The organism is Blautia sp. HCP3S3_H10_2 (genome assembly GCF_052122375.1).
Classification (GTDB): Bacteria; Bacillota; Clostridia; order Lachnospirales; family Lachnospiraceae; genus Blautia_A.
In genome coordinates, this window is record NZ_JBQKCL010000001.1 from 173,015 (window position 1) to 230,685 (window position 57,671).

At 42.6% G+C, this 57,671-nt stretch carries 49 protein-coding genes, 1 tRNA gene, 3 pseudogenes and 1 riboswitch (2 of these 54 running past the window's edge); of the genes and pseudogenes, 40 read left to right on the top strand and 13 right to left on the bottom strand.

What is annotated here, in order from left to right:
* The 7 genes from ACTQWB_RS00810 to ACTQWB_RS00840 form a co-directional block, all read left to right on the top strand.
* On the top strand, positions 1 to 981 hold the 3' portion of the coding sequence (locus ACTQWB_RS00810) for an undecaprenyl-phosphate glucose phosphotransferase (RefSeq protein WP_441499905.1). The gene continues 423 nt to the left of window position 1, outside the view; only the last 981 of its 1,404 coding nucleotides appear in the window; its start codon lies off the left edge, out of view; its stop codon occupies positions 979 to 981.
* A 14-nt stretch (positions 982 to 995) separates the two neighbouring features.
* Positions 996 to 2,408, top strand: coding sequence for an LCP family glycopolymer transferase (locus tag ACTQWB_RS00815; RefSeq protein ID WP_441499906.1), 1,413 nt, complete (start codon positions 996 to 998; stop codon positions 2,406 to 2,408).
* A 170-nt stretch (positions 2,409 to 2,578) separates the two neighbouring features.
* A complete protein-coding gene (locus ACTQWB_RS00820) occupies positions 2,579 to 3,496 on the top strand; it encodes a glycosyltransferase (RefSeq protein ID WP_441499907.1) in 918 nt (305 codons plus the stop codon).
* A 152-nt stretch (positions 3,497 to 3,648) separates the two neighbouring features.
* Positions 3,649 to 5,319, top strand: a complete 1,671-nt coding sequence (locus ACTQWB_RS00825) for a S1C family serine protease (protein ID WP_441499908.1) — start codon at positions 3,649 to 3,651, stop codon at positions 5,317 to 5,319.
* Positions 5,320 to 5,470: 151 nt separating this feature from the next.
* Positions 5,471 to 6,907 (top strand): ATP-dependent Clp protease ATP-binding subunit ClpX, encoded by a 1,437-nt coding sequence (gene clpX / locus ACTQWB_RS00830; protein ID WP_441499909.1) that lies wholly within the window; start codon positions 5,471 to 5,473, stop codon positions 6,905 to 6,907.
* A 48-nt stretch (positions 6,908 to 6,955) separates the two neighbouring features.
* A complete protein-coding gene (locus ACTQWB_RS00835) occupies positions 6,956 to 7,546 on the top strand; it encodes a DUF7575 domain-containing protein (protein ID WP_441499910.1) in 591 nt (196 codons plus the stop codon).
* A 115-nt stretch (positions 7,547 to 7,661) separates the two neighbouring features.
* Positions 7,662 to 8,117 carry a signal peptidase II gene (locus tag ACTQWB_RS00840; protein ID WP_441500101.1) on the top strand — a complete coding sequence of 152 codons (456 nt, stop codon included), beginning with the start codon at positions 7,662 to 7,664 and terminating at the stop codon, positions 8,115 to 8,117.
* Positions 8,118 to 8,250: 133 nt separating this feature from the next.
* On the opposite strand, the gene ACTQWB_RS00845 is transcribed toward ACTQWB_RS00840, so the two are convergent.
* On the bottom strand, positions 8,251 to 8,490 hold the full coding sequence (locus tag ACTQWB_RS00845) for a helix-turn-helix domain-containing protein (protein ID WP_441499911.1): 240 nt from the start codon (positions 8,488 to 8,490) through the stop codon (positions 8,251 to 8,253).
* Positions 8,491 to 8,701: 211 nt separating this feature from the next.
* Here ACTQWB_RS00845 and ACTQWB_RS00850 point away from each other — a divergent pair.
* From ACTQWB_RS00850 to glpK, 5 genes are all read left to right on the top strand, one after another.
* A tRNA-Leu gene (locus ACTQWB_RS00850) sits at positions 8,702 to 8,785 on the top strand.
* A 260-nt stretch (positions 8,786 to 9,045) separates the two neighbouring features.
* Positions 9,046 to 10,122, top strand: coding sequence for a carbamoyl phosphate synthase small subunit (locus ACTQWB_RS00855; RefSeq protein WP_441499912.1), 1,077 nt, complete (start codon positions 9,046 to 9,048; stop codon positions 10,120 to 10,122).
* Positions 10,122 to 13,337, top strand: coding sequence for a carbamoyl-phosphate synthase large subunit (gene carB / locus ACTQWB_RS00860; protein ID WP_441499913.1), 3,216 nt, complete (start codon positions 10,122 to 10,124; stop codon positions 13,335 to 13,337). The genes ACTQWB_RS00855 and carB overlap by 1 nt, the downstream gene beginning before the upstream one ends.
* A 296-nt stretch (positions 13,338 to 13,633) precedes the next feature.
* Positions 13,634 to 14,536: an undecaprenyl-diphosphate phosphatase gene (locus tag ACTQWB_RS00865; RefSeq protein ID WP_441499914.1), complete on the top strand. Its 903-nt coding sequence runs from the start codon at positions 13,634 to 13,636 to the stop codon at positions 14,534 to 14,536.
* Between the two features lie 432 nt (positions 14,537 to 14,968).
* A complete protein-coding gene (glpK, locus tag ACTQWB_RS00870; protein ID WP_441499915.1) occupies positions 14,969 to 16,468 on the top strand; it encodes a glycerol kinase GlpK in 1,500 nt (499 codons plus the stop codon).
* Positions 16,469 to 16,529: 61 nt separating this feature from the next.
* Here the strand turns inward: glpK and ACTQWB_RS00875 are convergent, their stop codons facing one another.
* The 4 genes from ACTQWB_RS00875 to ACTQWB_RS00890 all read right to left on the bottom strand — a co-directional run bounded on the left by ACTQWB_RS00875 (position 16,530) and on the right by ACTQWB_RS00890 (position 21,330).
* Positions 16,530 to 17,645, bottom strand: coding sequence for an aldo/keto reductase (locus ACTQWB_RS00875; RefSeq protein WP_441499916.1), 1,116 nt, complete (start codon positions 17,643 to 17,645; stop codon positions 16,530 to 16,532).
* A 207-nt stretch (positions 17,646 to 17,852) separates the two neighbouring features.
* Positions 17,853 to 18,935 (bottom strand): PucR family transcriptional regulator, encoded by a 1,083-nt coding sequence (locus ACTQWB_RS00880; protein ID WP_441499917.1) that lies wholly within the window; start codon positions 18,933 to 18,935, stop codon positions 17,853 to 17,855.
* 247 nt (positions 18,936 to 19,182) lie between these two features.
* Positions 19,183 to 20,295: an ABC transporter ATP-binding protein gene (locus ACTQWB_RS00885; RefSeq protein WP_441499918.1), complete on the bottom strand. Its 1,113-nt coding sequence runs from the start codon at positions 20,293 to 20,295 to the stop codon at positions 19,183 to 19,185.
* A gap of 135 nt (positions 20,296 to 20,430) precedes the next feature.
* A complete protein-coding gene (locus ACTQWB_RS00890; protein WP_441499919.1) occupies positions 20,431 to 21,330 on the bottom strand; it encodes a damage-control phosphatase ARMT1 family protein in 900 nt (299 codons plus the stop codon).
* A 531-nt stretch (positions 21,331 to 21,861) separates the two neighbouring features.
* On the opposite strand from ACTQWB_RS00890, the gene ACTQWB_RS00895 reads away from it, so the two are divergent.
* The 6 genes from ACTQWB_RS00895 to ACTQWB_RS00920 all read left to right on the top strand — a co-directional run bounded on the left by ACTQWB_RS00895 (position 21,862) and on the right by ACTQWB_RS00920 (position 29,291).
* The gene (locus ACTQWB_RS00895; RefSeq protein WP_441499920.1) at positions 21,862 to 23,805 is read left to right on the top strand and encodes a glycoside hydrolase family 127 protein; all 1,944 of its coding nucleotides are present in this window, start codon (positions 21,862 to 21,864) and stop codon (positions 23,803 to 23,805) included.
* A gap of 68 nt (positions 23,806 to 23,873) precedes the next feature.
* Positions 23,874 to 25,229 (top strand): ABC transporter substrate-binding protein, encoded by a 1,356-nt coding sequence (locus ACTQWB_RS00900; protein ID WP_441499921.1) that lies wholly within the window; start codon positions 23,874 to 23,876, stop codon positions 25,227 to 25,229.
* 205 nt (positions 25,230 to 25,434) lie between these two features.
* Positions 25,435 to 26,352, top strand: coding sequence for a carbohydrate ABC transporter permease (locus tag ACTQWB_RS00905; RefSeq protein WP_441499922.1), 918 nt, complete (start codon positions 25,435 to 25,437; stop codon positions 26,350 to 26,352).
* A gap of 3 nt (positions 26,353 to 26,355) precedes the next feature.
* Positions 26,356 to 27,213 carry a carbohydrate ABC transporter permease gene (locus ACTQWB_RS00910; protein ID WP_441499923.1) on the top strand — a complete coding sequence of 286 codons (858 nt, stop codon included), beginning with the start codon at positions 26,356 to 26,358 and terminating at the stop codon, positions 27,211 to 27,213.
* 179 nt (positions 27,214 to 27,392) lie between these two features.
* Entirely contained in the window at positions 27,393 to 28,118 is a 726-nt protein-coding gene (locus ACTQWB_RS00915) for a DUF624 domain-containing protein (protein WP_441499924.1), read from the top strand.
* A gap of 132 nt (positions 28,119 to 28,250) precedes the next feature.
* The gene (locus ACTQWB_RS00920; protein WP_441499925.1) at positions 28,251 to 29,291 is read left to right on the top strand and encodes a LacI family DNA-binding transcriptional regulator; all 1,041 of its coding nucleotides are present in this window, start codon (positions 28,251 to 28,253) and stop codon (positions 29,289 to 29,291) included.
* 64 nt (positions 29,292 to 29,355) lie between these two features.
* On the opposite strand, the gene ACTQWB_RS00925 is transcribed toward ACTQWB_RS00920, so the two are convergent.
* The gene (locus ACTQWB_RS00925; RefSeq protein WP_441500102.1) at positions 29,356 to 30,315 is read right to left on the bottom strand and encodes an ABC transporter substrate-binding protein; all 960 of its coding nucleotides are present in this window, start codon (positions 30,313 to 30,315) and stop codon (positions 29,356 to 29,358) included.
* 239 nt (positions 30,316 to 30,554) lie between these two features.
* Here ACTQWB_RS00925 and ACTQWB_RS00930 point away from each other — a divergent pair, with 239 nt between their 5' ends.
* On the top strand, positions 30,555 to 31,610 hold the full coding sequence (locus ACTQWB_RS00930) for a helix-turn-helix domain-containing protein (RefSeq protein WP_441499926.1): 1,056 nt from the start codon (positions 30,555 to 30,557) through the stop codon (positions 31,608 to 31,610).
* Positions 31,611 to 31,779: 169 nt separating this feature from the next.
* Here ACTQWB_RS00930 and ACTQWB_RS00935 read toward each other — a convergent pair whose 3' ends face one another.
* On the bottom strand, positions 31,780 to 31,977 hold the full coding sequence (locus tag ACTQWB_RS00935) for a DUF6061 family protein (RefSeq protein WP_441499927.1): 198 nt from the start codon (positions 31,975 to 31,977) through the stop codon (positions 31,780 to 31,782).
* 306 nt (positions 31,978 to 32,283) lie between these two features.
* Here ACTQWB_RS00935 and ACTQWB_RS00940 point away from each other — a divergent pair, with 306 nt between their 5' ends.
* Entirely contained in the window at positions 32,284 to 32,712 is a 429-nt protein-coding gene (locus ACTQWB_RS00940) for a GNAT family N-acetyltransferase (RefSeq protein ID WP_441499928.1), read from the top strand.
* Between the two features lie 158 nt (positions 32,713 to 32,870).
* Here ACTQWB_RS00940 and ACTQWB_RS00945 read toward each other — a convergent pair whose 3' ends face one another.
* The gene (locus ACTQWB_RS00945; RefSeq protein ID WP_441499929.1) at positions 32,871 to 33,212 is read right to left on the bottom strand and encodes a winged helix-turn-helix transcriptional regulator; all 342 of its coding nucleotides are present in this window, start codon (positions 33,210 to 33,212) and stop codon (positions 32,871 to 32,873) included.
* Positions 33,213 to 33,342: 130 nt separating this feature from the next.
* On the opposite strand from ACTQWB_RS00945, the pseudogene ACTQWB_RS00950 reads away from it, so the two are divergent.
* The 7 genes and pseudogenes from ACTQWB_RS00950 to ACTQWB_RS00980 all read left to right on the top strand — a co-directional run bounded on the left by ACTQWB_RS00950 (position 33,343) and on the right by ACTQWB_RS00980 (position 36,883).
* Positions 33,343 to 33,957 (top strand): annotated as a pseudogene (locus ACTQWB_RS00950) (flavodoxin family protein).
* A 65-nt stretch (positions 33,958 to 34,022) separates the two neighbouring features.
* Positions 34,023 to 34,268: pseudogene (locus ACTQWB_RS00955) on the top strand (arsenic resistance protein); the annotation flags it as partial.
* Positions 34,261 to 34,689, top strand: coding sequence for an arsenate reductase/protein-tyrosine-phosphatase family protein (locus ACTQWB_RS00960; RefSeq protein WP_441499930.1), 429 nt, complete (start codon positions 34,261 to 34,263; stop codon positions 34,687 to 34,689). The pseudogene ACTQWB_RS00955 and the gene ACTQWB_RS00960, both read left to right, overlap by 8 nt.
* 87 nt (positions 34,690 to 34,776) lie before the next feature.
* Positions 34,777 to 35,070, top strand: coding sequence for a type II toxin-antitoxin system RelB/DinJ family antitoxin (locus ACTQWB_RS00965; RefSeq protein WP_441499931.1), 294 nt, complete (start codon positions 34,777 to 34,779; stop codon positions 35,068 to 35,070).
* Positions 35,060 to 35,374 (top strand): type II toxin-antitoxin system RelE/ParE family toxin, encoded by a 315-nt coding sequence (locus ACTQWB_RS00970; RefSeq protein ID WP_441499932.1) that lies wholly within the window; start codon positions 35,060 to 35,062, stop codon positions 35,372 to 35,374. The genes ACTQWB_RS00965 and ACTQWB_RS00970 overlap by 11 nt, the downstream gene beginning before the upstream one ends.
* Before the next feature lie 30 nt (positions 35,375 to 35,404).
* Positions 35,405 to 35,878, top strand: a complete 474-nt coding sequence (locus ACTQWB_RS00975) for a hypothetical protein (RefSeq protein WP_441499933.1) — start codon at positions 35,405 to 35,407, stop codon at positions 35,876 to 35,878.
* Positions 35,879 to 36,037: 159 nt separating this feature from the next.
* Positions 36,038 to 36,883: an acyl-CoA thioester hydrolase/BAAT C-terminal domain-containing protein gene (locus ACTQWB_RS00980; RefSeq protein WP_441499934.1), complete on the top strand. Its 846-nt coding sequence runs from the start codon at positions 36,038 to 36,040 to the stop codon at positions 36,881 to 36,883.
* Between the two features lie 272 nt (positions 36,884 to 37,155).
* Here ACTQWB_RS00980 and ACTQWB_RS00985 read toward each other — a convergent pair whose 3' ends face one another.
* Complete coding sequence (locus ACTQWB_RS00985; RefSeq protein WP_441499935.1) at positions 37,156 to 38,076, bottom strand: LysR family transcriptional regulator; 921 nt, start codon at positions 38,074 to 38,076, stop codon at positions 37,156 to 37,158.
* Between the two features lie 229 nt (positions 38,077 to 38,305).
* Between ACTQWB_RS00985 and ACTQWB_RS00990 the strand changes: the two genes are divergently transcribed.
* Genes ACTQWB_RS00990 through ACTQWB_RS01000 form a run of 3 tightly spaced genes read left to right on the top strand, consistent with a single transcriptional unit; the run spans position 38,306 to position 40,106 of the window.
* Entirely contained in the window at positions 38,306 to 38,890 is a 585-nt protein-coding gene (locus tag ACTQWB_RS00990; RefSeq protein WP_441499936.1) for a TetR/AcrR family transcriptional regulator, read from the top strand.
* Entirely contained in the window at positions 38,880 to 39,209 is a 330-nt protein-coding gene (locus ACTQWB_RS00995) for an MATE family efflux transporter (protein WP_441499937.1), read from the top strand. Before ACTQWB_RS00990 ends, ACTQWB_RS00995 begins: the two co-directional genes overlap by 11 nt.
* A gap of 12 nt (positions 39,210 to 39,221) precedes the next feature.
* On the top strand, positions 39,222 to 40,106 hold the full coding sequence (locus ACTQWB_RS01000; RefSeq protein ID WP_441499938.1) for an MATE family efflux transporter: 885 nt from the start codon (positions 39,222 to 39,224) through the stop codon (positions 40,104 to 40,106).
* Between the two features lie 237 nt (positions 40,107 to 40,343).
* On the opposite strand, the gene ACTQWB_RS01005 is transcribed toward ACTQWB_RS01000, so the two are convergent.
* Positions 40,344 to 41,237 (bottom strand): AraC family transcriptional regulator, encoded by an 894-nt coding sequence (locus tag ACTQWB_RS01005; RefSeq protein ID WP_441499939.1) that lies wholly within the window; start codon positions 41,235 to 41,237, stop codon positions 40,344 to 40,346.
* Positions 41,238 to 41,350: 113 nt separating this feature from the next.
* On the opposite strand from ACTQWB_RS01005, the gene ACTQWB_RS01010 reads away from it, so the two are divergent.
* From ACTQWB_RS01010 to ACTQWB_RS01020, 3 genes are read left to right on the top strand one after another with little or no spacing between them, the layout of a single operon-like run.
* Positions 41,351 to 42,694, top strand: coding sequence for an MATE family efflux transporter (locus tag ACTQWB_RS01010; RefSeq protein WP_441499940.1), 1,344 nt, complete (start codon positions 41,351 to 41,353; stop codon positions 42,692 to 42,694).
* A 3-nt stretch (positions 42,695 to 42,697) separates the two neighbouring features.
* Entirely contained in the window at positions 42,698 to 43,336 is a 639-nt protein-coding gene (locus tag ACTQWB_RS01015; RefSeq protein ID WP_441499941.1) for a sugar O-acetyltransferase, read from the top strand.
* A gap of 58 nt (positions 43,337 to 43,394) precedes the next feature.
* Positions 43,395 to 46,313 carry a glycoside hydrolase family 2 TIM barrel-domain containing protein gene (locus tag ACTQWB_RS01020; protein WP_441499942.1) on the top strand — a complete coding sequence of 973 codons (2,919 nt, stop codon included), beginning with the start codon at positions 43,395 to 43,397 and terminating at the stop codon, positions 46,311 to 46,313.
* A 133-nt stretch (positions 46,314 to 46,446) separates the two neighbouring features.
* On the opposite strand, the pseudogene ACTQWB_RS01025 reads toward ACTQWB_RS01020, so the two are convergent.
* Both ACTQWB_RS01025 and ACTQWB_RS01030 read right to left on the bottom strand, forming a co-directional pair.
* A pseudogene (locus ACTQWB_RS01025) lies at positions 46,447 to 46,947 on the bottom strand (GGDEF domain-containing protein).
* 51 nt (positions 46,948 to 46,998) lie between these two features.
* Positions 46,999 to 47,478: a substrate-binding periplasmic protein gene (locus tag ACTQWB_RS01030; RefSeq protein WP_441500103.1), complete on the bottom strand. Its 480-nt coding sequence runs from the start codon at positions 47,476 to 47,478 to the stop codon at positions 46,999 to 47,001.
* A 155-nt stretch (positions 47,479 to 47,633) separates the two neighbouring features.
* Between ACTQWB_RS01030 and ACTQWB_RS01035 the strand changes: the two genes are divergently transcribed.
* From ACTQWB_RS01035 to ACTQWB_RS01060, 6 genes are all read left to right on the top strand, one after another.
* Positions 47,634 to 48,524: a 4Fe-4S dicluster domain-containing protein gene (locus ACTQWB_RS01035; protein ID WP_441499943.1), complete on the top strand. Its 891-nt coding sequence runs from the start codon at positions 47,634 to 47,636 to the stop codon at positions 48,522 to 48,524.
* 22 nt (positions 48,525 to 48,546) lie between these two features.
* On the top strand, positions 48,547 to 49,905 hold the full coding sequence (locus ACTQWB_RS01040) for a M20 family metallopeptidase (RefSeq protein ID WP_441499944.1): 1,359 nt from the start codon (positions 48,547 to 48,549) through the stop codon (positions 49,903 to 49,905).
* A 126-nt stretch (positions 49,906 to 50,031) separates the two neighbouring features.
* A riboswitch (cyclic di-GMP riboswitch) is annotated at positions 50,032 to 50,107 on the top strand.
* Between the two features lie 196 nt (positions 50,108 to 50,303).
* Positions 50,304 to 50,729: a hypothetical protein gene (locus ACTQWB_RS01045; protein WP_441499945.1), complete on the top strand. Its 426-nt coding sequence runs from the start codon at positions 50,304 to 50,306 to the stop codon at positions 50,727 to 50,729.
* Positions 50,672 to 51,709 carry an ATP-binding protein gene (locus ACTQWB_RS01050; RefSeq protein ID WP_441499946.1) on the top strand — a complete coding sequence of 346 codons (1,038 nt, stop codon included), beginning with the start codon at positions 50,672 to 50,674 and terminating at the stop codon, positions 51,707 to 51,709. Before ACTQWB_RS01045 ends, ACTQWB_RS01050 begins: the two co-directional genes overlap by 58 nt.
* Positions 51,710 to 51,850: 141 nt before the next feature.
* Positions 51,851 to 54,907 (top strand): glycoside hydrolase family 3 C-terminal domain-containing protein, encoded by a 3,057-nt coding sequence (locus ACTQWB_RS01055; RefSeq protein ID WP_441499947.1) that lies wholly within the window; start codon positions 51,851 to 51,853, stop codon positions 54,905 to 54,907.
* On the top strand, positions 54,907 to 55,350 hold the full coding sequence (locus ACTQWB_RS01060; RefSeq protein ID WP_441499948.1) for a hypothetical protein: 444 nt from the start codon (positions 54,907 to 54,909) through the stop codon (positions 55,348 to 55,350). The genes ACTQWB_RS01055 and ACTQWB_RS01060 overlap by 1 nt, the downstream gene beginning before the upstream one ends.
* A gap of 139 nt (positions 55,351 to 55,489) precedes the next feature.
* Here ACTQWB_RS01060 and ACTQWB_RS01065 read toward each other — a convergent pair whose 3' ends face one another.
* Entirely contained in the window at positions 55,490 to 56,860 is a 1,371-nt protein-coding gene (locus ACTQWB_RS01065; RefSeq protein WP_441499949.1) for an MATE family efflux transporter, read from the bottom strand.
* A 359-nt stretch (positions 56,861 to 57,219) separates the two neighbouring features.
* Between ACTQWB_RS01065 and ACTQWB_RS01070 the strand changes: the two genes are divergently transcribed.
* A protein-coding gene (locus ACTQWB_RS01070; protein WP_441499950.1) for a DnaJ C-terminal domain-containing protein crosses the window boundary here: on the top strand, positions 57,220 to 57,671 show its start. It continues 754 nt past the right edge of the window; only the first 452 of its 1,206 coding nucleotides appear in the window; it begins with the start codon at positions 57,220 to 57,222; the stop codon falls past the right edge of the window.

Here is a 57,671-nt window from a genome sequence, read left to right on the forward strand (position 1 = left end):
AAGGGATTGAATCAGAAACAGGTAGTTCTGGTGGGATACAGCCGTGCGGCAGAAGAATACATCGACCGCATTCTGCAGAATCCCCAGTGGGGATATGTGGTGAGAGGAATTCTGGATGACAATGTTGCTTCTGGTACTATGTACAAAGGAATCAAAGTGATCGGAAGAATTGCCAATCTGAACGTAATCCTGCCTGAGAGCAGACTGGATGAGATTGCGATTACACTGGGCTTAAGTGAGTATTACCGACTGGAAGAGATCGTAGCACTTTGTGAGAAATCAGGAGTGCATACAAAGTTTATTCCAGATTATAATAAAATTATTCCGACGAAACCATATACAGAAGATATTCTGGGACTTCCGGTGATCAATATACGCTATGTCCCGTTAAGTAATACTTTTAATTTTATGGTAAAAAGAGTGATGGATATTTTGGGTTCTATCATCGGGATCATAGTGGCATCTCCGGTTATGCTGGTGATGTGTATCCTGATCAAGCTGACTTCCCCGGGGCCGCTGATCTATCGTCAGGAGCGTGTGGGACTGCATAACCAGACTTTCTGGATGTATAAGTTCCGTTCTATGGAGATCCAGCCGGAAGCAGAAGAGAAGAAAGCATGGACTGTGAAGAATGACCCCAGAGTTACCGGAATCGGGAAATTTATGCGGCGGACAAGTATTGATGAGCTTCCGCAGTTGTTTAACATCCTAAAGGGAGATATGAGCCTGGTAGGCCCAAGACCGGAGCGCCCGTTTTTTGTGGAAAAATTCCGCGAGGAGATTCCAAGATATATGGTAAAGCATCAGGTGCGTCCTGGTCTGACCGGATGGGCACAGGTAAACGGATACCGAGGTGATACCTCCATCCGTAAGAGAATCGAATATGATCTCTATTATATTGAAAACTGGAGTGTGGGACTGGATATAAAGATCATGTTTATGACAATCTTTAAAGGATTTGTAAACAAGAATGCGTATTGAGAAAGGAAAGAAAAATGGCAAGACCTGGTAGAAAAAAGAGGACTGCTTTGTTTATTCTGGAAATTATCTGTCTGCTGGTATTTATCGGCGGTCTGTATGTATATGGACAGATAGATTCCAGACTGAACAAGATTGAGACACCACAGTTGGATGAAAGTAAGATCGTTACAAATGTAACTGCTCCGCAGATGTCTGGATACACCACTTATGCACTGTTTGCGATAGACCAGCGTTCTAAGAATGCTGCGCTTGATGCCCAGAACAGTGATACCATTATTATTGCAAGTATTAATAATGATACCAAAGAAGTGAAGCTGGCTTCTATTTACAGAGATACTTTGCTTGATATTGGAAATGACACCTATACCAAAGCAAATGCAGCTTATGCTTATGGCGGCCCGGAGCAGGCAATTTCTATGCTGAATACGATGCTGGATCTGAATATTACAGATTATGTAACAGTTAACTTTAATGCGATGGTGTCAGCAGTGGATGCTCTTGGTGGACTTGACCTGCCTCTTTCTTATGCAGAAATGGTATTTATGAATGATTATTGTATAGAGACTTCAGAAGAAACCGGTAAGAGCTATACACCTGTAACACTTCCAGATCCGAAACCTGCAAATGAAGAAGAGACACTTGGAGAGTATCATCTGAACGGAGTACAGGTCGTATCCTACTGCCGTATCCGTTACACTGCAAGTATGGATATGGGACGTACAGAGCGTCAGCGCCGGGTTATCGGCCTGATGGTAGACAAGGCGAAATCAGCCGGGCTGACTACGATCTTTAATATTATGGACGAGGTATTCCCGATGATTTCCACATCTGTCAGCAAGACAGAGCTTCTCAACCTGATTCCGAATCTGATGGGGTATAATATCAGCGATACTACCGGTTTCCCATCCAAGTATAAATTTGCAGATGTTAAAAAAGCAAGTATGGTAGTTGCCGATACCCTTGAAGAGAATGTAAAAGAGCTTCACAAGTTCCTCTACGGCGCAGATGAGAATTACCAGCCGTCCCAGAACATTGTAGACGCAAATGCCAAGATCATTGAACTGGTAGGTGGTGCTGATACACTGGTAGATCAGGCTCCGCTGGCAAGTAATGAAGCTGGTTCCTCAGATGAGATCGTATGGCAGGGCGATGGAAGCGGAAATTACGATTATAATGACTATAGTGGAAGCAATTCTGGCAGTGATTATAGTGGCAATGATTACAGTGGTGGAAGTGACTACGACAGCGGAAATGATTATAATGGCGGAAACGATTATGACAGTGGTAATGACTACAACGATGGAAGCAATTCCGACAGTGGAAGCGATTATGATAGCGGTGCTGATTATGACAATGGCGGCTATGACGGAAGCGGGGATGATGGTTCATCAGATTCCGGTTTTGACGATGGAAGCGGATATGAATAAAATGGTAACTGTTCAGAACCGGGCGTTTTGAAGCTTGGTGATGAACGGTCGTATAAATGAAGGGGAACCATTCGAAAGGAAGCGGTTCCCCTTTTTAATCAATGATTGGCTGGAAAATGATTGGGTTTGAAATAGGAACCACACTTTGTAATAAGGGGCGATAGAATAGAATGGAAACTGTTGATATCATTATTCCCGCATATCATCCGGGAACAGAATTTGAAAAACTGCTGGAATCACTTTGCAGACAAAGCTATGAGGTGACAAAAATTCTTGTGATGAATACGGAAAAGAAATTCTGGAATCCAGAATGGGAGGCAAAATTTCCGAAAGTAGAGGTAACCCATCTTAGCAAAGCAGAATTTGACCACGGCGGTACAAGACGGGCTGGCGCAGAGCTGTCAGACGCCGATATTATGGTGTTTATGACACAGGATGCAGTTCCGGCAGACGAAAACCTGATCCGGAATCTGATCCGCCCATTACAGGAAGATCCCAAAGTGGGAGCTGCCTATGCCAGACAGCTGCCAAGAGAAGATTGTGCTTACCTGGAAAAGTACACCAGATCCTTTAATTATCCGGCACAGTCATCTGTAAAGTGGGAAAAAGATACAGGTGTATATGGAATCAAAACTTATTTCTGCTCGAATGTGTGCGCTGCATATAAAAAGAGCATTTATGAAGAAGTTGGTGGCTTTGTAAATAAGGCTATTTTTAACGAAGACATGATTTATGCGGGGACTATGGCAAAACAGGGATATGGAATCGCATATGCGGCAGATGCCTGTGTGATTCATTCCCACAATTATTCCTGCAGGCAGCAGTTTCACCGGAACTTTGACCTGGGAGTTTCCCAGGCAGACCATCCGGAAATTTTTCAGGGAATACCTTCAGAAGGGGAAGGACTGCGCCTTGTGAAGAAAAGCTTTGCCTATTTGTTAAAAACCGGGCATGTATGGCTGATCCCCAAACTGATCGGACAAAGCGGTTTTAAATATATAGGGTATTTTCTTGGAAAAAGATATCAGAAGCTTTCCAAAGGTATGATTCTATTTTGCACGATGAACCCGGAATACTGGAAAAAATAATCTTTTTTACGGCAGACAGGTTTCGAAATAAACGGTATCAGTGCGTCACCTTTTCTTAAAGAATCTATCACAATTTCAACACAATTGCTTGGTAAACTGATATCATACAAGAAAAGTAAATGAACAGTAAGGAAACAGAAGGGAGCCATAACATGAGTGATGAATGGAATTGGGGGCAGGATCCAAAGGAGACGGATGATGCAGCCCAGCAGTCAGCCCCCGAAGAGGATTTGAATGAGAATGTGACCTATCACTACAAATATACAAGCAGTAGGAATGGTGGGAATACCGGAAATCCAGATAATGGGAATTATTATGCTTCTGGCAGGAATTATCAGAATACATCGGGGAATACCACTGGAGATACAGCTGGAAGCAATATAGGAAATGAAGCTGGAGAACCATCTTCTGAACCTAAATATGCACATTACCAGGTGGATGAACAGGAGAAAAAACCAGAGGAAGAACCAAAACGCAGACATCACAGACACCAGACAGATGGGAAGCCAGAGTCAGGCTTTGGAAAAAAGGCAGGTAATACTATTACCCTGGCAGTACTTTTCGGACTGGTTGCAGGACTTGTATTCCAGGCCGTGAATGTAGTGTCAGATAAATATTTTAAGAAAGAGACGCCGGCTACAGTTGGGACTGCGGAGACGCTTACCTCTTCTGTTGCAGCTGGAGATACCGGGGAGAGCACTACAGATAGCAGTGCCAGTGACAGCACCAGTGCTGACGTAGTTGCGAATACGAAAGGGCCTGTAGCTGGTGTTGCCCAGGCGGCAATGCCCTCTGTTGTAGCGATTACTTCTGTAAGCATGCAGGAAATCCGCAGCTTTTTCGGATACGGAATGGAATATCCAAGCACAGGAAGTGGATCTGGCATCATTGTGGGTGAGAATGATGATGAGCTTTTGATCGCTACCAATAATCACGTAGTAGAAGGAGCCACTACTCTGAGCGTCTGCTTCATTGGAAGTGATGTAGTGAATGCGGAGCAGGAAACAGAAAATTATGTGAATGGAAATGGTGACCTGAACATTGACGGTGCCGTTTCTGCTAAGATAAAGGGAACAGATGAAGATACAGACCTTGCAGTGATCGCAGTTGAAAAGAGCGACATTCCACAGGAAACCATGGATCAGATCAAAATTGCCCAGCTTGGCAATTCTGATGATCTTGCAGTTGGGGAGCAGGTGGTTGCCATTGGAAATGCACTGGGCTATGGCCAGACCGTAACATCAGGATGGGTAAGTGCCCTTGAACGTACCGTCCAGTCTGATTCCAATACCTATGAAGACCTGATTCAGACAGATGCAGCGATTAACCCTGGAAACAGTGGCGGTGCACTTCTGAACATGCAGGGAGAACTGATCGGTATTAACTGTGCGAAAATTGCTTCAAGCAGTGTGGAAGGTACCGGATACGCGATTCCTATTTCCAAGGCACAGCCAATCCTGGAAGAGCTTATGAACCGGAAGACCAGGGATAAGGTTTCGGATGAATCACAGGTAGGATACCTGGGAATCAAATTTGCAGACCTTTCCAGAGAGGCCATTCAGATGTATAATATGCCGTCTGGTGCGTTTGTTATGTATGTGGCTCCAGGGGAAGCTGCTGATATAGCTGGAATCCGGAAAAGTGATATCATTACCAAGCTGGATGGGCAGAAGGTTTCCAGTAAGGCTGATATTAATGACAAGCTTCAGTATTATTCAGCAGGAGAAGAAATTGAGATTCAGGTTGCCCGTTTAAATGACGGAGAATATGAGGAAGAAACTGTAAATGTTACTTTAAGCGCAAGGCCAGATAGTAACCAGTGATAAAAGGGAGCGGATGCTCCCTTTTATGGTATTGGGAGGCTGATTCAGAACAATTACCTGTAATTTATAAAAAGTTAATTTCTAAATCAGCGAAAAGTATGTTACAATAAAAATGAATATTACTATTTTACGAGATTGGAAAGGAATAATTATGACAGATCATTTTAACGATGAAAAAGATGAGATCATCGATGGCGATATAACAGAGACACAGAACGAGGATCATGAGGATGACAGTGAATATGAGAAATTCTGTTTTCTGTGCCACCGTCCGGAGAGCCAGGCTGGTAAGATGATCGAGCTGCCTAATAATATACATATCTGTAACGACTGTATGCAGAAGAGCTTTGATACCATGACACATCAGATGAATAACGGCCTGAATTTGAATGATCTTCTGAATATGCCCAATGTAAGCATGATCAATCTGGGCAGTCTTCAGGATGCGATTCCCCGCCCGAAGAAGGTAAAGAAGAAAAAAGAAGATGCCAAGCCGGAAATCGACCTTAAGAAGATTCCGGCCCCCCATAAGATCAAGGCCAGCCTTGACGAATATGTAATAGGCCAGGAACGGGCAAAGAAGGTTATGTCTGTTGCTGTTTACAATCATTATAAACGTGTGGCGACAGACACTATGGATGAGATTGAGATCGAGAAGTCCAATATGCTGATGATCGGACCTACAGGATGTGGCAAGACGTATCTGGTTAAGACACTTGCCAGACTTCTGGATGTGCCGCTGGCGATTGCAGATGCCACATCCCTTACAGAGGCTGGTTATATCGGTGATGATATTGAGAGCGTTATCTCCAAGCTTCTTGCAGCTGCAGACAATGATGTGGAGAAGGCAGAGCATGGTATTGTCTTTATTGATGAGATAGACAAGCTGGCTAAGAAGAAAAATACCAATCAGCGTGATGTAAGCGGTGAAGCTGTGCAGCAGGGACTTCTGAAGCTTCTGGAGGGAAGCGAGGTTGAGGTGCCGGTGGGAGCGAACAGCAAGAATGCTATGGTTCCTATGGTTACTGTAAATACTAAGAATATTCTGTTTATCTGTGGTGGTGCTTTTCCGGATCTGGAAAACATTATCAAAGAAAGACTGAATAAGCAGGCTTCCATTGGCTTCTATGCAGATCTGAAGGATAAATATGACAATGATCCGCACATTCTGGAGAAGGTTACTGTAGATGATATTCGCGCATTTGGCATGATCCCGGAATTTATCGGACGTCTGCCAATCATATATACTCTGGATGGCCTGAATGAGGATATGCTGGTCCAGATCCTGAAAGAGCCTAAGAATGCCATTCTGAAGCAGTACCAGAAGTTACTTGCCCTGGATGAGGTGAAGCTGGATTATGAAGAGGATGCGCTTCATGCCATTGCAGCTAAAGCATTGGAAAAGCACACCGGAGCCAGAGGACTTCGTGCAATCCTGGAAGAGTATATGCTGGATATCATGTATGAGATTCCAAAGGATGACAGCATTGGCCAGGTGATCATCACCAGAGAATATATTGAAGGAACAGGTGGACCGAGAATCCTGCTCAGGGGCCAGGAGGTTCCGCTGATCGGAGCTGCGCAGTAATTAACTTTGAGGCTTTATAACTATTTTATAAGTAAAGGAGACGGTATTATGGCACGTGATTTTTTTGATGAGTTAAGTGACACGATTACAAGGACGACCAAGGATCTTGGCAAAAAAGCCGGCCAGCTGTACGAGACACAGAAAATCAAAAGTAAGATTTCCAGCGAGGAGCAGATGGTACGGAAACTGCAGGCAGACATTGGAAATGTGATCTTTGAGAAATACAAAGAAGGAGCTGAAGTGGAGGAAGGGCTTCTGGGGCTTTGTGAGGAAATTCAGCAGCATATGGATATTATTGCCGGATACCAGGACATGGCAGCGCGCTTAAAAGGACAGAAAATATGTCCTGCATGTGGCAAGTCTGTTGACCGGAGCGTGGCATTTTGTCCATTCTGTGGGGCTGTATGCCCGACTCCGGAGCCAGAGAAGGCAGAAGGTGACGTAGTTGAGGATGCCCCAGCAGAAGAGGAGAAGGCGGATGCTGAGACAGTACAGGAAACTGAGGCTGTAGAGGCAGAGGAAAACACAGCTGAAAGCGTGGAGGAAGCAGGAGACGTAAAAGAGACCGAACACCTAGAAGGCACTGAAAACGAAGAGACTGTTGAAACACCGGAAAAATCTGAAAACACAGCAGAATAAGGAATAATTTTGCAAAAATCATTCTGTGGCAGTAAACGATGATGTATGCTTATGCAGACATCTTTATAAATGAAAGGAGGCAGCAGTCATATTATCTCTGACAATTGCCAGCGGCATTTTCCTGCTGGATTATAAAATAAAAGAATATATTGACAGTACACGTCTGCAGGGAAGCAGAGAAGAAGTGCTTGGAGGAAAGCTGATCCTTCGTAACTGCCATAATAAGGATAGGATTCTGGGAAAGGTAAAAATCGGACGTCAGAACTGTCTGGAACTGGCAGCTGCCGGGCTTGGCTGTGTAGCTGGAGAATACTGGCATCAGCTGCTTCATGGAGGAAATAAGCTTAGTAAAGCTGGCCTTGCCATGATCCTGGGCGGTGGAATGTCTAATTATGTGGATCGCCGGAATAAAGGCTATGTCACAGATTATGTAAGCCTGAACGTCAAGAAGAAAGAAATCCGTAAGATCGCTTTCAACCTGTCAGATGCATGCATTGCAGCAGGTGCTGTTCTGTGGTCGGTTGGGAACCTGATGCCGGACCAGAAAAGAGAAAGCAAAAACAGAAAGTAAAAACAAAAAGACACCATACCAGCGTAAGGTGTCTTTTTGTTTTCTGAGCTGTGCTTCATGACAGCTGGAGGTAATAATGCTTTCAGATCATAATAATGCTTTCAGATCAGGCCAGCTGTTATGCCAGGCAATCTCAGTCCTTTGGGGAGAGCCGGGGAGCAGGATACGGGCGCTTCACGTCAGTACGCTCCAGCAGATAGTCTACGCTTACTTTATAGAAATCTGCAATCAGGCATAAGGAATCCAGAGGGATATTTCGTTCTCCGGTTTCATACCGCGAATAGGTACGCTGGCTTACATTGAGATAGTGAGCCAGATAGCCCTGCTTCAAATCATGGTCTTCCCGCAGCTCTCTGATTCTTTTGTACGTCATATTTCATTTCTCTGGTGTAAAAGTATGATATAAATAGTATCAAGGTTCATTATAAATTGCGGCTTTCTGCGAATTACCAAAAAGACCAAAATGGACTAAGAATAAATATTTAAAATTTTTCAAATTTTTTTGAAAATTAGTGTTGACATTTGGATGAATGTGTTGTATTATAATCAAGCAGTCGCGAGAGAGCGGCTGGAACATAAGAAATGCAGGAGTGGCGGAATTGGCAGACGCGCAGGCTTCAGGTGCCTGTGGTCGCAAGATCGTGTGGGTTCAAGTCCCATCTCCTGCATTATTTTTTTCCTTTGTTACGAATACAAGAGCTTGATTTTGTATGCTCTGATCCAGTAGCTTTTTTCTGCTGTGCAAATATTTTTTTGCCTGGCAGAATTTTTTTTTGCTCAGATTTTGTTGAAAAAAGAACTTTGCTGTGATACAATCTTGAAGATTTAGGATAAATTAAGGTGACTGTTTGGAACCAACCACCAAAATGCGACTGGCTCTGAACCGTTACAAATTAAGACAGAAAAAGACAACAGAAAGGGAGATTGTATGAAAGCATTTCTGATATTAGAAGATGGCCATGTATTTACAGGAACCAGCATTGGTGCTGCAAGGGAAGTCATCAGTGAGATCGTTTTTAATACTTCCATGACAGGTTATCTGGAAGTAATGACTGATCCGTCTTACGCAGGACAGGCAGTATGCATGACTTATCCATTAATAGGAAACTACGGAATCTGTTATGAAGACCAGGAATCCACAAGACCCTGGATCGACGCATTTATCGTACGTGAATTATCCCGCGTTCCAAGCAATTTCAGAAGCGTTGACACCATTCAGCATTTCTTGACCAAACATGATATTCCTGGAATCGCAGGAATTGATACACGTGCACTTACCAAGATCCTTCGTGAGAAGGGTACTATGAACGGTATGATCACGGTAGATGAAAATTATGATTTAGACACAATTCTCCCTAAGTTAAAAGCATATACAACTGGTAAAGTAGTAGAAAAAGTAACCTGCCGTGAGAAGGAGATTCTCCCAGGAGACGGTCCGAAGGTTGCACTTATGGATTTTGGTGCGAAGCGCAATATTGCCCGCTCCCTGAATAAACGTGGATGTCAGGTGACGATTTACCCGGCACTTACACCGGCAGAAGAGATCCTTGCAGACAATCCGGACGGAATCATGCTCAGCAACGGCCCTGGAGACCCGAAGGAATGTACTTCTATAATTAAAGAAGTAAAGAAGCTTTACGATTCAGATGTTCCGATCTTTGCAATCTGCCTTGGACATCAGCTGATGGCTCTTGCAACTGGCGGAGACACTTATAAGATGAAATATGGCCACCGTGGTGGAAACCATCCGGTAAAAGACCTTGCCACAGGCAGAGTTTACATCTCTTCCCAGAACCACGGCTATGTAGTAGATGCCAAGGATCTTGAGGAGAAAAACATTGCCCATCCGGCATTTGTAAATGTAAACGATGGTACAAACGAAGGAATGGCTTACGTTGGCAAGAATATTTTCACCGTACAGTTCCATCCGGAGGCATGCCCGGGACCACAGGATTCCGGTTACCTGTTTGACAGATTTATGGATATGATGGGAGGAAATAAATAATGCCAAGAAATAAAGACATTAAAAAAGTACTTGTTATTGGTTCTGGTCCGATCATCATCGGCCAGGCAGCCGAGTTCGATTACGCAGGAACACAGGCCTGCCGTTCCCTGAAGGAAGAAGGCATGGAGGTTGTTCTTCTGAACTCCAACCCGGCTACCATTATGACAGATAAAGACATTGCAGACCGTGTCTATATTGAGCCTCTTACTGTAGAAGTAGTAGAGCAGCTGATCCTGAAGGAGAAGCCAGACAGTGTTCTTCCTACCCTTGGTGGACAGGCTGGCCTGAACCTTGCCATGGAGCTGGATGAAAAAGGCTTCCTGAAAGAGCATAATGTAAGACTGATCGGTACCACAGCCCAGACAATCAAGAAAGCTGAGGACCGTCAGGAATTTAAAGATACCATGGAGAAAATCGGTGAGCCGGTTGCAGCTTCCAAGGTTGTTACCACAGTAGAAGATGGTCTTGCATTTACAAACACCATCGGTTATCCGGTTGTTCTTCGTCCTGCTTACACACTTGGTGGAAGCGGCGGCGGTATTGCTCACAATGAGTACGAGCTTCGTGAGATCCTGGAGAACGGTCTTCGTCTTTCCCGTGTAGGAGAGGTACTGGTAGAGCGTTGTATCGCAGGCTGGAAAGAAATCGAGTACGAGGTAATGCGTGACAGTGCAGGAAACTGCATTACTGTCTGCAACATGGAGAACATTGACCCGGTTGGTGTCCATACAGGAGACTCTATCGTAGTTGCTCCTTCCCAGACACTTGGGGACAAAGAATACCAGATGCTTCGTACATCAGCTCTTAATATTATCACAGAGCTTGGAATCACAGGTGGATGTAACGTTCAGTACGCTCTGAAGCCAGACAGCTTCGAGTACTGCGTAATCGAGGTTAACCCGCGTGTAAGCCGTTCCTCTGCACTTGCAAGTAAGGCTACCGGTTATCCGATCGCGAAGGTTGCAGCTAAGATCGCACTTGGCTATACCCTGGATGAGATTCCAAATGCCATTACCGGAAAAACATATGCAAGCTTCGAGCCAATGCTTGACTATTGTGTAGTTAAGATCCCGAGACTTCCATTTGATAAATTTATCACAGCTAAGAGAACCCTTACCACCCAGATGAAAGCTACCGGTGAGGTTATGAGTATCTGCCATAACTTCGAGGGCGCTCTTATGAAAGCTATCCGTTCCTTGGAGCAGCATGTAGACAGCCTTATGTCTTATGATTTTACCCAGCTTACAGATGAGGAGCTTCTCGCAGAGCTGGAGATTGTAGATGACCGCAGAATCTGGAAGATCGCAGAAGCAATCCGTCGTGGAATGCCGCAGTCCATGCTTCATGATATTACCCAGATCGATATCTGGTTCATTGATAAGATCGCAATCCTTGTAGGAATGGAAAATGCGCTGAAGAACAGAAAGCTTACCAAAGAGCTTCTTCTGGAAGCAAAACGCATGGAATTCCCGGACTACATCATTGCCCGTCTGACAGGTAAAACAGAAGAAGAGATCAAAGATCTCCGTGCAGAGTATGGCATCAAAGCTGCTTACAAGATGGTTGATACCTGTGCAGCTGAGTTTGCTGCTGCAACTCCATATTACTATTCTGTATATGGAGATGAAGGTACAGAGAATGAGGCTATTGCCACACCAGATAAGAAGAAAATCCTGGTACTTGGCTCCGGTCCGATCCGTATCGGACAGGGAATTGAATTTGACTTCTGTTCCGTACATTGTACCTGGGCTTTTGCAAAAGAAGGCTATGAGACGATTATTATCAACAACAATCCTGAGACAGTAAGTACTGACTTTGATATTGCGGATAAGCTGTATTTTGAGCCGCTTACACCGGAGGATGTTGAGAACATTGTAAATATTGAGAAACCGGACGGAGCTGTTGTACAGTTCGGTGGACAGACAGCCATCAAGCTTACAGAAGCACTTACCAAGATGGGTGTGAAGATCCTGGGAACATCTGCTGAGAATGTAGATGCTGCTGAGGATCGTGAGCTGTTTGATGAGATCCTTGAGAAATGCCAGATCCCGAGACCGAAGGGACACACTGTATTCACCGCAGAAGAGGCGAAAAAGGCAGCAAATGAGCTGGGTTATCCGGTTCTGGTTCGTCCTTCCTATGTACTTGGTGGTCAGGGCATGAGAATCGCTGTAAGCGATGAGGATGTAGAAGAGTATATTGGTGTGATCAACCAGATCGCACAGGAGCATCCGATCCTTGTTGATAAATACCTGATGGGAAAAGAAATCGAGGTTGACGCAGTGTGCGACGGCGAAGATATTCTGATCCCTGGTATCATGGAGCATATCGAGCGTGCCGGAATCCATTCTGGTGACAGTATTTCCGTATACCCTGCAAGAACCATCAGTGCGAAGGCAAAAGAGACCATTGCGGAATACACCAAGCGTCTTGCAAGAGCACTTCACGTAGTTGGTATGATCAACATCCAGTTCATCGTGCTGGGTGATGATGTATATGTAATTGAGGTGAACCCACGTTCCAGCCGTACCGTGCCTTACATCAGCAAGGTTACCGGTATTCCGATCGTACCGCTGGCAACTAAGGTAATCCTTGGATACAAGCTGAAAGATATGGGCTATGAGCCAGGTCTTCAGCCAGAGGCAAAACACATTGCCATCAAGATGCCGGTATTCTCTTTCGAGAAGATCCGCGGTGCTGATATCAGCCTTGGACCGGAGATGAAGTCTACTGGTGAGTGCCTTGGCATTGCAGAGACCTTCAATGAAGCTTTGTATAAAGCATTCCTTGGAGCTGGAATCCGTCTGCCGAAGTACAAGAACATGATCATGACAGTAAGACCTGAGGAGCAGGAGGATGCTGTTCCGATCGCTAAGAGATTCGAAGCACTTGGATACCGTATCTATGCTACAAGAGGAACTGCCAATACTCTGAAAGAGCATGGTGTTAAGGTAATCCGTACCAACAAGCTGGAGCAGCCGGCACCGAACCTTATGGACCTGATCCTTGGCCATAAGATCGATGTGGTTATCGACATCCCATCCCAGGGTGTTGAGCATCAGAAGGACGGATTTGTGATCAGACGTAATGCCATCGAGACTGGTGTAAATGTTCTTACCAGCCTTGATACTGCAGAAGCACTGGTAACCAGCCTTGAGAATACAGACGCTAATAAGCTGAGCCTGATTGATATTGCGACAATCGCCAGAAGATAAATAGTAAGTTGTTAAACAAAAGGTTACTGTTCACTCCGTTCACAGCAACACGCTTCGCGATGCACAGAAATCATGCTTTCGCATGATTTCGCGCCGCAAGTCTCGGGTTTTCTGTGACCTTTGGTCACAAAAAACACCTCGCGGAATGCGATCAGTGAACAGTAATAAACAAAAACTAAATTTTGCGAAAAAAGCAAAATACAAGTTTACGAAAGATATTTTGTGTAATATACTAAAGAGGACGGAGAAGTTCAAGTCTCCGTCCTCATTTTGTTAAAGTGAAGAAAGGGGTAGAAATGGATATTATCGAACTTTTAAAGGTAATTCTCCTTGGTATTGTTGAGGGAATTACAGAATGGCTCCCCATCAGCAGTACGGGACATATGATCCTGGTCGATGAGTTTATTCATCTGAATGTGTCACAGGATTTTATGGACGTATTTCTGGTTGTGATCCAGCTTGGAGCCATACTTGCAGTTGTTGTTTTGTACTGGAATAAGCTGTGGCCTTTTTACATAAAGAAGCTTCCGAAACGAACCCAGATGGCAATTGCGAAGAAACCGAAATGGGCACAGGTGATCTTGAATTTTGTGGAGCGCTATTGTGATAAGGATAAGTGGGTGCTGTGGTTCAAAATTGTGGTAGCATGTCTGCCCACCATTATTATTGCACTTCCATTTAATGATTTCATTGAAGCACATTTTAACAATTATGTAGTTGTTGCTATTGCGCTGATTGTCTACGGTGTTCTGTTTATTATTGTGGAAAACTATAACAAAGGCAGAGAGCCGCAGTGCACAAGTCTGGAAGATCTGTCCTTTAAGACAGCTTTCCTGATCGGCTGTTTCCAGGTACTCTCTGTCATTCCTGGAACATCCAGATCTGGTTCTACCATCATCGGAGGAATCCTGGTGGGCACTTCCCGTACAGTTGCGGCTGAATTCACCTTCTTCCTTGGCATTCCGGTTATGTTCGGAGCCAGCCTTCTGAAGATTCTGAAATTTGGCTTTGGTTTTACTGGTACAGAGGTACTGATCCTGGTAATCGGTATGGTGGTTGCATTTGTAGTTTCCATCCTTGCAATCAAGTTCCTGATGGGATATATCAAGAAGCATGATTTCAAGGCGTTTGGATGGTACCGAATCGTACTTGGTGCACTGGTACTGGTTTATTTTGTAGGTAAGACTTTACTGGCATAAAATTTTATAAGAGAAAATGGGGCGTCGACATTCGGAGAAAATTGGATGGAGGCGCTTTTTCTTGCATATAGAGAAAAAAAGGAAAATTGCTATTTAATGTGCTGGGCGTCGTTTCCCGGACGCAGTCTGGCAATGTATATTCACCGCCGTGCGGAGCAACGTTCCGGCAAGCTAATGACTAACTACGACTAAGACGCTCAGGAGAGCCTTCGCGCCAAGTCTCCGTAAGTCATGGATCTCGCCTCCACTAAAACCGCTCCTGAAATGCACGGCTACGTGAATATACATTGCCAAACCGCTGGTTATCGACAACTGGTTAGAACCGCATTTCCCCAGCACATTAAATAGCAATTAATTATGGTGTTTTCATGTCGTCATAAATGAGATATAATAGAGAAAATAATAAGGCGAAAACACAAAAAGAGGTGCACTATGGGAAAATATATAATGGCGCTGGATCAGGGGACGACCAGTTCAAGATGTATTTTATTTGACAAGAAAGGCAACATGTGCAGCGTTGCCCAGAAAGAATACAGACAGTATTATCCGAAACCAGGATGGGTGGAGCATGACCCGAAGGAAATCTGGTCTTCCCAGATTTCCGTGGCTACAGAGGCCATGAGTAAGATAGGAGTAGATGCTGAGGATATTCATGCAATTGGAATCACCAATCAGCGCGAGACTACAATCGTATGGGATAAGAAGACCGGAGAACCGGTTTATCCAGCCATTGTATGGCAATGTCGCAGAACAGCAGATATGATCGAGAAGATAGAAAAAGACGGGATGTCTGAACTGGTGCGAAAGAAAACCGGTCTGATTCCGGACGCCTATTTTTCCGGAACCAAGCTGAAATGGATTCTGGATCATGTGGAAGGTGCAAGGGATCGTGCTGAGAATGGAGAACTGCTTTTCGGAACAGTAGATACCTGGCTGATCTGGAAATTGACAAAAGGTCAGGTTCATGTGACAGATTATACAAATGCTTCCAGAACGATGCTTTTTGATATTCATGAGAAAAAATGGGATAAAGAGATTTTGGAATATCTGGATATTCCAGAGTGCATGCTGCCAGAGGTGAAGCCAAGCAGCTGCATTTACGGATATACCAACGAGAATCTGATCGGAGGCAGAATCCCTATCGCCGGGGCAGCAGGAGACCAGCAGGCGGCTCTTTTCGGACAGTGCTGCTTTGAGTCCGGGGATGTGAAAAATACATATGGTACAGGCTGTTTTATGCTCATGCATACAGGAGATACAGCAGTAGAATCAAAGAATGGACTTCTTACCACCATTGCTGTGAAAGCCGATGGAACGCCGGGATATGCCCTTGAGGGAAGTGTTTTCGTAGCAGGCGCAGCAATCCAGTGGCTGAGAGATGAGGTAGGGATTCTGGAGAGTTCTCCGGATTCTGAGAAATATTGTCTTTCTGTGCCGGATACGAATGGTGTTTATGTAGTACCTGCGTTTACAGGACTTGGTGCTCCATACTGGGACCAGTACGCAAGAGGTGCCATTCTGGGACTTACCAGAGGCGCAGGAAAAGCGCATCTGATTCGTGCTACTGTAGAATCCCTGGCTTATCAGGTACATGATGTCCTGGAAGCTATGGAGAAAGATTCGGGGCTGGATTTAAGTGCTCTGCGTGTGGACGGCGGTGCAAGTGCCAATAATTTCCTGATGCAGTTCCAGGCTGATCTTCTGGATACCCAGGTAGTGCGCCCAAGCTGCATTGAAACTACCGCACTTGGTGCTTCCTATCTGGCCGGACTTGCAACAGGGTTCTGGAAAGATGCCTCCGAAGTGAAGAGCAACTGGCAGATTGGCCAGCAGTTTGCTCCGCATATGACAGAAGAAGAGCGTCAGAAGAAGCTGAAAGGCTGGAAAAAGGCTGTGAAATGTACCTTTGAATGGGCGAAAGAGGAAATGTAATATAAAAAGGTGTGTGAAGAATGGAAACTCATTTTTCACACACCTTTTTCGTCTGGGATTATTATTTCTGCTCAGTCTCAAATTCCTTGGCTACATCTTCCAGCAGGTCTCTGATCGGCAGATGCTGCGGGCAGGCTTTTTCGCATTTACCACATTTGATACAATCGGAAGCTTTTCCATTATGTACAGTGTGGACGTTGCTGTAATAGTAGTTTGCATTCCAGTCATTGAAAACCTTCTTTGCGTTCATGCAGGCAAAAAGATCCGGAATGGAAATCTGCTTCGGGCATCCGGCTGTACAGTAACGGCAGGCTGTACATGGGATGGCATGTTTCTGATGGAAAATGTCTGCAACTTTGTGAACGGCTTCCATTTCTTTTTCTGTAAGAGGCTGGAAATCCTTCATAAAGCTGATATTATCCTCCATCTGCTCCATATTGCTCATACCGGAGAGAACCATGAGAACGCCATCAAATCCAGCTGCGAAGCGAAGGGCATAGCTTGCCGGGCTTCCACCGTGCAGGTCGTCAAGAACCTGTTTCGCATCCTCTGGAAGGTTTACCAGGTTGCCACCCTTTACAGGCTCCATGATCAGTACTGGCTTGTTGTGCTTGCGACAGACTTCGTAGCACTTGCGGCTCTGTACAGCCGGATTCTCATAGTCAAGATAGTTGAATTGAATCTGGACAACTTCAATCTGTGGGTATTCTGTGAGAATCTGGTCCAGAGCTTCTGCTTTGTCATGGAAGGAAATTCCGAAATGACGGATCTTGCCTTCTTCTTTCAGCTGGAGAGCTATCTCGTAAGCATGGCGTTGTTTGAAGTATTTGAAGATTTCCTCGTTCTGTGCATGCATAAGGTAGAAATCGAAATAGTCTACACCGCAGGCTTTCAGCTGACTTTCAAAAAACGGACGGATCTCTTCCTCAGATTTGAAATAGAAATTAGTAAGCTTGTTGGTAAGAATATATTCGTTGCGGTTGTGGCGGCTGGTCAGGCAGTCTCGAAGGGCAAGCTCGCTTTTCCCATCCAGGTATCCGTGAGCGGTATCAAAGTAGTTGAAGCCCTGCTCCAGGAAAGTATCTACCATTTTACACATCTGTTCCTTGTCTACTTCGCCATCCTTCATAGGAAGACGCATACAGCCAAAACCGAAGTTTTTTTTGATTTTATCCATGATGAAATACTCCTTTCTTGAAAGACAGGCCATAGAGCAAAGGGGATACGCAGAATCCTGAAATTGCTCTATGGCCAAATCTGTTTTCTTTATTATACATGTTAAAGTGTACTTTAAGTCAAGAAAAAATTGATTGTTGATTGATTGTTACTGTTTAGTGGTTGCATTCCACGAGGTGCTTTTTTGACGAAAGGTCACAGCAATATTTTACTCGGACTTTTTGTATTTGATGTAATTTACCACCATCATCGCCAGCTTGAAGGTGAGTGCGTCTTCAAAGGTCCGGATATCAAGCCCGAATTTTTTCTGTAATTTTTCAAAACGATATACCAGAGTATTTCTGTGTACATAAAGCTGTCTGGAAGTTTCGGAAAGGTTCAGGTTGTTTTCAAAGAAGGTACGGATGGTGGTGAGAGTTTCATCATCAATGGAATCCAGGGTTTCTTCTTTGAAAAATTCATCAATAAACATTTCACAGATATCCACAGGAAGCTGATAAATTAAACGCCCGATTCCCAGACGGTTGTATCCGAAAACGTTTTTACCAGTGTAAAAAATCTTACCGACTTCCAGAGCCGTGCGTGCTTCTCGATAGGCATCTGGAAGCTGCTTGAGATCATCGGCAATATTGCTGTAGGAAACCCAGGCAGAAGTCATGGCCTCGGTATTCAGCATATCCACAAGCATATGGGCAATGTCGTCCAGGTCAGAGTAATCTTCAGATGGCTGCAGCTCGCGGAGGACGATAATGCCGGAATCATCAATGGCAGTAATAAAGTCACGGGTTTTGGCCGAGAATATATTGCGAATGGTAGCAAGGGCATTTTCATCTTTGCTCTGCTTGGTTTCCACAAGGAAAACAGCCCGTCTGACAGTGGTGGCAATATGAAGCTTCTTGGCACGGTTAAAGGCATCTACTTCAGAGTAGGAGCCTAGGAGAAGATTCTGCATGAATACATTTTTATCACTTTTTTCAGTATAAGCAGTAAGAAGGCTTTCAATCTGGCACACAGCCAGTTCTCCGATGGTGGAAGCGGCTTCTGTATTTCCCCATACAATGAGGATATATTGGAGTTGATGACTTTCAGTAACTTTGTAAAGGCGGCAGTTCATATTGGAAATGCACAGGGCATCGTCCTCTTTAAATTCTTCCAGCTTTTCTTCGGAGGGGAGGGCTCTGTCGCAGGTGCTGATATAGATGGTGTTGTCTAAATTTACAAGGCAGAAGTCCAGATGACTGATGGATTGCCAGTCTTCCAGGCATTTCTGGAGAATTTGAAGTAATTTCATGTGAGGTCTCCTTTGGGTGAAAAATAATAAAGTTTGCGCTTGCAAGTGGTTCAAGTCGGGCTCATAGTACACCTGGTCACTAAATTCGCTCTGCGCCTGCCGGTTTGCGCTCATTAAGTGTCCAGGTGTGCATTCGCACTAAATTCGCCCGGCGCCTGCCGGCTTGTGCTCATTAAGTACTCATAGTATACCACAAAAAAGCCCCAGGGGAGAACCCCCTGAGGCTTAAATTCATGCTTCTTAAATATTAGTTGCAGATAACAAGCTCTGTCTCTTTATCAAAGAAGTGAGATTTCTCCATATCGAATGCGAATTTGATTGTATCGCCTGTCTTGGAGTTTGTACGAGGATCAACTCGTGCTGTAACCTGAGTTCCGTTTACATCGAAGTACAGGAATACTTCAGCACCAAGAAGCTCATATACTTTAACAGTAGATGTCATTGGAGCGCTTGGAGAAGCCTCGATGAACATCTGGGAATCATGGATATCCTCTGGACGGATACCAAGAACAACTGTCTTGCCAACATAGCCGCCGTCTTTAAGAGCTTTTGCTTTCGCTGCTGGAACAACAACCTCATACTCACCAATCTTAGCAACAAGGTCACTGCCTTTTTCTGCGATCTGTGCATCCAGGAAGTTCATCTGCGGGGATCCCATGAATCCTGCAACGAACAGGTTGCCTGGCTGCTCATAAAGGTGCTGTGGTGTATCAACCTGCTGAACAACACCATCTTTCATAACAACGATTCTGGTACCAAGGGTCATAGCCTCTGTCTGGTCATGTGTTACATAGATGATAGTTGCGCCCAGTCTCTGGTGAATCTTGGAAATCTCGATACGCATCTGTACACGAAGTTTAGCATCCAGGTTGGAAAGAGGCTCATCCATAAGGAATACCTTAGGATTACGAACGATAGCACGTCCCATAGCAACACGCTGTCTCTGTCCACCGGAAAGAGCCTTCGGTTTACGATCAAGAAGTTTCTCAAGGTCAAGGATTCTGGCAGCTTCTCTAACTGCTTTGTCAATCTGGTCCTTCGGAACTTTACGAAGTTTCAGACCAAATGCCATGTTATCATATACTGTCATATGAGGATACAGAGCGTAGTTCTGGAATACCATTGCGATATCACGGTCCTTCGGCTCTACATCGTTCATAACTTTGTCACCGATCTTTAATGTACCACCGCTGATCTCCTCAAGACCTGCGATCATACGAAGTGTAGTAGATTTTCCACATCCGGATGGTCCAACGAAGATGATGAACTCTTTGTCTTCGATTTCAAGGTTGAAATCTTTAACTGCCTGGAAACCATTCGGGTAGGTTTTGTTAATGTGCTGTAATGATAAGCTTGCCATGATTTTTCCTCCAAAATACTCAATTAATTAATATGTTCGAAATTCGTTCGATGCTTTTTTCATCTGTTGTTAGTATAGCGAAAATGGCTTTGGAGGGCTAGGGCAGAATCGTACAAACTTTTGGACGGTTTCTTGTCAATCTGACGAAAAAGCAGTTTCTCTTGGTGCTCTTCTTTCATTTATAAACATTCCCTGAAGCGGTTTTGCATGAAAAAGCTTCTGAAACCAGTCACATTTGCACAAAAACAGGTAGTAGATGTTCAGGCCGCAGCCGTGCATGGTTTCATAATTCCCCTGTCCTTTGGCTAAAATCACATCTGCGTTTTGTAAAAGCTCCTGTGTGTGGGTGCTGATTCCGTGAAACCAGGTTCCGCCCACATCGCTGCCGTTTCCAAGAACCGGGACGATATCTGTAAGCCCGCAAAATTCGGCGTCCTCCATGGTAGCGTCATTTCCAGCAGGGAGACCGCGTACCAGTGCTGTGACACGTATATTTGGAAACGTTTTTTTCAGAACATGGATGGCAATCTTATCCAGAACAATTTCGCCGCAATTGTCGGTAATATACACAACATTTGATGCCTCTTTCATATCCTGGCAAAAGTTCTTATATTCCTGTTCATCCAGTGTATCCTTGTTTTCGCTCTTTATAAGGAAAAGTGCAGTCTCCTTACTGACCTCGGGAAGTGCTGCAAAATCAATGTAATTGCCGGTACGGGCATAAATCAGTGCAGCTTTCAACGGATCTTCGGAATAGCGGATGGTAGAATGAAGGTCATCTTCCAGATCCAGCATAAGCTGGTCATATTCCTGGTTGATTTGGGCAAAATCTTCCATGGGAACGCCCCAGAAGGAGCAGTAGAATTTCTTCAGCTCTGTGGAAATGCTGGGAACACAGTCGCCCTCTCTGGGATTCTCAAAACGACGACGGATTTCTTCCATATATTGTTTCTTCCTGTCTTCATCGTCAAAGTGACGAATCTTTGCCTCCTGCTTGCGGAGCTGACAGGCCATACAGTTTGAATTTAATTTCATTAGTACCTCCTGAAATTACGTTGCTGGGCAGTTTATGCACAGTAATGAAAATACAACATTAAGTAAAGGGAAAAATACCTTTTGCCTCTTGCGTCTTAAAAAAATTATAATTAAACATATTATACCAGAAATTGTCTGACAAAACCAGAGGATAACAAAGAAAAATAGAAAATAAGAAAATTGGAGAAAACGTCTGCTGGGAAAATTTCACAAAGTGTTTATTGATACCAAATGGAATAGAAAAGCCAAGAATCCATATATAAGATCATGCTAATATGTGAAAAAACGTTTAATTTCACTGAAAATATAGTAATAATCCATAAAAAACAAGCATATTATCTATAATAATAGCTGAAAAAAATAATAGGTATTTACAAAATACATTTGGCGTGGTACTATCAGTTCAAAGATAAGTAAAACGATTAATAAGAAACGAGTAAAACAAAAGAAAAACATGGTATCAATCCTGTTTTTTATTTTTTACAAAGGAAATTAAACGATTAATCAAAATCGGCAAAGGCAGGTACAAATATGAAAAAACACTTGAAACAATTGGATCTGAAAAGAATCCGGATTACGGACAGCTTGTTTGGGGAATATGTGAACAAAGTAAGCGAAAAAATCATTCCCCATCAGTGGAAGATTCTCAATGATCAGTTGGAAGACTCAGAGCCTACCTATTGTATCCATAATTTCCGCATTGCAGCAGGAGAAGAAAAGGGAGAGAGAAAAGGAGTTGTTTTCCAGGACACAGATCTTTATAAATGGCTGGAATCGGTTGCTTACACCATAGCAGGCGGCCGTGGGAGTCATCTGGAAAAGCTTGCGGATGAGGTTATCGACCTGATCGGGAAAGCGCAGGAACCAGACGGATACCTGAACACTTATTTTTCCGTAAATGCACCTGCGAAGAAATGGACGAACCTGGTGGAAGGCCATGAATTGTACACAGCAGGACATATGATCGAAGCAGCAGTTGCTTATCATCAGGCAACAGGCAAAGAGAAATTCCTTGCTATTGCGAAGAAGAATGCAGATCTTATATGCCGGGTATTTGGTACAGGGGAAGGCCAGAAGCGGGGCTATCCGGGACACCAGGAAATCGAGCTTGCCCTGGTGAAGCTTTACCGGGAGACTGGTGAGAAGCTTTATCTTCAGCAGGCGAGGTATTTCATCCAGGAGCGGGGGAAAAATCCCAATTATCTGCAGGCGGAGATTGAGGGAAGAGGACATCCGGAATTTTTTCCGGAGTTCGAGAGATACGATCTGGAATATTCACAGGCTCATAAGCCTCCGGTAGAGCAGGATGAGGCGGTTGGACATGCAGTAAGGGAAATGTATATGTGTTCTGCAATGGCAGATCTGGCAGGGGAGGATGAGAATCCGGAACTTATGGAGGCCTGCACTAGAATCTGGAACAATATGACAGAACGACGGATGTACATTACAGGAGGAATCGGAAGCAGCGGTTTCCGTGAGCGCTTTACTACGGATTATGACCTTCCAAACAGTACCAATTATTCAGAAACCTGTGCCTCTATCGGAGTGATGATGTTCGGCCAGAGGATGGCTGCCATCACAGGAGATGCTTCTTATTATGATTATGTGGAGAAAGCACTGTACAATACCGTACTTGCAGGAATCAATATTGCAGGAGACCGGTATTTTTATGTAAATCCTCTTGAGGTGGTGCCGGAATTCTGCACAGAGCACACTTATATGGAGCATGTGAAACCGATAAGGCAAAAATGGTTTGGAGTTGCCTGTTGTCCTCCAAACGTGGGAAGGACACTTGCTTCCCTTGGACAGTACATATATGCGGCAGATGAAGAAGCTGTTTATATTAATCAGTTTATCTCCTCTACAGCAGATGCAGAAATCAGAGAAAGCAGGATGAAGATAAAAATGGATTCCACACTTTTGCAGGATGGAAAGGTTCTGATCGAGGTGCAGTCGTCAGGACCAGGAGACCTGAATATCCGCATTCCATGGTATAGTGAGAACTGTGAATGTGTACAGAATGGAATTTCCATAGAGATACATCCGGATAAAGGCTATCAGAGACTTAGCATTTCACCAGGGGATACTCATATCAGTCTGAATTTCCATGTGCATCCAAGATGGATGGGAGCAAACGACCAGGTAAGAGCTGATGCAGGAAAAGCAGCTTTGATGAAAGGACCTCTTGTATATTGTCTGGAGGAAAAAGAAAACGGCAGATTTCTTTCTGAGATTTTTATAGAAGAGAACACTTCTATAGAAGAAACAGACCCGGCAGAGGGACTGGTAGGAAATGTTCCTACACTTTCTTATAAAGGAATCCGGGTGAAGAATAAAGGTGCAGCAGAAGAAAAACAGCTATACGGAAGTGTGAAACTGGAAAAAGAAGAAGTTTCCCTGCAGGCGGTTCCCTATTGTATGTGGAATAACCGGGGACAGGGGGAAATGCTGGTATGGCACAAGTTAAGAGTTTGATGTGACAGTAAATGTTTACAGCGGCCAGGCAAAGCCGTTATAATAAGATTAAGAAAAGGAGAAGTAGTATGAAGAAAAAACAGTTATTGGGGATTTTACTTGCGGGAACAATGATGGTTGGAGCAGCAGTTCCGGTTTTTGCAGCAGATGGTGACAGAGTAAAGATCACATATGCACAGTGGGGAAATGAAACTGAGACAGCAGCTACACAGGCAGTTGCTGATAAGTTCAACAGCGAGCAGGACAAAATTGAAGTAGAAGTAGTTAAGATTGACCACGATACCTACGTTACCAAGCTGAATGCCATGGCTACAGCTGGCGAACTTCCGGATACCGGTATTATGAGTGAGGCCGGCGTGCTGAAATTCGCAGAGAACGGACTTCTTGCAGACATCAGCTCCATGTATGGAGACGGTGATGCGAAGCCGCTTGACTGTCTTACATTCCGCTATGACGGTACACCGGTTGCATATTCTGCAGCAAACGAAGTTCTGAACCTTTGGTACAACAACGATCTTCTGAAAGAGGTTTGTGAGAAGCAGGGAATCGATCCCGCAGAGGTGACTCCGCCGGCAGATGCTGAGAATGCATGGGATTGGGATACATTTGTCCAGACAGCACAGAAACTGACTCTGGATATCAATGGAAAGAATGCTTTGGATCCTGATTTTGATGCGGACAACGTAGATATTTACGGCTGTACCATTAACACATTGCCATGGCAGCTGGAAGTATGGGCAAAATCCAATGGCGGCGGATATTACAGTGAAGATGGCTCCGAGTGTACCATCGATTCTCCGGAGACGGTAGAAGCACTCCAGAAAATTGCAGATCTGTCAGATGTTTACCACTGTGCACCTCCTGTAACAAGTGCTGCAAATGCTCTTGAATCCTCCCTTGGAAGCAAGAAAGTAGTTATGGCAACAGATGGTGCATGGAATGTGGGCACCTTCCTTGGGCCAAGCGCTGATTTCGATTATGGTGTAGGTGTTCTGCCTTATATGAAAGAAAAGGTTACCATCTGTACTGGCGGACCAAACGTTGTATTCTCCACAACAGAGCATCCGGAAGAAGCTATGGAATGGCTGAAATGGTACTATCAGGAAGAGAATTCCTGGTCACTGATCGAGGCTGGAACATGGATGCCGATCCTGGATTCCTGGTACACCGATCCGGAGAAAACAGACAAATGGATCAGCAATCCGAATTATCCGGATAAAGATATGTACAAGAGTGCAGTAGTGGATTATGCTATGAACAACGCCCAGTCTACCTCCTGGTATTATGTAAATGGAACAGAAGAATTTAATGCTACACTTGATTCTGTATTCTCCAGTGTATGGGCTGGTGAGGAAACTATGGAAGAAGCAATCAATGAAAACCTGGAAGAGCTTCAGGATATCTTTGCTGAGAACAATGACTGATCGGAGCCGTTCATACAGACTCTAGTGCTGGTTATTTTATAGCAAAATAGTGAACGAAACAGTTACTGCTAATAGGTAACATGAAGCAGCAGTGAAAATCTGCTGGATAATTAGGAAAAGCAACTGGACTGACCGGTTACTGTCCAAGGATATTATTTCATATTACTGACAGATACCGGTCAGCTCCCTTTTAAGAGGTGCGGGCATGAAAGCAAATAAGAAAAACAAAATGAAAGTGACATCAAGAGCCGGTAGAAAAGAAGAAAGGACCGCTTATCTCTGTCTGATACCGGCATTCCTTGGAGTAAGTCTGATTAGTTATCTGCCGACACTGGCAGTATTTGTTTTAAGTCTATTTAAGTGGAATGGTCTTTCCTCACCGGAATTTGTGGGAATGGACAACTTCAAACGTATTTTTACAAAAGATATTTATTTTGCTGACTCTATAAAAGCGACGATTCTGTACGCTCTTCTTGCTGTGGTAGGTGCTATTATTTATTCACTTCTGGTAGCCCTGCTCCTGAATATGAAAATATGGGGACGGACATTATTCCGTTCTATTTTCTTCATTCCATACCTTTTGCCTGCAATCGGCGTTTACAAGGGATGGCAATGGTTATATGAAGGCAACTTCGGACTTTTTAACTTTGTCCTTCGAATGGTGGGACTAAAGCCCCAGCGTTTTCTGGACAGTCCCAGCCAGGTAGTACCTTCCCTGGTGGTAATCGCAATCTGGACCAGTGGTAACCTGATCGTGGTTTTCCTTGCCGGACTTCAGAATGTACCAAGGGTTTACCTGGAAGCAGCTGAAATTGACGGTGCAAATGCATGGCAGCGTTTCTGGAATGTTACCATTCCAAGCATTTCCCCGATTATTTTTTACAACGTGCTGACTGCCCTGATCACACATCTCCAGGTTATCAACCCGGCACTGGCTCTTACAGACGGTGGTCCTGGCAAAAAGTCCATGTTTATGTCTTATGTTATTTATCTTTATGCATTTAAGAAAAACAAACTGGGATATGCAGCTGCTTATTCTGTTATTTTCTTTGTCCTGGTTGGAATTTTCACAGCAGTACTCTTTAAGACACAGAAAGAGCAGATCTTCGGAGAGGGGGAATGAGAAATGGCTGGAAAAATGGCAAGCAGAAAACGAAAAGAAAAAGCCTTTAACATTCTGGCATTTTTCATTGTACTGATTCTGGCGGCATTGGTACTTCTTCCAATCTGGTGGATTTTCCGATCTTCTTTGATGAGCACGGCGGCATTGAATGAGTATCCGCCTTCCTTTATTCCTCATGAGTGGCTTTGGTCAAACTATTCCAAAGCGCTGGAGACTTTTGAGTACTGGACTTATTTTAAGAATACTTTCACTATTATCATTCCGGCAGTTACCTTTGGTACTATTACAGCAATCTTCTGCGGATATGCCTTTGCAAGACTTCGGTTCCGTGGGAAAAAGCTGATCTTCAACATCTGTGTTGGCACGATTCTTCTTCCTGGAATGGTAACCCTGATTCCTCTGTATATTTTCTGGACAAAGGGAATGGGACTGGGTGATACATATTGGCCGCTGATCTTGCCGTTCTTAACAGGTGGTGGTTTTTTCAACATTTTCCTGATCCGGCAGTTTCTGATGACGATTCCAAAGGAACTTGATGAGGCAGCTTCCATTGACGGGGCTGGAAGAATGAGAATCCTATGGACCATTCTTGTTCCTTCGATCAAACCGGCGGTAGTTGTAGTTGGAATGATGCTGTTCATCCAGATCTGGAACGACCTGCTTCAGCAGATCATTTACATTAACAGCATGAGCAAATTTACCTTTGCCATTGCGCTGACCAACTTTACCGGCTCCTTCGGAACTAACTGGTCGGTGGCACTGGCAGCCACGTTTATGACAATCCTTCCTGGTATTGTGATCTATATCTTCGGGCAGAAGAGCTTTGTGGAAGGAATTGTGCTGACAGGTATGAAAAATTAAATTATAACAATATTAACATTTATATTCTCAGGCAGGGCGGTGGCTCTGCCTGTAAGAGGTTAAAAATGCATTTGCAAAAGTCATTTTTGGAGAGGCAGATTCTAGAGACTGTTCGCAAATGATGTTTTGTGGAGTGTATAGAGCTGCTGTAATCAGGCTGCAATTTTGAGGAGAAGCATATGAGACTGACAAAGAGATTTATGGACTGGTACCAGGGAAACAACGATAAGGAGAGAGAAACGCCAAAAGGCGGTGTAAAAAGAGTTGGGTATGTACTCTGGAATTATGCCGGCAGACTGGTTGTGGTAAATGTTCTGTTTCTTTTATGCTGTATTCCAATTGTAACGATTCCGGCTGCATTGTCAGCACTGAACCGTTATCTTTCAGCAATTTACCGGGTAGGATATGGTTTTTCCCTGGAGGATTACTGGAAAGAATTTAAGTCTGATATTCTGAAAAATCTTCCAGCTGGAGTGCTCACCGGCGCTCTTGGATTTTATTCCTATTATTTACTCAGTCTCGCAGGAAATTTCGGAAAGGGAACTACTCATGATGTGCTGATCGGATGTGGAATCGGTGTAATGATCTTTGCCGTACTTATCGGGGGATACTATTTTGCAATGTCCGCTATGTTGGAGCTTGGTGTGTGGGCATTATTGAAAAATACGTTTCTCATTATGGCATTGGAATGGAAAATGAGTATGGTAATTGTGCTGACTGCGGGAATTGCAGGCGGAGTTTTGCTGACTCTGGCACCATATTCTCTGTTTCTGCTGCTTACGATCGGCGTTTCTTTTCCCCAGATGGTGATATATGCATGTGTGGATAGGGCCGTGGAGCGAAGAGTGCTGCAGCCCTTTGAAAAATTACAAAGCGGAAGAAGTGGCAATTGTAGCTGTGAATAAAATATGATAAGATTGTGATAGAAAGAATTGATAAAAATGAGAGATATCCATAAGCTTCCCATGCTGGTATGGGGAGTTTAAAGCCCTGGATATTTATCGTAATCAGATAAGAAAACCGGAGGGAGAAGTTCCATGCCGACCATAAAAGAAATTGCAAAAGCCTGTAACGTATCAGTTGCGACTGTTTCCAATATTATAAATCATAAAGGCAGCGTTGGTGACGCCACCAGGGAGCGTGTAGAGAAGGTGATTCGCGAGATGAATTATACGCCTAATTATGTTGCCAAAAATCTGAAAACCAAAAACACCAGGAGTATCGGTGTTATTGCTGAAGATATGACAGTTTTTGCTCTTCCTGATATTATCGACGGCATTACGGAATACTGTGAGGAAGCTGATTACCAGATCCTTCTTGTAAATCTCCGTCTTTATAAGAAATTCCAGGATAATTATTACCGTGATAACCGTCACAAGGAAATTGTACGTCAGGAGTTCCAGAAGCTTCTGGCAAAGCAGGTCGAAGGAATTATTTATGTGGCTGCCCATGAGCGCCTGATCGATATTATCCCAGAGGATCTGCCCATTCCAACGGTAGTTGCTTATGGTTTTACTGGCAGTGGGAAAATTCCATCTGTAGTGGTGAAGGATATCAAAGGTGCCCATGATCTGGTCAGTTATATTGTTTCCAGAGGACACAGGAAAATTGGTGTTATTGCAGGGAAGAAGGAGAGTATTCATACCCAGTCCCGTCTGGAGGGCTACCAGAAGGCTTTGTTCGAAGGAGGGATTCTCTATGATCCGGATATGGTCACTTATGGTGACTGGGACCGGCAGAGTGGTTATGAGAACACAGATATCCTTTTGGAAAAAGGTGCTACGGCTATTTTTTGTATGAATGACTTTATGGCTGGCGGGACCTATGACCGTCTGGATGAACTGGGACTTCATGCGGGGAAGGATGTGGCTGTGGCTGGCTATGATAACCGTGAAATGGCATGTTATGAAAAGCCGCCGCTTACTACCATGGCTCTTCCGCTCCACGATATCGGCTATAAAGCCTGTCAGATCATTATCGGGATTCTGACAAAAGAAGAGGTGGAACTGGATGATGGGAATTGTTTTGTTGAATGTATTCCGTGTATTCGTGAGTCAGTGAATGCGGTGGAGGCATAGAGAACGGTATTTGCTATTTAATGTGCTGGGTGTCGATTCCCCAGCACATTAAATAGTAACTTTTTTAAGAAATCGCAGCTTCAGCGAATGCAGTTGTAACCAGGTTTTCATAATCTGCCCTGTCAGACAATTCTCCTGCACTCTCCAGAATATCCTGTAAAAGTTCAAAACTATCCTTTTCGAATACCAGATTCTCTTTCCAGGTATCCTGCTCATAATAACGGGTAACGATGGTAGTAAGTGTATCCAGATCTGTCTCCGGGAACTGTGGTGCAATCACTTGGGCAATTTCCTCAGGAGAATGACTCTGTACATAATCCATTCCCTTTTGAAGGGCATTGGTAAAACTCTGGATGATCTGAGGATTTTCATTCAGGAAACTGGTTTTGGCACTGTAGGAAGTATAAGGAACATATCCAGAATCTACACCTAAGGAAGCTACTACATAACCAGCCCCTTCTTTTTCCAGTGCAGTTGCAGAAGGCTCGAATTCAACCGTAAAAGCCGCCGACATGTCACTGGTAAAAGCGGCAGCAGTGGAACCAAAATCAATGCTCTGGTCAATCTCAAGATCCGTAGCTGGATCGATTCCGTGATTTTTCAAAATATATTCAAATACCATTTCTGGCATGCCACCCTTTCGACCGCCAAGAACTTTTTGCCCTTTCAGATCTTCCCATTTAAAATCAGGCATTTCCTCTCTGGCGACCAGGAAGTTTCCGGCTCGCTGGGTCAACTGGGCGAAGTTTATGGCAGGATCCGTTGCACCTTCCTGATAAGCATAAATCGAAGCCTCTGCTCCCATGAAGCCAATATCAGCCTCTCCGGAAATAAGTGCAGTCATGGTTTTATCTGCGCCGAATCCTGTAACAAGTGTCAGATCCAGCCCTTCTTCCTGGAAATATCCATTTTCAATCGCTACATACTGAGGCGCATAAAAAATGGAATGAGCCACTTCATTCAGAGTAACTTCCGTAAGCTTTTTCTCTTCGGTGCTGTCCTTAGTTTCAGCAAATACTGTCATTGGAAGTGCAGTTGCTGTAAGAACCACAGCTGCCGCTAGCGAGAGCCATTTTCTATTTTTCATGTGGAAACTCCTTTTTTGACCTTCTGATTTTAGAATATGCATAAGGTTCTGAAAAAGTTTCCCATCAGTTAAAATATCTGAAAGATAATTAACAACAATTCAATTGTGCTATATCCTGAATGCTGTTATGATTTAGTCACAAAAGCTTTTGGAATTTCTGTTAGGAGAGAATTTAAATGGATATTGGAAGTGTGATAAAAAAATACCGAAAAGAAGCCGGATATACACAGGAAGAGATGGCAAACAGACTGGGAGTTACTACCCCGGCAGTAAACAAATGGGAAAATGGAAACTCCAAGCCAGATATTGAATTGTTGGCACCTATTGCAAGGCTGCTGCATATTTCTCTTGATACCCTGTTGTCTTTTCAGGAAAAATTGACAGATTTTGAAATCGGAGAACTTATTCAGAAGATGGACAAAATGTTTTTTGAGGAAGGTTACGAAAAAACATATCAGTGGGCCGTAGATACTATAAAAAAATACCCAAACTGCAACATGCTGATCTGGCAGATTGCAGTAATGCTCGATTCCCGAAGACTTATTGGTGAATGTGATAATCCGGATAAGTACGATGAACAAATTAATGCCTGGTATGAAATAGCTTTGAATGACGAAGAGGAAAAGATCCAGCACCATGCAGCAGATTCCCTGTTTGGCTTTTATTTAAGGAAAAAGAATTATGCTATGGCAGAAAAATATCTACGTTATTTTTCCGATTATGACCCTGTGAAAAAAGTAAAAATGGGACAGTTATATATGGAACAGGGAAAAACAGAAGATGCATATGAAAAACTCGAAGATGTAATCTTTACAACATATACTACATTAAATCTGGCTTTTGGCATCATGATCACCAAGGCTCTTGAGGAAAGCAAACATGAATATGCAAGATTTCTGGCTGAAAAAATGAGTGTTTTAGCCAATGCATTTGATATGGGAAAATATCATGAATGTGCAGCAATGTTAAATGTTGTAGTTGCCGAAAAAGATGTGGAAGGCACTTTGCAGGTAGCAAAGCAGCTATTGGAGAACGTAGATACCATGGGTGATTTCCGAGAATCAAAATTATATCAACACATGAAATTCCGGGATACTGAAAATTCGTATGCCAAAGAAATGAAAGAAGAATTGATGGAAGGATTCAGAAATGAAGAAGATTTTTCTTACATGAAGGGATATAAACCGTGGGAAAAATTTATTCATAGACAGAAGACAGTAGAGTCCCTTTGATACATAAATACACAGTTTCATTGCAAAAAAAGCCTTATCCATCGGGAACAGAGCATTTATAGATGAAAGAGATTATTTGGCAGGCGTCGCGGCTCCTGCATCTCTTTTAACCCATAGGGTGTGTGGTTGCAACGAAATTTACCACCGCAAATAATCTCTTTACTATCTCCTAATTTCCATCAAGATATAACCTTGCATATTCTAATGGTTCATCAATTGCAAGAGACGTCAAAGCACAATCTGATCCGGGTGTGGTTCTTAAATTCTTTTCTGCTTCCCAACAGTCAATGCGAATCATATAGCCTGCACTGGTAGAAACATCAATGCTGTTGCACTGTGGATTGTATTCTGCAAATATTGTTCTCATCGTATCTTATCACCTTATTGCTCAATCATCAGTTTCAAAAATCAGAAGCATTTCAATCAGTTCACCATGTCACTTTTATTTTGTGTTATACTGTTTTATATAATTTTTTTGCCTTTGTATTTTCCCTTACCAGAGTTCGTAAACTTACATGGGAAGATATAACACAAGGGAAACAATAAGGGAAAGCTCACCTGCGACAAATCCAGTGTTTTCAAGGGTTTACAGAGAATTTAATAACAAAATATAACAGTTATTAAGTCTCTTAAAACAGGTGAAATCTCAATCGAAATTTACGGAGATGATGAAATGATAAGACAATACGTTGATGGTGATATAGATGCAGTGATGCAAATATGGCTGAATACGAATATTCAGGCACACAGTTTTATATCTCCCGATTATTGGCAGAGCAACTTTGATATGGTAAAAGAAATGCTGCCCCTTGCAGAAATATATGTACATGAAGTTGACAGTACAAATCAGATAGATGGATTTATCGGATTAAATAACGACTACATTGAGGGAATCTTTGTAAAAGAGGCAGCACAGTCAAAGGGAATTGGGAAACAGCTATTGGACTATATGAAGAAAGTTAAGTCCAATCTAAGATTGAACGTTTATAAAAAAAATGAGCGAGCAATTCAATTTTATCTACGAGAGGAATTTAGTATCCAATCTGAAAATGTAGATGATAATACGGGAGAAAAGGAATTTATAATGGTGTGGAATCATTAAACTCCAGTTTATTTAGTTGAATAAGAAAATATACAAAATAGCTGTGCTTTTTCGATGAACAGCTATTTTATTGCGAAATTTTTCAAGGTAAGTTAGATGTACTACTTGTATGCCAAAGATGTAGTACATCAGATGCTTTCAGTATTCGTTGGATGTGATTAACAGGATTTAGGTCTGTTTTCTTCACCCCAAACACATAGCAGATCCAGCACTTCCATTAATGAGTTTCCTCTGTCTGTTAAGCTATATTCAACCTTCGGTGGAACTTGTGGATATTCGTGACGGACAATCAAATGATCTGCCTCAAGTTCCTTGAGATTTGTGCTGAGGGTTTTGTCAGATATAGTTTTTAAGTATCTTTTTAATTCGTTAAAACGAACTGTCTTAAATTCCATCAGACAGAAAAGAATAATCATTTTGTATTTGCCGGATATAAGCGACAAAGTATAGCTGAACCCGGTTTCTTCAAAATTGGCTTTTTCGATATAATTACTAATCATAATGCTTTCCTCCAAGATAGTACCTATCATAAATGATAGTACTTGAAATTATTTATAGTATGAATATAATTATACGAAGTTGCATCAATTGTTGTCAATATAAAGATAAAAGTACGGAGGTTATTATAGAATGAAAGTATTAGCAATTAATGGAAGTCCGAGAATGAATGGCAATACAAGCATTGCATTGAATGAAATGAAAAAAGTATTTGATGAAGAAGGCATTGAAGTTGAAATTGTTCAGATAGGCAATAAAAATGTGCGTGGTTGTATTGATTGCGGTTAGTGTGCCAAAAAAGGAAAGTGTGTATTTGACGATGTAGTAAATGAACTGTCGTCTAAATTTGAAACAGCAGATGGTTTGGTGGTAGCAAGTCCGGTGTATTATGCGTCTGCAAATGCTACACTTATTGCGTGTCTTGACCGTTTGTTTTTAAGTACTCCTTTTGATAAAACAATGAAGGTAGGTGCGAGTGTTGTTTGTGCAAGCCGAGGTGGATGTTCCTCTACTTTTGATGAACTGAATAAATTTTTCACAATTTCTGGTATGCCGATCGCATCCAGTCAATATTGGAACAGTATTCATGGACTTAATCGTGGAGAAGCAGAAAAAGATGAGGAGGGCAGACAGGTGATGCGTACGTTGGCAAGAAATATGAGCTTTTTGATGAAGAGTATCGCGCTTGGTAAGGAAATGTATGGTTTACAAGAAAAAGAGGAACCTGTTGAGACGAATTTTATTTAAATAAACTTACAGGGGGAGATGAAGTTGATAATAAGGATTTAAACAACTTCCTGTTTGTTGAAAGCATCTTTATCTTTTTTATTGCGTTTGGAGCATGCAAGGTTATCAAACTGCCTTTTAATATTGCAGCTCCTGCGGGCATGATAGGGGCATCGAATTTCTTTGAACTGGCAGTTGCGGTAGCAATCGCTTTGTTTGGCACAACAAGTCCGGCGGCACTTGCAACAACAGTCGGAGTACTGACAGAGGTCCCAGTAATGCTCACCCTTGTAAAAATAGCCAATCATATGAAGGGAGGATTTCATGAATAAGAAAAAAGTAGCATTTGTATGTGTCCACAATTCATGCAGAAGCCAGATCGCAGAAGCATTGGGAAACCATCTCGCGGGAGATGTGTCGGAGTGCTATTCTGCAGGAACTGAGACGAAGCCGCAGATCAATCAGGATGCAGTAAGGCTTATGAAGAAACTATATAATATAGACATGGAGAAAACACAGTATAGTAAGACATATGATAAAATCCCAACACCGGACATAGCCATTTCTATGGGATGTGATGTTGGATGTCCATATATTGACAGGGATTTCGATGATAATTGGGGATTGCCAGATCCGACAGGTTGTAGTGATGATGCGTTCATGGAAGTAATATCGGAGATTGAAAAAAATATTTTGAGATTAAAAGAAAGATTCAGCTTCAATTCAGCCTTAGAGTATATAACACTGCCCTAATAATGCAAATGAATTGACTTAGCAGTATTTCTCTGCTATTCTAACCATAACAGAACAACAGTACAAATAAAATAGGAGGGATCATATATGTCAAGCACGATTCAAATTCGAGTAGATGATGAATTAAAATCAAAATCAGATGAATTATTTAAAGCTTTAGGTACAGATACAACAACTGCAATCCGCATGTTTTTAACACAGGCTTTGGCTGTGAATGGATTTCCATTTGAAATTAAAAGAGCACGCACGAATCCATATGAGGCATTATCGGAAGCAGAGCTATTGGATAAGTTAGAAAAATCCCGTCAGAATGCAGCGCAGGGAAAATATCGTGATGCTTCAGCGGTTTCTCATGATATGAGGGCCAAATATGGATTATAAGATTGTAGTGACAAAAGATGCAGAAGAAGATTTGGAAAGATTCATCCAATATCTGATTTTTGAGAAAAAGAGTATGCAGGCAGCGCAAAATGTTTTAGACGATTATGATGCAACTATGGAATGTTTGAAACATGTAGCAGACAGTTTAAAGCTGTGTGAGAATCCAAGGCTTCAAATGCAGGAATACCGCCGCATCAATTTCTTGAATCACAGATATTTTATCATGTATCGCATTGTAGACAATATCGTATTTGTTGATAATATTTTTCATGAATTACAGGATTATGAAAATAAAATGCGTTAGTGCTCTTTCGGAATTCAACGGAGGTCTGCTATGAACGAGCTAAATGAAAAGATTGAATTACTAAAAGAAATTGCACAGCGGTTTAATACTACTGGTATTACGTGGGCTTTAGGTGCATCAATGTTACTCTACTTTAAAGGAATTACATCAACGTTTCATGATATTGATTTGATGATAGCTGATGAGAATGTTGAAGCTGTACGGGAGATTTTATCTGAAATGGGTGAGCTTCAACCGCCAAATCCGAATCCCCAATATAAAACCAAAGCATTTATGGAGTTCGTCATAAATTCTATAGATGTGGATGTCATGGCAGGTTTTTCTATTGTAAAGGATGGAAAAACTTATGATTGCTCTTTGGATAAAGCGCAAATAGTAGAATGGCTGATTTGGGGGAATACGGAAATTCCACTTCAATCTCCGTTATTGTGGTGTAAGTATTATAAATTGATGGGACGGAAAGAAAAAGTTGATATGATTGAAAGTGCTTTGCTAAATGATTAGATACCAGTTGTGCGCATTTTGACCATTATTTAATGGCAATTATGGTATGTGTTTGCGGACACATACTTTGAGGAGTTGGAGAGATCTGGCTCCTTTTTTATGGCAAAAAATCATCCATAAGAATGAAACTATGAAAATCCGAGGGGAGCAGACTGTGCGATGATTGGGCTTTTTGGAGATGATCCCAATGATTATATGGCAAAATGCGGCGCAAAATGGCTGCATAGAAATGGCGTTAATGTGCTCTGCATTTCTCCGGGAAAACACAATTATAGCCATGTGAATTGTCCCCTTGAAAGAATCGAGACAGCAATTCAGTGGTTGATGACGCATGGAAACAGAAAAGTCGGTATTATGGGAATGAGCACAGCTGGAATGGAGGCACTTGTCGCAGCATCTTATTTCCCGGATATAACGCTGACATTTGGGATGACAGCCAGCGATTTTGTATGGCAGGGATTTGAGCAGGGGAAAAGGGACGGCTGCAAGGAATGGCCTGTGCCGGAAACATCTACGCTTTCCTATCATGGACAGCCACTTGCGTATATGCCGTTTGTTTATGAACATCCAACATACTGGAAGAAGGTTGAAGAGGAAACGAAAGGCTCAGGGGATATAGAACGTTCCATCTGTCTTTTTATAGATTCCGAAAAAAATCGGAAGCATACAGAAGCGGAAATGATAAAAATTGAAAAGATTAGGGGAAAGTTAATACTACTTGGGGCAGATGATGATAGCTTCTGGGAGGCTGGGAAGTATGTCAGACGTATGGAGAAGAGACTGGAGAAACGCCCACATGAGTGCGAGTATGAAGCTGTTGCGTATCAGTATGGAACACATTTCGTATTACCAGAATCCATGCTTAGAATCGCACTGCCGGTGGGGCTGAAATTTGTTATGCGTTTTATATTCCGTTCCGCCAAAGAGCATCCAGATGAATGTGAAGCTACAAGAAAAGATGTGGACAGGAGACTTTCATCAGCTTTGCGTGAATGGGTTTTATGATATTCTATTGCTGCCTTTTATTCCGGTTCACTGGTAGCATTCCGCGAAGCGTGTTGCTGTGAAGGGTGTGAATAGTGACGCTGAAGAAAAATATGGTATTATGAGAGCAATAATTTGAAATTGACCGAGTTCTTGGTGCTACGGGGCTGTTTTACCGCAGTCTCACTCATTGGCTGCACAGAGCGCTGTTACATTGGAACCGACGGAAATATCATTTCTGGTATTTCCGCCACTTCTCAAATCTGTAAATTTCCATCAAGATATAACCTTGCTTATTCGAATGGCTCATCTACTGTGCGAGCCCCATCTATGATCTTAAATTCAGGCGATTTACTTAATTCATGCCGCAAAATACGAAGAAATGTCTGTTCAAATCGTATTTCCCGATTGATTTTTTTTACATAATAAATGATTCGGTCAGAAGGTGGTGCGTCTAATTGATGCGATGAGACGTAAGGCAGCTTGCTGATTGGGGCGGCAACCGAAAATGGAGCAATCGCCCAGGTATTTTTCCAGGATAGAAAATATTCCAACAGATTCATCTGATCCATAAAAGCGTGGTATTGAACAGGGAATCCGAACCAATAATCATGCCATATCTGGAACTCTGGATTCCATGGAAGAAAAATTTCGTTATGTGGATCCAGAGATTCGGGAGAAACAATGTCTGGATAGGATTGGGAGGTGTTGGTTAAAAGAATCATTGGTTCCTGGAATAATGGAATCGTTTCAAGATTAGGATAATAGCGTTCATCAGAAATCAAAGCAAGATTAACGCTCCCTTCAGCAACATAATCATAAGCCTCAAAAGAATGACAATGCTGAAACCGGATTCGGATATTTTGGGGCTCATGTGAAAGGCTTCGGAATATTTCCGGAAGAATATAACTGCTGACACTGTTAATAGCTGATATTTTCAGAAGGTCTGAATGATCCATTTCCTTGATATCTTTTGCTTCCTGCCAGAGATCCTGCAATCTGTGTGCAACAGATATAAAAGCTTTCCCTTTTTCAGTTAATTCGATTCTTTTCTGTCCTTTCTTCCTGTTAAACAGGGGATACCCAAGTTCTGTTTCCAATGTCTGAATCCGGCGGGTCAGAGCTGGCTGTGTTATAAACAGATTGTCGGCAGCGGCAGAGATGGATCCCCATTTTATTATTTCAAAAAAAGCTTCAATTTCAGAATTCGTCATGATTTTTCTCCTTAAATGGACATGTCTGCTTACGCAGATATCACCATGAATGAAAGTCAATTGTTCTGCGTTATTGGCGCTGTCACAATCACTTTCTGATTACTTATAGAAAGACACAAATATAATGGTCTAATGCCTTTTTTGGTTGGCGTCCATAGAACTGTAGCTTGACATCCTAACACCATTAGGATACATTAAAACTAATGATGTTAGGATTGGAGATGATGACATGTTTCACAAAGGTTTGAACAAAGAAATTATAATTGAGTCAGCGAAAGAAATGATTGAAAAGGATGGCATACAGCAGTTTTCTATGCGTAAATTAGCAGAAAAGCTTGGGGTAAAAACGGCGTCTCTATACACACATATCGAGAGTATGGAGATGCTTTTTACACAGATTGGTCTGAATGCATTGAATGATCAGAAGAATTGTTTAATGGATGCAATCGGAGAAAAACATGGTGATCCTGCTATTGAGGCAGTTGCAGAAGGTTACCGGAGATTTGCAGCAGAGCATATGGAACTTTATCGATTTATCATGCAGATGCCATCTGGAAATAATGAAGTTTTGAAAGAAGCAGCGGCAGTGACTGCAGAGCCATTTATGAAAGTTCTGGACGATTATTGTATTTCAGACAGTCGGAAAATGCACTGGCAGAGAATAATACGTGGATTGCTTCATGGTTTTATATCGGAAGAGCAGTCAGGATATTTTTCTCATTTTCCGGTGCCCGTTAAGGAAAGTTACGACATAGCAATCGGTTGTGTTATAGCCGGACTTCATAAAGAGGAGTGTGAGAACAGTGAGCAATGATAAAAACACACTTTTTACAGACACTCCTGTGAAAAAAGCTGTGCTGACTCTTGCTATTCCGACAGTTATCAGCCAGCTTATTACAGTAGTATATAATATGGCTGATACATTTTTTATTGGACAGTTGAATGACCCGTTACAGGTTGCTGCCGCGACGATTGCCATGCCTTGTTTTATGTTTCTGACCGCATTTGCCAATCTGTTTGGAATGGGTGGCTCGAGTCTGATTTCACGTTGTCTTGGTTCGGGAGACAGGGAAAAAGCCAGACATACTGCAGCGTTTTGTATCTGGTCTGGAATTGTAGTTTCGTTACTATAAGGAATTATGATCATGTTGATGGAACCGCTGCTGTTTCCAGTCTTGGGCGCAAAAGCAGAAACGTGGGAATATCTGAAAAAATACGTTTTCTGGACAATTGGCGTAGGGGCTGTGCCTACTGTTATGAATACAGAATTTGCACATTTGATACGTTCGGAAGGATATTCCAAGCCTGCTGGTTTTGGTGTGGCATTTGGAGGCATTTTAAATATTGCGCTTGATCCGCTTTTTATATTTGGGTTACGGTTAAATATTATGGGTGCAGCCATTGCTACAATGTTATCAAATCTGATTGCAATGTTGTATTTCGTTGGATTTCTGCTTTATATCCGTAGGAAAACGGTTATAACACTGAATCCGGCACAATGTTCTTTCAAACAGAATATTCCATTGGAAGTAATCACGGTTGGACTTCCTGGATTTGTTATGACAATGATGTCAACGATTTCCAACACAGCACTGAATCATATTGTGGCAAATTATTCCAATACAGCAATCGCAGGTATGGGCATTGCCCAAAAAGTAGATTTGTTAGCTTATGCGATTGCACAGGGAATGACACAGGGAATGACACAGGGAACACTTCCACTGATTGGCTATAATTTTAGTTCCGGAAATATAAAAAGAATGAAAGAATCCATAAAAGCTGTATTTTTATATAGTTTAATCGTGGCTGCTTGTGGAACCGTATTTTTATATTTCTTTGCAGCTCCGGTTGTGAGAGGATTTATATCTGATTCAGAAACCGTTCGGTATGGACAGAAGTTTTTGAAAATTATTTGTCTTGCGTGTCCTACGACTGCGATAAACTTTATGGTTATCACAATCTTTCAGGCAATCGGTAAAAAGGTGCAGCCACTTTTTTGTCACTACTTCGCAAGGGCAGTCTGGATATAGTATTTATGTTAGTGCTTGATCATACAATGGAAATATCGGGTATTGCATGGGCGACACCGTTTGCAGACTGGATTGCATTTGTGATATCACTTACACTGATCATACCGTGTTTGATAAAACTCAGGAGAGAAAGTGAATGAACTGGAGAAGATAGATAATTTCTGGCTGGAGCATATGTAAGCGAGTAAGAAATAAAGAGAAGGACGAACGGCGGGAATATCATTACTGGTATTTCCGCTACTCTTTTTGGGGATTTATGGTCCCCCGAAACTTCCTGGGTGTGGTATTGTAATACATATGAAAAAGCTCACAAAAGTAGCTGGTATTTGAAAATCCACAGGCATAAGCTATTTCAGTGACAGACATTGTAGTATTTCGAAGCAGAGAAATAGACTTTTCCAGACGATAACGATTCAGATATAATATAGGGGAAGTTGCTAAATATTTTTGAAAAAGTGAGGTACATTTGGTTTTACAGCAATTTCCGGCAGAAGAAATATCTTTAAGCAGGATTTTGTTGGAATGATTTTTTTGTACATATCCGATCATTGCTGTCAGAGCCAGAATGTCCTCCGTGTTTTTGTCATGATCCGGAAAGAAATTCATATTTTCAGAAAGCAGACGAAAAATATGAGCGAATTTTTCAAGAATAATAAACGGCTGTATCTGATTTACGTTGTATTCATATAGTATTTCAAGATCGCGAAGAATGGAATTCTGCCATTGAATAGATGGATTCAGCTTCAGATAAGGAAAATGAATATTCTTTATCAATGGATTTAAATGATTTTCTATGGAATAAGTATTCACAGAAAGCAGCTGTGGGGAAAGCAGGATACAGATAAAGCGGCATTCGTTATGCAGATCAGAATAGCCATAATGAAAACAGCGGCTGTTTACGAAAATTCCTTCACCAGTCTGTAAGGAAATTTTCTCTCCATTAACATCGTAATACATCTGCCCCTTTAAAATCAGAATAAATTCAAGATCATCATGCCAGTGGCTGACCGCACGAAAATCAGGATAGCTTGAAAGCTGTTCTTTTTTTATATATGCAGGAAAGCCGGGCTCATTATAAGCAACATTTTCGGATGCATCTGAATTTAAAATAGTGTTTGGACATACTTCCATTTATATGTGCCTCCTGTGCGAACGATTGTTATATTATTATGGCTGATTCTGGTATAAAAATCAATGGAGAAAGTTTATTTTCATATTGTGCACAGAAAGGAAATAAACTATAGATGGAAAAGAAATTCAGAGCTAAAATTCTGAATCTTGCTTTACCAATCGCGGCACAGCAATTTATGCTTGCAGTTGTAAGTGCATGTGATGCTTTTATGCTGGGTGGCTTAAATCAAAATTCTCTGTCAGCAGTTTCTCTGGCTTCACAGATTACTTTTGTTTTTAACCTGATTTTGACAGCACTTACAATCGGGGAGAATATGTTTGTTGCGCAATATTATGGAAAGAAAGATTTTGAAGGATTACGGACATCGGCAGGACTTGTATTAAGATATGTATTATTGGTATCTGTCTTTTTCTTGTTTGCAACATTATTTGTCCCCAGGAATCTTATGCAGTTGTTTACGAATGATACCACATTGATTGATTATGGTATAAGATATCTGAAGCTGATAGGATTTTCCTATGTGTTTTCTGGAATTCTGCAGGTTTTACAGGGAATACTAAAAAATTGTGGCTATGTGGGAAAATGTACTATGGTTAGCGCAATAGTGGTTTGTTCTAATATCATACTGAATGCCATTTTTATTTATGGGTACCTTGGAACTCCAAGGATGGAGATTGCAGGTGCAGCACTGGCGACTGTTATCGCAAATGGGATTGGGCTGGTTATTACGATCTGTATTCTCTATCCGAAAAAGGAACTTTGGATCGGAATAGTAGATATAGGAAATAAGAAAGTTAGCATGACAAAAAAATTCTGGAAACATGTTTATCCAGTGCTTCTTAATGAACTTGTCTGGGGTGGCGGTTTTACTATGTATTCTGTTATACTGGGGCATCTTGGATCGGATGCAGTAGCTGCCAACTCCATTGCAAATATAACGAAAAATATGTTAATCTGTGTATGTACCGGTTTTGGATATGGCGGGAGCATTATTCTTGGAAATCTGCTTGGTGAAGGGAACTTATCAGAAGCAAGAAAAAGTGGAAATCTTTTATGTAAAATTGCGGTAGTTTCGGGTTGTTTGACAGGTGGCATGATTCTTCTTTTGACTCCTGTGATCCTACACTTTGCAAGTCTGACGGATACCGCAAACGGGTATCTAAAATATATGTTGTTTATGAGCAGTTATTATGTAATTGGAAAATCTATCAATTCTATGACTATAGGTGGTATTTTTCCAGCAGGAGGCGATACGGAATTCGGTTTAAAATGTGATGCGGTTACGATGTGGTGTTTTGCAGTTCCGCTTGGCTTCATAGCTGCATTTGTACTCAAATTGCCGGTTTTACTTGTTTATTTTGTATTAAATCTTGATGAACTGGTAAAGCTTCCATCTGTATATAAGCATTACAGGAAATATAATTGGCTAAAAAATCTAACGGAAAAAGGAGAATGAAAAATGGACATGAAAAAAAGAAGAGATATGCAGGTTGCATATATTTCAGACCAGGCGGTTATGGAGGAACAGACAAAATGCAGAAAAATCCTTCAAAAGCTCAACTTTGTGGATCGTTCTGATTTTGATGAAATTGGGAAAATTGTGAAAGAGCTTCTGGGCAAATCAGAGAATGCATGGATCAATCCACCCTTTTACTGTGATTATGGTTCCCATATTGAGGTTGGGAAAAATTTCTTTGCAAACTATAACTGTACGATCATAGATGTGGCAAAGGTCAAAATCGGTGATAACTGCCAGATGGCTCCAAATGTAGCAATTTATACGGCAGGACACCCAATCTATCCGGATACACGTAATTCCGCTTTTGAATATGGAAAAGAAGTTACCATCGGGGATAATGTATGGATTGGTGGAAATACAGTAGTGTGTCCGGGCGTACATATTGGCGATAACGTAGTAATCGGTGCAGGAAGTGTGGTTACAAAAGATATTCCGGACTGGTCCATTGCTGCGGGAAATCCATGCCGCGTTATCAGGAAAATAACAGAAAAGGATAAAAGAAAATTATTTCATAAGGAAGAAATTGATGATGAGGCGTGGGAGATGATATGTGCACAGGAAGAAAAATTGCGTGACTAAGATAATAATCAGCTGCTTTTCTGACACAGCAGGCTGAGTGAGTAGGAGGAAATGATTTATGCATGCAGAATTATCCTGGCTGGAAAATCCGGAGGTCTTTCGCGTGAACCGTCTGGATGCCCATTCTGATCACCATTTTTATGAACGGGAAGAAGACATGAAGGCGGAGCGGGAAACACTTTACCAGTCCCTTAACGGTATCTGGAAGTTTTGCTGGAGTGAAAGACCGGCAGACCGCCCGGTGGATTTTTACCGGGAAGACGCAGATCTTGCTGGATTTGGGGAAATCAGTGTTCCTGGACATATAGAACTATCAGGATACGATAAGATCCATTATATTAATACAATGTATCCGTGGGAAGGCCATATTTTTTTACGTCCGCCACATATTGACTGGGAGCACGACCCTGTTGGAAGTTATGTTAAGGAGTTTGATCTGACTTCGGGACTGGCAGGTAAAAGAATCTGTATTTCCTTTCAGGGCGTAGAAGAGGCTATGTACCTCTGGCTGAACGGACAGTTTGTGGGATATGCGGAAGACAGTTTTACTCCGTCAGAGTTTGACCTGACACCCTTTATAAAAGAAAAAGGAAACCGTCTCTGTGTGGAGGTTTATAAAAGGAGCAGTGCCGCATGGATCGAGGATCAGGATTTTTTCCGTTTTTCCGGAATTTTCCGTGATGTTTATCTTTATGGAAAACCACTGGCACATGTGGAAGACCTGTGGGCGAAAACAGGGCTCGCCGATGATTATCGTACCGGAACGATGGAGCTGGAAGTGAAAATTTCCGGAACACCGTCTCTGGTACAGTGGGAACTGCTGGATCCGGAGGAAAATCTGGTGTGCAGTGGAGCACTTACACAGACAAAGGAAATGGTTAAAAAGACAAGGGAAACGGTTCCCCCTGCAGAAGAAAGGGGCGGAGCGGGTACACTTTGGAAAACAGTGGAAATCACCATTGACAACGTTCTGAAATGGGATGTGTACCAGTCAAAGCTATACAAACTTCTGCTTCGCCTGTCTGATGAGAGTGGAAGGCTGATCGAGATCGTGCCGTACAAGGTGGGCTTCAGGCGGTTTGAAATCAAAGATAAGCTTATGCTGTTAAATGGAAAGCGGCTTATTATTAATGGTGTGAACCGCCATGAGTGGAATCCACATCGTGGGCGTTCCATCACAGAAGAAGATATGAGAAAGGATATTGAGGTCTTTAAGAAAAATAAAATCAATGCAGTGCGTACCTGTCATTATCCGAACCAGAGCCTTTGGTATAGACTTTGTGACGAGGCGGGAATCTGTGTCATGGATGAGACAAATCTGGAAAGTCACGGCTCCTGGCAGAAGACAGGGCTGTGTGAGCCATCCTGGAATGTGCCAGGTTCAGACACGGCCTGGGAAGCCTGCGTGACAGACCGTGCGGTATCCATGCTGGAACGTGACAAAAACCATCCATCTATTCTTTGGTGGTCTTGCGGAAATGAATCCTACGCAGGAACCTGTATTCAGGCTATGAGCAGATATTTCCATGAAAAGGATCCGTCCAGGAGAGTGCATTATGAAGGTGTTTTCTGGAAACATGATTTCCGTGAAATCAGCGATGTGGAAAGCCGGATGTATGCGTCTCCACAGGAGGTAAGGGAATATCTGGAAAACGATCCGGATAAGCCTTTCCTTCTCTGTGAATACATGCATGATATGGGAAATTCCATCGGTGGAATGGAAAGCTATATCCGTCTGCTGGATGAGTATCCTATGTATCAGGGCGGTTTTATCTGGGACTATATAGATCAGGCTGTTTATTATGAAGATCAGAAGGGCAGGAAGGTGCTGGGCTATGGAGGAGATTTTCTGGATCGCCCCACAGATTATGCATTTAGCGGAAATGGAATCGTGTTTGCCGACCGGACAGAGAAACCAGCCATGCAGGAGGTTCGCTACTGGTACAGTACACCAGAAGAGCGGGCTTTGCAGGATGAAAAGAATACTGCCGGATATGCCGAATCGAAAAAATGGATAAAGAAAGAGCTGGAAGAGAAAAAACAGGCTGCAAAGAAGGAGAAAAAGGGGCAGGAAAGTGCTTTCAGGGTGGTTCATGGTGATCTGATGCTCGGAATCCATGGTAACGGCTTTGATATGCTCTTCGGCTATGGAGAAGGCGGTCCGGTGTCATTGGTCTATAACGGAAAAGAATGCCTGTATCGTGCTCCGAAGCCGGCATTCTGGAGAGCCTCCACCGAGAACGACAAGGGCTGTGGCTTTCCGGTAAAGAGCGCCCAGTGGATGGCTGCGGATCTGTTTACCGCATGTACAGACTGTCAGATAACAGAGTATGCAGATGGACAGGCATATCCGTTTGCTGTAAAAGATTTTGCAGGACGGCGTCCGGCTCTGGAAAATCTGGATAAAGTAGAAATTGTATATACATTTGCTACTGCAACAGCTCCAAAGACAACGGTGGACATGGTCTATACAGTGTATATGTCTGGGCTATTGCACGTAAAAATGCGCTATCACGGAGAAAAAGGACTTCCACAGCTGCCCGAATTCGGACTTCGCCTGATCCTGCCTGAGCGGATAGAGAAATATACCTGGATGGGTCTGTCTGGGGAAACTTATCCGGATCGTATAAAAGGCGGCATTTTCGGAAGTTTCGAAGAAGAATGTGTGGTTTCCGATTACCTTGTTCCACAGGAATGCAGGAACCATATGGGCACTTGTGCAGCTTCTGTGGGAGCGCTTAAAATTCTTATGGACAAAGACTGCTTCGCGTTTTCAGCAATCCCGTACACGCCACAGGAACTGGAAAACGCACTGCACAAGGAAGAGCTTCATGCATCCTGCCGCACGGTTGTGAGTATACTGGGAAAAATGCGCGGCGTGGGTGGAATCAACAGCTGGGGAGCAGATGTAGAAGCTGCATATCATATTTCAGGAGAAGAAGATACGGAACTGGAATTTTATCTTTGCGGGAAATGAAAAGTAGAGAACTTAGAATAGATATGCTGGCTGAGTAAAAAAAAGAGTCCGATAAATATGCCCTTGTAATGTGTCATTGTCAGGCTGGCAATGACGCATTAACAAGGGCATATTATTGGGACCTTTTTAGATGTTACCTAGCCTTTCCCTGCTTGGTCAGCTGCTTATCTGCATACATTTTCAGATCTGCTTCATTTAACAGATCCAGCAGCCCGGCACCGGGATAATCTTCAGAAAAAGCGAAACCGCATGCATAGTTGATCTGGAATTCGCCTCGTAATCCATTGAATTTCAAGATCATTTCTTTGATATTCCGGACCAGCTGTTCTGCTTCTTCTTTTCCGGAAATGCCCTCTGCGACTACAATGAATTCATCTCCGCCGAAGCGTCCTACAAAATACTGGAGAGGAACCACCTTTCTCAACAGCTTGGCGAAATTCAGGATCATAATATCACCCATTTAATGCCCCAGGGTGTCATTTACCTTTTTCAGATCATTGAGATCCAGCATAAAGCAGGCGGTAGGTTTGTTGATCACATAATGGGCAGACAGCAGTTCCTCGCATTTGTTTTTGTTTGGAAGACCAGTGGCAAGATCAATGTATGCTTTTTCGGAAAGCTCATCATTGTTCATGGAAAGGTTTTGGCCTTTCGTCTGGAAATAATGTAATAAATAAAGTCAGAATCAGCGCCAGGACAACTGCAAGAACCAGAATGACAAGAAGAACCATTCCTGGAATAAATCTACCTGGACACTGCCTTTGTTGATTCCCACTCTTGCATTCTGTAAGGTGGAAAGATCAGTGGCAGTAATGTCTGTACGGTCTTCACGCACAAAGAGATAATAATATTCTCTTCCCTGCTCCTCGTTTGCAAAATCAATATACTGTGCACGTTCGTCTGTATAGGAGAGGTCTCCCATAATGTCGATGTCGCCGTTTTTGAGCATTTCAAGAAGCTGGCTGAAGGTGCCGTTTACATATTCGTATTCCCAGCCAGCATAGTAAGCGATCTGCTGCAGGTATTCATAGCCGTAGCCTGATTTCGGGGAATCACCTTCCCCTTCCTGGTAGCCGGAATAGATCAGATAGCCAGCCCGGACTTTTCTTAAGGACTGACTGGGAGGATTTGCACTGGCTGCACTGGAAGCATATATTATTACTATTGTATAATATAGAACATGTCCACGTTAACAGTTTAAAGAAATAAAGCACATTGGATACGCCGCAATGAAATTTCTACGGAATATCATTTTCAAAATCCCTTTCAGGTGCTATAATAGAAGCTATAGATAAAAATATTACAGAGCGAGGTATAAAAATGTCAGCATTAACAGTCAGCTCGGAAGATGAAAAAAGAGTAAAAGGAATGGGCTTCCTGAATAACAGAGGCACAGATCTGTTTTCCGCACGAGTTCTTACCACAAATGGAAAGGTAACCGCCGCACAGCACCGCTGTATGGCAGATGCAGCAGAGAAGTTTGGAAATGGCAATCTTTTGTACACCACCAGACTTTCCGTGGAAATCCAGGGAATCCCTTATGATAAGATCGAAGAATTTCAGAAATTTATTGCAAAGGAAGGTCTGGTGACTGGCGGAACCGGAGCGAAGGTACGTCCTGTGGTATCCTGCAAGGGAACTACCTGCCAGTATGGACTTCTGGATTCTTACGCAATCTCAGAGGAAATTTACAAACGTTTCTATGAAGGTTATAGAAACGTTGCACTTCCACACAAATTTAAAATCGCAGTAGGCGGCTGTCCCAACAACTGTGTGAAACCGAATCTGAATGATGTGGGCATTATCGGCCAGAGAATTCCGGAAGTGAATACAGAGGTATGTAAGGGCTGCAAGAAATGTGCTATCGAAGCTGCCTGTCCAAACAAAGTAGCGAAGGTTGTGGATGGAAAGATCCAGATTGATGAAGAAGCGTGCAGACATTGTGGACGCTGTGTAGGCAAATGTCCATTTCATACCATCGAAGACGGCGTTTACGGCTATAAGATCTACATAGGAGGCCGTTGGGGCAAAAAAGTATCCAAAGGAAAAGCTCTTGGCAAGATTTTTACATCCAAAGAAGAAGCCCTGGATGTGATCGAAAAAGCAATCTGCTTCTTCCGTGACAACGGCATTCAGGGAGAGCGATTCGCTGAGACCATAGAGCGGATTGGATTTGAGAATGTAGAGAAGCAGTTGCTTGGCAACAAATAAAATTCGGAGGAAACGAGAAATTATGAATACAAAAGAACAGATTCACGCATTAACCGATGAAATGCTTGAAAACCTTGGAAAATTAGTGGCAATTGATTCCCAGCGCAGCACTCCTTCAGAGGGCAAACCATTCGGGGAAGGTCCGGCAAAAGCACTGGAAGCCGGTCTTAAGATCGCAGAAGAACTTGGCTTCAAAACCGTAAATCTTGACAATTACTGTGGCTATGCGGAGATGGGAGAAGGCAAGGAAATTGTAGGCATTGCCGGACATCTGGATATTGTGCCGGTTGGCGGCGACTGGACCTATGATCCATTTAAGCTGACAAGGGAAGGTGACCATGTATACGGACGTGGAACGACAGATGACAAGGGACCTGTGATTGAGGCACTTTATGCCATGAAGCTTCTGAAGGATTCCGGCGTGAAGCTGAACAAAAGAGTCCGTCTGATCATGGGCTGCAATGAGGAGACTGGTTCCAAATGTATGGAACATTATAATAAAGTAGAAGAAGAGCTTTCCTGTGGATTTACCCCGGATGCCAATTTCCCATGTATCCATGGAGAAAAAGGATATATGTCCATGATGGCATATTCCAAAAACACCAGAATCATTTCCATGAACGGCGGCTTCGTTTCCAATGCGGTATGTGATAATTGTACCACAGTGATTCCGGCAGAGGATGGCTTTAGGGAAAAATTGGAGAAGGCTTTTTCAGAAAGCAAGCTGCAGGAGTATAAAGTGACGGAAGCAGAAAATCAGATCACCATTTATGCAAAGGGCGTACCGGCTCATGCCAGCACTCCGACTCTTGGAGTAAACGCAGCAGGTGTAACCATGGAATGCCTTGAAAAAGCAGGCTTTGAGGATGATTTTGTGAAATTCTATAACCAGCATATCGGCACGGCATGCGATGGCTCTGGAGTCGGTCTGAAAATCTCTGATGAGTTTGGCGAGCTGTCCTTCTGTAACGGAATCGTAAAAACAGAAGATGGCGTGATTTCCTGCACCATCGATATCCGTGTACCGGTAACCTTCACAAAAGATGATGTGCTGAAATTTGTAGAAGGTAATCTGGAAGATGAGAACGGAAGGATTGAAGTGGGAGAAATCGGCAATCCTCTGTTTTTCCCAAGGGAGTCCCCGCTTGTAAATGCCCTGTATAAGGCTTATGTGGACGTAACCGGAGATACAAAGAACCAGCCTATGGTAATCGGCGGTGGTACCTATGCCAAATCCCTGAAGAATATTATCGCATTTGGACCGGAGAAACTGGGAATGGACTACCACATTCACGGTGCTGACGAGTTTATCCTGGTATCCGAAATGGAAGAGGCTGTCCAGGTGTACATGGAGGCAATTAAGAATCTGCTGGCAATATAAAAGGCGTAAATGAAATGCCTCTGATCTTTGCCATTGTTTCAATCTCTATTTCAAGCAAAAACAGGATTGAAAAGTAGCTGCTTTAATGTTATAATCCATCCAGATTGTTATAGTGAACAAGAAAAATCCAATATCGGGCAAAGCAGTCCAAAGGCCGTGACGCAAAGCTATAGGACCTGTAAAATGGCAGCCAGTTGCAAGAGTTACCATTTTCAGGTGATGAAATCAAATCAGAATGCAAGGGGAATACTATAGAAATTTATGGTGTTCCTCTTTTTTATTTATGAAAAAGAAAATATAAGCCGTTGTTTATAAAAAAATAGTCCGGTTTTTGGAAAATACCCAGAAAACCTGGAAAACCGCTACATTTAAGATACATAGCAGGAGAAAGAGCGTATATGTGGGAGAAAGATATTCATTTAGGAGAATCGGAACAGGGAGACCTGTTCTTTGACGAAAAACTGTTTAAATCCGTTTTTCGTGCACTTGGAAAAGATTATGTAAATATTTGTCTGCTTGATACAACGGACAGGACTGTGAGAATCTTAAAGGGCAGAAATGAAAATAGGAAGGGCAGGAAACTATCAGACGGAGTCTGCTGTCACTACGAAAATGTATGTCAAAATGCCGTTTTGAGCAATGTATTGCCGAAAGACCGGGACCGGATATCACGGAAAATCAAGTTTGAAAGAGTAATGGAAATCCTTTCTTATAAACCAGAGTACAGTTTCACCTACGAAAATATGATATTTCCTGGAAAGAGGCTTTGTACAGTGTTACATGCGCTTATGCAGTACAGCATATCTCATATTGTGCATATCTGATCTTATTCAGACCGAAGCCGGGAACACCTGTTTACGCACCGGCATACATCATAAGTGCAGTAGTTTTTACGTTGCTGCTGTATTGGCTTATTGGAAGAAAATTGCCGGAAAAAGGGCATTATAATGTAGATTTGCGTTTTTCTCTGCTCTCCTTTTTTATAATCATTATGCTTGTATTAGGGCTTAGTATTGTGGCGGACAATATGTTTAATACGGAAAAATCTCAGCTTTACTACATATGTAAATTATATGATCTGATCTGCTGTCTGTTTGTATTATGGGAACAGGTAGATTATAAAAACAAGCTGGGTAAACAGAGAGAACAGGATATGGAAAAGCAGATCCGCCTGAAACAAAAGGAATTATTCCGTTTGAGACAGGATGATGTGGAGCGGATTAATCTGATCTGTCATGATCTGAAAAAACAGCTGGAACCATTGAAGCTTTTTGCGGATGAGGAACAGCAGAAAGCATATTATGAACAGGTATGTAAAACCATTCAGTCTTATGATTCCCAGGTGGAAACTGGAAGTAAAGTTCTGGACACCCTACTGTCCCAGAAAAGACTGGTATGTATGAAAAATAACATTGAATTAACCTGTGTGGAAGATGGAAAGAAAATGGATTTTATCCCTGCTGTGGATCTATATACCATTCTTGGAAATGTGATCGATAATGCCATTGAAAGTGTACTTCTGGTTTCGGATGAAGAGAAAAAAGTGATTTCGGTATCAATCTGGACAAAGGGAAATCTGCTCCTGATTCAGATTCAGAATTACATGGAAAACGATGAAATAAACTTTTCGGAAGGACTTCCGGAGACAACAAAAAATGCCCATGATGGCCATGGATATGGTCTGAAAAGCGTAAAGAAATGTGTGGAAAAATATAATGGCAGTATGGATATTACAGTGGAAAACCGTATGTTTAGCCTTACCATCATTATACCTGCTGCTCAAAATGCAAATTACGAAGTCTGATATGCCTGTTACGAAATTTTAGAATATCCTTCTTGGGAATGTGCTAAACTCCCAATCATGATGAACGCGCGGTCATGAAGAAAAAACAATAAAATCTTTTGTCCCTGACATGGTTTTATTGTGGAAAATAGGAGGAAACATATGAAAATCAAGAAGGAAATCACCCGTGGTCTGGGTGCTGTTTCAGCTTGTCTGCTTACAGTTGTGTCCATAGGAACTCCTGTGGCAGAGGCCTATGAGGGCAGACTGAATACCGTGCTTGGCATTGAAACCACAAAGACGGTTTCAGATGAAGGCTCAGATGTAGATACAAACTATTATAAAAGTGATTATGGAACGGATATCTATGATGCCAACAAGCTTCAGCAGCTGGAGGATGATTCAGCTGCCCAGGCTATTGCAGAGCAGGAAGAAGGTTCCGTTCTTCTGAAAAATGATAACAATGCACTTCCGCTTGCAGCGGGCAGCAGCATTACTCTTTTTGGACAGAATTCTATAGAAAGCACGACTAAAACAAATGATGGGGGCGGCTTCGGTGGTTCCAAGGAGATTACTGGTCCGTTTTACAGCTATCATTCCACTGGAAACTCAACCCAGGAACTGGTTACCTATCTTGACGCAATGGAATCTGTTTACGATGTAAACCAGACTATGGTAAAGGCTTATCAGGAAAGTGGATATGCACGTGTGAAAGATGCCAGTGACCCGCAGATCGGAGAAGCACCTGCGGACTTTTATACAGATGATCTCAAGAACAGCTGGCAGGATCAGTACAATGATGCAGCAGTAGTTATGCTCACCAGACAGGCAAGTGAGGATTGTGACCTGGTTCTTGAAGATTCTGAGGGAATCAGCCAGCTGGCGCTCCATCAGGATGAGAAAGATCTTTTAAATATGCTGAAGGAACAGAAAGAGCAGGGGGTATTTAAAAAGATCATTCTTCTTGTAAACTCCAACTGGGCTATGGAGCTTGGTGATCTTGATGATTATGATGTAGATGCATGCCTGTGGATTGGTTCTCCTGGTATTGTGGGATTTACAGGTGTTGTAAATCTGCTTCAGGGAGAGGCAAACCCATCCGGAAAACTGGTGGATACCTATGCGAAAAATTCTCTGTCTGCTCCGGCAATTACTTATGCACAGATGAAAAATACACCAGAGTGGGCAAACCTGGATGAGGTTCTGGAGTATTGCTCTGACAGTGACCAGTATGTTTCCAATTATCTGATCTATGCAGAGGATATTTATGTAGGATATAAGTATTACGAAACCCGTTATGAAGATACCATACTTGGAAACGGAAATGCAGACAGTACAGTTGGTTCTTCCACTGGAAAAGCATGGGATTATAACGATGAAATCGCTTATCCATTTGGTTATGGACTTTCCTATACAACCTTTTCCCAGACACTTGACAGTGTAGAGTATGACGAAGAAAGTGATACCTACAATGTAAAAGTAACTGTGACAAATACTGGCGATACAGCTGGAAAATCTGTTGCAGAGATTTATGCACAGACACCATATGGGGACTATGAAAAAGAGAACAACGTAGAGAAATCAGCAGTTCAGGTTGTAGGCTTTGATAAGACAGATGTTCTGGAGCCAGGTGCTTCCCAGACACTGGAAATTCCGGTAGAAAGATATCTGCTTGCAAGCTATGATTACACCAACGCAAAAGGATATATTTTAAGTGAAGGCGATTACTATTTCGCAATTGGTGATGACGCCCACGATGCCCTGAATAATATTCTTGCGGCCAAAGGTGCAGAGGGAATGACAGATGTACTTGGCGAAAAAGTTTCCGGAGATGCGGACAAAGCATATTCCTGGAATAATGCAAAGCTGGATACAGAGTCTTATAAAATGTCCCGTTATTCTGATATGGAAGTCACAAAACAGTTTGATGACGCCAACTTAAACAACCTTGGAACAGATACTGTGACATATCTTTCCAGAAATGACTGGGAAGGAACTTATCCGGCAGAACAGGTTGCGGTAACTGCAACTGAGGATATGATGAATACCTTAAACGGTGATCTTTATACAGAGCCGGAAGATGCTCCGTCTGTAGATGATTTTACCCAGGGAAAAGATGCAGGGCTGAACTTCGTTGCAATGAAGGATGTTGATTATGACGATGAAGATACCTGGAATACCTTCCTGGATCAGCTTACCGTAGAGGAAATGGCTTCTATTCTTCCAGACCAGAATGGGTCCGTTTCAATTGAAAGTATTGCAATGCCATCTACCTACCGTGGAGATGATATGGATTGCCTGGAGCAGGTAACCTTCAAGCTTACCGGAAAATCTGGTATTGTATGGCCGTCTACAGTTGTTATGACCTGTACCTGGAATAAGGATGACGTGGCAAAACGAAGCAGCCTGACTGCAAACGAAGCATACTTTATGGGGGCAACTGAAATCTGGTCTGGCGGCCCGAACTGCCATCGTACACAGTTTAACGGACGTGCATCTGCTTACTATTCAGAAGATGGAAACATGGGATATCTGGTAGGAACTGTTGTAGCAGAAAACGTCCAGAAATATGGAATTATCCTTGGTTACAAACACATGGTTGTAAATGACCAGGAAGCACACCGTGAGAGTGCGGCAACGTTTACCAATGAGCAGGCTCTTCGTGAGCAGTATCTGCGTGCTTTTGAGGGGGCCTATACAAAAGGCGGCGCAATGGGATGTATGACAGCATTCAACAGAATTGGCACTACCTATTGTGGAAGCTCAGCTACACTTCTTACAACTGTTATGAGAGGAGAATGGGCATATAAAGGACATGTTACATCTGATGCAGTTGTAAATATGGATTACAAGAAACATTACACTTCTAATATTACAGCAGGACTTGATTATTGGTGCTGGGATATGGCAGGTTTCGGAGCTTCTGACGATTCTTCAGTAGTACTGAGCAAGGATATGGTTACAGAAGCGATTGAAAATGGCGATGGCTATATGCTCCAGACACTGCGTAATGCAACAAAACACAATGTTTATGCACAGGTTCATTCGATCCTGATCAATGGACTTGATGAAACTTCTCATGTAGTACACATTATTCCATGGTGGAAAACAGCTCTGAAGGCAGCACTGATCGGATTTGGAACACTTACTGTACTGTTTATCGTACTCTATTATCTGGAAGTACTTGTGTGGAGTAAAAAGAGAGGAGAAAATGCATAATGAATATCAAGGATAAGATATTAGGAAAAAGAATCAGCGGTATTTTTAATGCAGTCAATATTCTGCTCTGCCTGTTCTGCATTATTTATTACAGCATCAATGCAAACAGTGTAAAGGAGTTTAACAGTGCAGTGGATCTTTATCTTGTACTGTCAATCGTATGCTGCGGAATCTATGTATTTGCAGATCATGTGTTTGCTGATATTCTCAATCTGCTGGCAGTTGTGTTTATTACACTTTCCATTGGAAAAATGATCGTGGGAAGTATCAATACATTTGCAGATGCGCTTAACGGAATTTCCATGTTCGGTTCATCTGGTGTGATTGGTTATATTATCGTAACAGCAGTTGTCATGGTGATTATGCTGGTACTGGAAATTGTATCCTGCTTTATGAGCAGAGATAAAAAAGTTGGGATCAAGGTAGTGGCAGCTGGAAAGTAACACCTGTACTGTACAAAATAATGTAAACAAGATATTGTAAATAAAATATAAGGCGGAAGACGATTCCAATACAGCTACATTTTATGGAGAAAGTGTAACGGAAATGGAAAGGTCTTCCGCCTTTTGGGCAGGAAATATTTTATTTATTTATATTTGGAACCAGGCTGTGCCTGCAAATATACTGAAATACAACATAGAAGATGATTCCCTTCGAAACACTGGAAAGTGTCAGTGCCCACCAGATTCCATTAAGACCAAGTGCGGTGCCTGAAAGAATCAGTGCCAGTGGAATTCGCATAACAGTTAAGGTAATACTGATCACACTACAAAGCTGCGTCCGTCCAAGCCCGGAGAGAGCACCTACTGTCATCATTTCCACGCTGAGAAGAATTTCGGAAAATCCGATGATTCGCAGATAATCAATGGAAAGACGGACAACTTCCTCTTCATGGAAGAAAAGCACGGAAATCGGTCTTGGGAAAAAGACAAAGGCAATGGTGATCAGGGTGGTCCAACATACAAGAAGTTTTAGGGAAATATTGTATCCCTTTTTGATACGGTCTGTTTTTCCTGCGCCGTAATTCTGCCCCATGAAAGCATTTAAGGCAGAGCCGAAACCGTCCGCTGTGTTCCAGGAAAGGGACTCAATCTGTCCACCCACACGCTGTACTGCAATTGCTCCGGCACCAAATCCGGAAACCATTCTGGTGAGTACCATGGAAATGATGCAATAAATGCTTCCCTGCAGTGCAGTTGGAATTCCAATGCGAAATACCTGTTTTACATAAATGAAATCCGGTTTTGAAAGTAACCGGATTTTTCTGAGCACGTTGGATTCTCCGTGATCGTGGATGATACCGGTAACGAGAACCAAAAGAACGATGATCTGTGCCGTAACGGTGGCAACTGCGGCGCCTACAACTTCCAGCCGCGGGAAAGGTCCTACGCCCAGAACCAGAAGCGGGTCAAGGATCATATTCAGCACCAGGCCGAAAAAGTTTGCCTTCAGTGGTGTCTTGGAATCCCCCTGAGCGGTAAAAAGGCCTGTCAATACCTGGGAAAGGAAGGAAAAAAGGATCAGTCCGCAGGTGATGCGCATGTAAATTCTGGCGCTGTCATAGGTCTCCGGGTCAGTGAGCGTAAAAAACTGCAGTAAAGGATTGGTAAAGACCAGGCTGATCACAGTAACCAAAAGGGCAAAAAATATAGTCAGCTGCAGGGCTACCTGTGCAAATCCTGCGGCTGATTTACGGTCACCTTTACCAAGTGACTGAGCCATGTTTACCTGTCCTCCCATTCTTGCCAGGGAGGAAAATCCCTGGGAAAGCCACACATACATGCCTCCTACGCCTACACCGGCCACTGCCTTGGAACCAAGCATTCCAATCCACGCCATGTCTGTGATATTGTAAGCTGTGGACAAAAATGAGGAAGCCATGATTGGCAGTGCCAACTCAGCCAAAGTCCGTAAAATAGGACCGGAGGTGAGATTTAACTGTTTGTTTTTCATAATATTTTGGTTATCCTTTTTTGAGTAGTAAAGTATGATTATTATAGCATAGAAAAGAAGATAATGTGAAAAAAATATGAAATTATGTTCTTTATCTTGACTTATAAGAAAATGAATGTTATATTACAAATAGAACATAGAAATAAAAGCTGTTCCACGGTACTGTTTAATGGTGGACAGTACCATTCCCCGGAAGTGATTCCGGGGAATTTGTGTAGGTGGGAAAGTAAATGTAGTGATTTAGTAAGCAGTATATTTTGTAACTGTTTGGGGGTATACTGATGAAATGCGAATTATTTTTGAAGGTGGTTCTGAATAGTTATGAAATCTTGTAATTTGAGGAGTCAGAGGTGACCAGTATGGGAGCAAAGAGAGATTATTATGAAGTGCTGGGAATCAGCCGCAGCGCGGATAAAGATACAATAAAGAAAGCGTATCGTAAGATGGCAAAGAAATACCATCCGGATTCTAATGCAGGCAATCCGGATGCAGAAGAGAAGTTTAAGGAAGTCACAGAAGCCTATAATGTGTTAAGTGACCCTGAGAAAAAGAAACTATACGACCAGTTTGGTCATGCTGCCTTTGAAGAAGGCGCAGGCGGTGCTGGATATGGAGCAGGCGGATTTAATGGAAGTGGATTTGGTGGTTCAGGCTTTAATGGCTCTGGTTTTGGCGGTTTCGGAGGATTTGGAAATGGTCAGAGTGGTGCTTACAGAAGCCCGGATGGCAGCTACCAGGAATTCCATTTTGCAGGCGGAGACATGGACGATATTCTGAAGAACCTGTTCGGCGGAGGCTTCGGCGGTACTGG

Bases quoted from the DNA above. Each gene is read 5' to 3' on its own strand.
- ACTQWB_RS00815 (WP_441499906.1), top strand. From the start codon at position 996: ATGGCAAGACCTGGTAGAAAAAAGAGGACTGCTTTGTTTATTCTGGAA.
- ACTQWB_RS00820 (WP_441499907.1), top strand. From the start codon at position 2,579: ATGGAAACTGTTGATATCATTATTCCCGCATATCATCCGGGAACAGAA.
- ACTQWB_RS00825 (WP_441499908.1), top strand. From the start codon at position 3,649: ATGAGTGATGAATGGAATTGGGGGCAGGATCCAAAGGAGACGGATGAT.
- clpX (WP_441499909.1), top strand. From the start codon at position 5,471: ATGACAGATCATTTTAACGATGAAAAAGATGAGATCATCGATGGCGAT.
- ACTQWB_RS00835 (WP_441499910.1), top strand. From the start codon at position 6,956: ATGGCACGTGATTTTTTTGATGAGTTAAGTGACACGATTACAAGGACG.
- ACTQWB_RS00845 (WP_441499911.1), bottom strand. From the start codon at position 8,490: ATGACGTACAAAAGAATCAGAGAGCTGCGGGAAGACCATGATTTGAAG.
- ACTQWB_RS00855 (WP_441499912.1), top strand. From the start codon at position 9,046: ATGAAAGCATTTCTGATATTAGAAGATGGCCATGTATTTACAGGAACC.
- carB (WP_441499913.1), top strand. From the start codon at position 10,122: ATGCCAAGAAATAAAGACATTAAAAAAGTACTTGTTATTGGTTCTGGT.
- ACTQWB_RS00865 (WP_441499914.1), top strand. From the start codon at position 13,634: ATGGATATTATCGAACTTTTAAAGGTAATTCTCCTTGGTATTGTTGAG.
- glpK (WP_441499915.1), top strand. From the start codon at position 14,969: ATGGGAAAATATATAATGGCGCTGGATCAGGGGACGACCAGTTCAAGA.
- ACTQWB_RS00875 (WP_441499916.1), bottom strand. From the start codon at position 17,645: ATGGATAAAATCAAAAAAAACTTCGGTTTTGGCTGTATGCGTCTTCCT.
- ACTQWB_RS00880 (WP_441499917.1), bottom strand. From the start codon at position 18,935: ATGAAATTACTTCAAATTCTCCAGAAATGCCTGGAAGACTGGCAATCC.
- ACTQWB_RS00885 (WP_441499918.1), bottom strand. From the start codon at position 20,295: ATGGCAAGCTTATCATTACAGCACATTAACAAAACCTACCCGAATGGT.
- ACTQWB_RS00890 (WP_441499919.1), bottom strand. From the start codon at position 21,330: ATGAAATTAAATTCAAACTGTATGGCCTGTCAGCTCCGCAAGCAGGAG.
- ACTQWB_RS00895 (WP_441499920.1), top strand. From the start codon at position 21,862: ATGAAAAAACACTTGAAACAATTGGATCTGAAAAGAATCCGGATTACG.
- ACTQWB_RS00900 (WP_441499921.1), top strand. From the start codon at position 23,874: ATGAAGAAAAAACAGTTATTGGGGATTTTACTTGCGGGAACAATGATG.
- ACTQWB_RS00905 (WP_441499922.1), top strand. From the start codon at position 25,435: ATGAAAGCAAATAAGAAAAACAAAATGAAAGTGACATCAAGAGCCGGT.
- ACTQWB_RS00910 (WP_441499923.1), top strand. From the start codon at position 26,356: ATGGCTGGAAAAATGGCAAGCAGAAAACGAAAAGAAAAAGCCTTTAAC.
- ACTQWB_RS00915 (WP_441499924.1), top strand. From the start codon at position 27,393: ATGAGACTGACAAAGAGATTTATGGACTGGTACCAGGGAAACAACGAT.
- ACTQWB_RS00920 (WP_441499925.1), top strand. From the start codon at position 28,251: ATGCCGACCATAAAAGAAATTGCAAAAGCCTGTAACGTATCAGTTGCG.
- ACTQWB_RS00925 (WP_441500102.1), bottom strand. From the start codon at position 30,315: ATGACAGTATTTGCTGAAACTAAGGACAGCACCGAAGAGAAAAAGCTT.
- ACTQWB_RS00930 (WP_441499926.1), top strand. From the start codon at position 30,555: ATGGATATTGGAAGTGTGATAAAAAAATACCGAAAAGAAGCCGGATAT.
- ACTQWB_RS00935 (WP_441499927.1), bottom strand. From the start codon at position 31,977: ATGAGAACAATATTTGCAGAATACAATCCACAGTGCAACAGCATTGAT.
- ACTQWB_RS00940 (WP_441499928.1), top strand. From the start codon at position 32,284: ATGATAAGACAATACGTTGATGGTGATATAGATGCAGTGATGCAAATA.
- ACTQWB_RS00945 (WP_441499929.1), bottom strand. From the start codon at position 33,212: ATGATTAGTAATTATATCGAAAAAGCCAATTTTGAAGAAACCGGGTTC.
- ACTQWB_RS00960 (WP_441499930.1), top strand. From the start codon at position 34,261: ATGAATAAGAAAAAAGTAGCATTTGTATGTGTCCACAATTCATGCAGA.
- ACTQWB_RS00965 (WP_441499931.1), top strand. From the start codon at position 34,777: ATGTCAAGCACGATTCAAATTCGAGTAGATGATGAATTAAAATCAAAA.
- ACTQWB_RS00970 (WP_441499932.1), top strand. From the start codon at position 35,060: ATGGATTATAAGATTGTAGTGACAAAAGATGCAGAAGAAGATTTGGAA.
- ACTQWB_RS00975 (WP_441499933.1), top strand. From the start codon at position 35,405: ATGAACGAGCTAAATGAAAAGATTGAATTACTAAAAGAAATTGCACAG.
- ACTQWB_RS00980 (WP_441499934.1), top strand. From the start codon at position 36,038: ATGATTGGGCTTTTTGGAGATGATCCCAATGATTATATGGCAAAATGC.
- ACTQWB_RS00985 (WP_441499935.1), bottom strand. From the start codon at position 38,076: ATGACGAATTCTGAAATTGAAGCTTTTTTTGAAATAATAAAATGGGGA.
- ACTQWB_RS00990 (WP_441499936.1), top strand. From the start codon at position 38,306: ATGTTTCACAAAGGTTTGAACAAAGAAATTATAATTGAGTCAGCGAAA.
- ACTQWB_RS01000 (WP_441499938.1), top strand. From the start codon at position 39,222: ATGTTGATGGAACCGCTGCTGTTTCCAGTCTTGGGCGCAAAAGCAGAA.
- ACTQWB_RS01005 (WP_441499939.1), bottom strand. From the start codon at position 41,237: ATGGAAGTATGTCCAAACACTATTTTAAATTCAGATGCATCCGAAAAT.
- ACTQWB_RS01010 (WP_441499940.1), top strand. From the start codon at position 41,351: ATGGAAAAGAAATTCAGAGCTAAAATTCTGAATCTTGCTTTACCAATC.
- ACTQWB_RS01015 (WP_441499941.1), top strand. From the start codon at position 42,698: ATGGACATGAAAAAAAGAAGAGATATGCAGGTTGCATATATTTCAGAC.
- ACTQWB_RS01020 (WP_441499942.1), top strand. From the start codon at position 43,395: ATGCATGCAGAATTATCCTGGCTGGAAAATCCGGAGGTCTTTCGCGTG.
- ACTQWB_RS01035 (WP_441499943.1), top strand. From the start codon at position 47,634: ATGTCAGCATTAACAGTCAGCTCGGAAGATGAAAAAAGAGTAAAAGGA.
- ACTQWB_RS01040 (WP_441499944.1), top strand. From the start codon at position 48,547: ATGAATACAAAAGAACAGATTCACGCATTAACCGATGAAATGCTTGAA.
- ACTQWB_RS01045 (WP_441499945.1), top strand. From the start codon at position 50,304: ATGTGGGAGAAAGATATTCATTTAGGAGAATCGGAACAGGGAGACCTG.
- ACTQWB_RS01055 (WP_441499947.1), top strand. From the start codon at position 51,851: ATGAAAATCAAGAAGGAAATCACCCGTGGTCTGGGTGCTGTTTCAGCT.
- ACTQWB_RS01060 (WP_441499948.1), top strand. From the start codon at position 54,907: ATGAATATCAAGGATAAGATATTAGGAAAAAGAATCAGCGGTATTTTT.
- ACTQWB_RS01065 (WP_441499949.1), bottom strand. From the start codon at position 56,860: ATGAAAAACAAACAGTTAAATCTCACCTCCGGTCCTATTTTACGGACT.